Raw genomic sequence first — 57,671 nt, 5'->3', positions numbered from 1 at the left:
CAAGACTCGTGGAGTAATGTAGATTCCTGTTGCCAACCAAGCGGTAGCAATCCAGAAAATAACTAGTTGCAAATGCCAAGTTTTAGCCAAGTTAAATGGCCAAATGTACTGCAATTGCAAGCCAAAGAAACTATCTTCAACATAATAGTGCGACATTAATTCACCCAGTAAAATCTGGACTAAAAACATCAGCATGACAATCAAGAAATACTTAGCGGTCTTTCGTTGAGAAACACTGATTGGTTCGTCAGTCCTAATTTCTGGTATATCAGCATATGATTCATTGAATTGCATGTCAAAATGATATTTCTTATAGATGAAAATAACAATTCCGACACCAGCAACCAAAATTGCGACTGACAAAGCGGTCCAAATCATCGCCTGACTAGTCATAATGTTGCCCGCATCTAAATCATATGGCCAATTGTTAGTATATGAATAAATTTGTCCAGGACGATTAGTTGATGACAACCAAGCCCCCCAGAAGAAAAAGTACGATAATTGATCGATCTTATCACCGTGTGACATGAAATCATCGGTGTTATTGTGAATCATGTTTTCCGGTAGTCCTGCTTCGTGAGGATTGTTAACAAATTGTCGACGATCATAAGCTGTCAGGTGTTTTAATCCAGCCACTTGAGCATCGGTCAAAACTAACTGATCATCGTTTTTGTCATACCGATTAACACGAATCTCCTTTTTAACTAAGCCAGAAATACCAGCCTTTTGTTGCGTATCCAAGGCAGAAAAATTAGTCTTGAATTGTTTCTGAGCATAGTATTCCTTCATCCCTAAAAGATAGATATGGAGTGACTGTGCTGTATAATCTGGACCAAAGTAAGTCCCATTCCCTAAATAAGTTCCGTAATCAGTCAAACCATACTTTTCATAAATTGCTTGACCAGAAAGCAGTTGCTTTTTGGTGACGATTGTCTGCCCCGATTCATTGACAATCTTTGAAGGTCTGGGAGCTTCATTCTTAAAAATCAAAAGTCCCCCGGCAATCAAAATTGAAAAGGCAATCACCAATATCCATAGCAACGTCCGGTTCAGGCGTTTGTATGTTTGCATGTTCAAACCTCCCCTTTATAACATCTAAATACAACCTCATACTAATACGCTTTCATAAAATAGTAAATACCATTTTTATATATTCACAATATACTTTCTTACTTAACAAAAATGAAATATAATAATTTCAAATTGTGAGCAGAATGGTTGCAGATGTTCTCTAAAGGGTATAAATTAAATAATGTAATAAAGGTTTTGTGCAAGAGGATTTTGCACAAAACACTTTAAAATATTGTATTGGAAAGGACCTCTAACTATGAAAATCGATATTAAACCAGAAGCACAAACATATTTAGCAAACAAAAATGTTCCAACAGATGCAATTATGATCTTAACAACTGACGATGGCTCTAATAAGTACTCTTCCCTTGGTGGTAGCTGTGCTATTGGCGACAAGTTCCAATTAGTTATTCTAAAAGATGAAGATCCTAATTACACAATTGACCTAGAAAACAATGCCGGTTTAGATTTACACACATCTGAAAACGATGCTGATTTGATGACTAATGGCTTGAACATCTCTGTATGGCACAATGCCCTAGCTCTAAAGGACAATTCAGGTATTCTTGACGGTGGCTTATCTGTTGTTGACTGGCGTAACGTTGAACCAGAAACAGCTGCACAACGTCGTGAAAAGATGCTCAGCCTTGGCGACAAGATCTGCTAAGAAGATAAATTTAAGAGTTAAAAAAGTTTCAAGTAAATTATTATTGAATCTCCACACAAGCAAAAATCCCAGTGAAGTTAACCATCAATGTAACGTGTTTTATCAATGATGGTTGACCCACTGGGATTTTTTTATGAAAATTTTTTTAAGTCGGCTTCTTATTTTCGATATAAAAGCACATATGATTCGTCAGGACTATTTTGAGCAACGGCTTTAATTCGATAATTTTTCATTAAAGTCCGATACAAATGTGGCTCGACAAAAGTAGCAATCTGTTGCTTTAGTGCTTCAGCCCCAGAAGCAGGCATAGTTTTTAATTTAACAATGACAAAATCGGTCTTCTTATCTCGCATCGAATTTTTAAACGATTGATACATTTCCGGCAACTGCAAATATGACATATTGAGCTGTTGCCAATATTTAGTAGTTGGAACGATCCCCGCTGCTAAGAAAAAGCCTTCATCTAAATCATTTATCATCAATAAAGTTGGATGTGCTTGCGTTTTTTTCATCACTTCAGCAAACCTTGGTTGAGCTTTCCATTGTTCTAAAGAATTAAACGAAACACGATTGTCTAGGACGATCAATTTTCCTAAATCTTCATTATTTATTAATGGTAGAAAAATGACGGCGCTGACTAATAACAATTCAATTGTTTTTACAAATCCTTGATTGAGTTTTCTTGGAATCAACCTTGTGAATCTAAGTAAGGCCGGAATCAAAAAAACGATCCAAACCAAATTGTAATAAGTATTGACCCAATGTTGCACGGCAATGAATAGTATTGATCCCAGAAACATTGCCACTTCTATTGTAATTGACTTCTTGTCCGCAATACTTTTAGCCCAACCAAGCATGATAATCGTCGCAACAATCAGATGATCCTTAATTGCTTGAGCCATCAGTAATAACAACGACCACAGTTTCATTAACAATGTTTGATTTGTAGAGCCGTACCGCGTCATATTTTGGATAAAGTAGATATTGAAGGCATCTGCTAAGGCATGGTGAATTACAAAATATAACAAAATCAAGCCAGTAACTAAGAGAAATCCCGCTAATGACCACTCAGTAACTATCAACAATTTTTTGAACGCTTTTTTTCTTAAGAAAGAGATTAGTACAATTACGAAAAAAACGACATAGGCACCAATCATTGAATACTTGTTCCAAAAAATAATCCCTAGATTGAGTCCCAGCCAGAAAAAAGTCTTGTCAGGAATCACGTTTAGACGTTTAAATTTAATCGCAACCAGAAGTAAATACAGAATTGAAGTAAACGCAAATTCTTCCGGCGAGCCACCAAAACTGTAAGCACTGGTAGATAGAAGTACCATTGGACCTATTAAAGCTAACCAAGGCCTTGGCAATACTCTAATTTTCATCACTTGAACTATTCTCCAAGTCAGTGCATAAACGATCAAAATATTAACCACTTGAATCAAAAAAATACCCAAAAAATTATCACTCTTGATCAATGATCCTAAGGCAAAAAGTAAATAGAGCAGTGGCCCTCTTTGATCAATGATATCTCGATAAGGAACGAGGCCATGTGTCATCGCCCGTCCCATCGTGAACATCGCATTCGTATCACACCACGGATTAGTTTTAAATAGTGGCGATGATCCAATGGCGATAGTACAGATAAATAGCAAAATGATAATGGGCAAGAGAAATTTTTTAAACTGTTTGACATGAATCGGCATTGAAATCCTCCGTAGCACAAAATAATTCTATTTGTTCGATAAGCTTTTTTATTATAGCACTAGGGCTTGAATTAAGGATTTTTCCAGTCGAAAAAAGACAATACGGCATAATTATTTTTATATTATGAACAAAAGTACAACTTTTTCCTGACGACAAATAAAGCGGCAACTCGATTTTGAGTTACCGCTCTATTTACATTAATGCTCGGAAGCTAGACGTGTTATCCAGCTTGCTTGAATAATTTCATGTATATTTTATTTGACGACATAACTTGCAGCTACCCATTCATTCGTAGCAACACGATAATAGGTTACGCCATTGACTACTTTAGTTTGGTCAGTTGCCCAGGAACTATTATTAGCTAAAGCTCGGTTAGAAATGGTTGTCATACTGCCATCAGCTTGCAAAGCGACTAATTGAACAAAACTGGAACTACTGTTATTGACTTTGATCACGTCCATATTGCTGGAACTATCAGTTGCCGATCCTGAATTGATCAAATATTGAGCGGCGACCCACTCATTCGTAGCGACACGGTAATAGGTTACGCCATTAACTGTCTTAGTTTGGTCAGTTTGCCAAGAGGAGTTATTAGCCAAAGCTCGATTGCTTAAAGTTTCAACTGAACCATCGCTGCCAATCGCTACTAGTGGTACAAAACTGCCTGAAGTATTCTTCACGTTGATCACTGAAGTAGTTGAACCAGTTGTTGAACTGGAGTTGTTAGTCGTAGCTGAGTCAGTGTTGGTACCTGTGGAACTGCCCGTTGGTGATTGGTAACTAGTAAAGAACGTATCATAAAGCTGAGAAACGTCAAAGTTACCGTAACTGCCGCTAAATTGATACGAACTCGACCATTGCCAACCATGGTTAGTCGTGTACCAGTTTTGATTAGTTGCATCATAAGGATATGAAGCAATCCAACCTTGACTGACCGTCATAACGTTGCCGACCCATGAACCCATTGTGTAGATAGTTGAACGATAACCGTATTTAGCGACCTCATTCATAAAGGCTGCATTATCAGCATCATTTTGTGAAGTAGAACTGACACTTTGTTCAGAACTCTCTACATCAGCCACCAAGACTGAACCTTGAGGCAGACCATCTGCTTGCGCTGTTTTAGCTGCATAATCAGCTTCGGCAATCGCACTAGCAACTGAACTGTAATGAGCATAGTGGTAACCATTGATATAAAGCCCAGCTTTTTGGGCTGTAGCAATGTTATTTGCGGCGGTACTATCCTTAAAGAAAGTACCTTCACTAATCTTAGTAACGACGGCTTTTACCCCATAGTTATTAGCCATATCTTGAAAATTAGCCACCGTCATATCACCGTTATAGTTAGAAACATCCACCATATCGGTTCTGGCAGCCTCTACGGTCGTAACCCCGCAGAACAAGAAGACTAATGCCATCATAGCGGTCAAAGCCGCAATAAACCTTCTTTTTAAAACCATAAATCTCTTCTCCCTTTTGTTGCCCACGCAACAGAGAAAAGTATATGGCAATTTTTTTTATTTGGTTTAAAAGTCACACATCTGTGTATTAAAAGTAATATTAGAAACAAAAATGTAACAAAATAGTAAAAATATGAACTAGATAATAATAATTTAATTAAGGAATCATTTTTAAATTATTTAATTATTCCCCCAAAAAGTCACTTTTTTAAAGCTCATCAACTCCATTTTTTTCCTAATAAAGCTTGTTATCGAACTGGTTCGATAATTTATAATAATTATTGTTTAAGTCTGGTCGGTGAAATTTTTACAATTTTTTTCATTTAATTATATTTAAGAAATGATTTCTTTTACTCACCTTGACCTATACTTAAATTGTGAAGTTTATTGAGGGGGATGTTTTACATGTTACATTATTTTGATTTAAAACGACCTGCTAAATTAGGACTTTCAATCGATGAACAAAAAAGTCGTTGGTTGAAAGAATTTCTAAAATCATTTTCAGTCGTTTTCTTTGTTTACTTCTGTATGTACTTGATCAGAAATAACTTATCAGCCGCCCAACCTTTGCTAGTCAAACAAGGTATCTCAACCACTGCCCTAGGTTGGATCGGTTATGGTTTCTCATTAGCATATGGTATTGGTAAAACCGTCTTAGGTTACATCGTTGACGGTAAGAATACAAAGCGCTTTATGTCATTTTTGTTGATTTTAGCTGCAATCATGACTTTAATCATCGGGGTAGCCTTATTGATGAATCAAGCTCCAGTTGGTTTGATTCTGGTACTTTGGTCACTGAATGGTATCTTCCAATCACCAGGTGGTTCAGCTTCGTTGTCAACTATCTCACGTTGGACTACTACCACCACTCGAGGTCGTTATATTGGTATCTGGAATATTTCACACGAATTCGGTGGTGCGGTAGCCGGAGTTATTGCCCTTTGGGGTGCTAATCATCTCTTTAGTGGCAACGTCGGGGGAATGTTCATCTTCCCTGCTATCATTGGCTTGATCATCGGTTTTTGGGGACTATTCTTTGGTGCCGATGATCCGCAGGAACTAGGCTGGGACCCTAGTGAAGTGATTTTTGGCGAAAATATTTCTCAAGCTGACCAAACAGCTTCCCAAATGGGAAAATGGGAAATTTTCAAAAAATTCGTTATGAAAAGTCCTTGGGTTTGGTTGCTCTGTATTGCCAATGTGTTTGTCTACGTTGTTAGAATCGGGATCGTCAACTGGGCTCCATTGTACACCGTTCAACAATTACACTTTACCGTCGCTCAAGGTGCCAACACCCTATTATTGTTCCAACTTGGCGGTATCATCGGCAGTGTTGTCTGGGGTTGGTTCTCTGATCTGTTGAAGGGACGTCGAGCTGTTGTTTCAATTATCTGCCTAGCACTGACCGCTGTTGTCGTTTTAGGTTACCGCTATGGAACGACACCTGTGATGATCAATACTTCGCTCTTCTTCTTAGGTATGTTGATTTACGGCCCACAACTCTTGATTGGTGTATCCGTCATCAGCTTTGTTCCTAAAAATGCCTTGAATGTTTCCGATGGGCTAACAGGTACCTTCGCTTACATCTTTGGTGATTTGATGGCGCAAGTTGGTTTTGCGTCGATTGCTGATCCCAAGGCGAATGGCTTATCGCTTTTTGGTCAAAACTTACACGGCTGGAACGATACCTTTATCGTCTTCTACATGGCAGTCGTCTTAAGTATCATCGTCTTAGCAGTGATTGCTGTCGGTGAAGAAAAGAGAATTCGGCAACAATTAGTCACTAAATAATGCATCAAAAAAAGTGTTCCGTAATATTTAGAATTTTTGAATTCTATTTATTATGAACACTTTTTATTTTGTCTGATTTTTGTAATTCAATATCATAAGTTCGCGTCGTCTTATTGGCTAAGACAAAAATTCCACAGATGATCGTACCAACGCCCGCAATAACAAACAGATTATTGACACCAATTTTATCAGCCAAAGGGCCAGCAAAAATCAAGCCGACTGGTCCGGCTAAACTCATCAAGGAATTCATGATACCTAACACCCGCCCTAAGTGTTCGGGGGGATAGCTCTGTTGAATGATCGCCATCAATAAGGTATTAAAAAATGGTGCCGCAATGCCCGCAAGCGCATTCAGTCCAAAGAACCACAGAAATCCAGTATAATTCTGGGGCAAAAAACCACTGACACCCATCGTTATACCTAAAATTGCCATTGACAATAAGACTGGTTTAATTCGATCTGACCAATTACCAAAAAAGCCGATGATCGTGCCACCAATCAAGGCACCAACAGAGTAAATCATTTCAATCAATCCTGCCTGTGCAACTGTCCCTTTAAAATATGACATCGTCATTAAGGGGTACATACTGACAGCCGGCATAAACAGTAACGTGAAGACTGTCCCCATCAGCGTGATGTACCAAAGTCCCTTTTTTGCCCGCAATTGTTTCAAACCAAACTTTGCATCAGCCAAGACATGAACAGGTTCGTCAATTTGAGGATTCTCAGGGATTTTCACGAAAAGAATTATCTTTACGCCGACAATTGCACCTAAAACGTCGAACAAAATCAATACTGGCATCGAAATGATCGAGAATAGAAAGGCTCCTAAAGCTGGAGCAATAATATAGTTAGCTGATTGAACCATCCCCAATTGTCCATTAACCTTAGTCAACTGCTCTTTGGGTACCATAGTTGGTAAAATTGACTGAATCGTTGGCATCTGAAAAGTTTGAGCGATAGCCCGAATCACCAGCGAAATAAAAACTAACCAAATGGGAAATGCAGCTGTCAAAAATCCCACTAAAGCTAAAATTATTGCGACAATTGCTGCAATAATATCAGGTACGATCAGCAAAGCCTTTTTGTTAGTTCGGTCAACATATGGACCAACTAAAGGACTCAAGAGAATCATTGGCAACATCCCCAAAAGAGTTGACATACTCAAGACAGTTGCCGAGCCAGTCTGCTTAGTTAAATACCAAATGATGGCATACTGGACGACCATACTGGTGATTCCCGACAAGAATTGTCCCGTCAAAAACAAATAAATATTCCCCCGCCAATTAGCGACCAGACTTTTTTCCTTATCCATAAAAGTCCCCCCTCTCCAACTTATAAAAGCTGAAAGAGTTTATCATATTTATTTGTTAATAACAATATCTTTATGTTGGCGTTTTAAAAATAAAAAAACTCAAGACAAAATTTCAAAAAAGTCTTGAGCAAAATCATTTCATTGCTTTAATAATTTCTTAACTCCAGTTAGATCTTGATTAACTCCAAATAAAACTCCACCTGGTTGTAATGCTGTAGTCTCATGTAATGATCCTAATAAATAAGGCACAAAACCAAAGTCAGTGATCAATTCAGCGACTTGTTCTAAGGCCGCTTGATCATCTCCCGCATAGGCGATCACTCTTTTTTGATGAGGCATCGCCGCGAGATCATGATATCCCATGTGATTAAAAGCTTTAATGACGACACTTTTCGAAAAATATTTTTGCACATTCTCAGATGATGTCGTCTGTTCATCATAAAAAGTATTCGTTGAACCATCGACTTCCCACCAATAATTCATCGCATCGATTACAATTTTTCCGTTCAAAAGCGTTGGTGAAAGTGTGCGATATTTACTCAACGGTAACGCTAAGATAACGATATTTGACTTTTAAGATACTTCTGCAACCGTCATAGCAACAGCACCAGGTGCCAAGACACTGATGGCCAATTCGATTTTTTCAGGTTGACCAGAACCAGCAATATTGACCACGTAGCCAGAATCAAGTGCTAATTTAGCCAACGTCAGTCCTAATTTACCCGCACCAATAATTCCAATAACTGGTTTACTCATTTTCCTGCACCAAGATTTCCTTTACTCTCGGAATAACTTTTGTGGCATACAATTCAATCGTTTTGCGACGTACACTTTCCAATTGACCGCCGGTACCATAAACTAGGTCAAAACGCTGAATTCCTAACTCTGAAATAGTTTTGGCAATTTTTTGCGCCACAGTTTCAACTGAACCCACGTAATACGCACCTTGATTGACTTCAAAGTCGTAACGTTCTTTAGTCATCGCTGGCCAGCCACGATCAAGACCTACTTTGTCCATGCTTTGCTTAATATAGTCCCAGCCGATATCATAAGCTTCTTGATCAGTCTCAGTAATGATTCCATGTGAATGAACGCCAATTGGTTGCGGTTGATTGCCATACTTTTCAACCGCTTTATGATACAAATCAATATAGGGCTTGAACCGACTTGCTTCGCCACCTATGATTGCAATCATCAAAGCATAGTTATATTTGGCGGTTCTCAAAACTGACTCTGGCGTGCCACCAATGCCGATGGCAACTGGTAACTGATGTCCTTCAATTCGCGGATAAACTCTGACATTGTCTAACTTTTGGGTAAATTTGCTTTCGGAAGTGACTGTATCTTGTGTGATCAAGTCATTGAAGAGTGCCAACTTTTCTTCAAACAATTCATCGTAATCTTCTAAGTTGAAACCAAACAGTGGAAATGACTCTGTAAAAGAACCTCTACCTAACATTATCTGGGCCCGACCATTAGACAATCCATCTAGTGTGGCAAACCTTTCGTATATACGAACTGGATCATCAGAACTGAGGACGGTCACACCGGTACTTAATTTTATTCGTTGAGTAGTTGAAGCCAAAGCTGCCAACATAATTTCTGGACTAGAAATGGAATATTCTTCGCGATGATGTTCGCCTAATGCCAGAACATCAATTCCTAATTGGTCTGCCAACTGACCTTCTGACAAAATATTTTGAAGTGATTGCCGTGAAGTCATTCTTGATCCATCAGCGTCATTAAAAGCCACATCACCAAAGGTATCCAATCCAAAGACTAATTTTTTTGTATCAATCGACATGATTGCACCTCTGCTAAAAATTATTTAGTATTTGTCGACAGTATACTTCAGATCATGAGGTAGATTCTATAAACTTGCTTATTTGGAATTAATCAAAAATGACAAAATGGCATAATTTGGGAGTCAAAAAATTCTCATTGCTTGTCAGACCATTTCTTTTATTTGAACAATTATTTATATCATCTTAAACTGATGGCGCAGATATCAAGTGAGTAATTATGGAAGTGATAATATGACAATTTTTCGTGCTTTTTCACATCAGGAAGTTATTGCAGATTTACAAACTAATATTCAAGACGGTCATATTTTGACTGATGAAGCTGATTTAAAAAATATTCCTTTAACAAAAATCTCACCGATGATGATAGCGGTCTGGCTTTAGCCGTCATCGATGCACATTCGGTAAAAGATATTCAAGGTACTTTGAAGACCGCCCGCAAATTTCACATCCCAGTCGTGCCTCAAGACCAAGCCACCAGTACCGTGATTGGCTCTGATGGTATCAAAGACAGCTTTATTCTTTCCGTCGCTAGTATGAATCACATCAAAGAAATCAGTCGTGCTGATTCTCTAGCGGTCGTGGAACCTGGTGTAATCAACGGTGAACTGGATAAAGCTGCTAGAAAACAAGGCATGTTTTACGCCCCCGACCCGGCTTCAAAACCAATTTCCGGAATCGGTGGCAATATTAATACCAATGCTGGCGGGATGAGTACGGTTAAATATGGCGCCACCAAAGACAATGTTTTAGGTATCAAAGTGGTTCTAGCTGATGGCCGTGAAATCAAATTAGGCGGTCGAACATTAAAGCAAGCTTTTGGTTACAATTTAACTCAACTATTCATTGGTTCTGAAGGAACTTTAGGGATCGTCACTGAAATAACTGTTAAGCTGTTACCAATTCCACTAGGTACTTCAGTTATGGGCATCGCCTTTTTCGACAATATGACCTCATTAGCGCAAGCCGTGGCCGACATTAGAATCTCTGGCGTCTACCCAACGATGCTCGAAGCTCTCGATGCCAATACTGTCGTTGCCTTAGACAAGTACGAAGGAACTGACTATGCTAAAGATCACGGTTCAATGTTGATTTTCAAATTGGATAATGGAACTCCAGAAGCGATGGATGTCATACAAAAGCTTTTAAACGACCATCACGCGGGGCACATCACTGTGACAAGCGATGAGCAAAAACAAGCGGCACTGCAAAAATTACGTCAAGATATGCTGCCAGCTATCTTTGAAGGGACGAATCATATCATGGAAGATATGGCCGTTCCCCTATCACAACTTGCACCATTGATGGATTATATCCAAGAATTGAGTCAGGAATATAATCTCAAAATCTACACGGCGGGACACGCTGGCGATGGCAACGTTCATCCTTCGATTGTTTGGTCAACTTCAATTACCGAAGTTCCCGAACCTGTTATCACCGTCCTCAAAAAAATGTTTCAAAAAACGCTGGAATTAGGCGGGACAATTTCTGGAGAACATGCCGTTGGGATGTTAAAGAATCAGTGGAACTATGCCGAATTAGGCGGCGATGTCGATCAGCTGCAACACCAAATCAAGGATTTATTCGACCCGTTGAATCTTTTGAATCCCAAACGCAAGATCGATTAAAAAAAACAGTGGCTAGACAAAAGTCGAATTTTAAACCAATATGCTGTACATTTACTCAAACTGAAACTAAAATACGCTCTAATTACTTTTTAAAAAGGAGGTAATATCATGCCATTTTATAAATATCACATGCAAACCAAATTCAATGATATCTTCAATGATAATAAGACCGACCTGCACAGTCTTGATGATGTAGCAAGATATTTGGGCGAAGATGTTGCCAAAGTTGAAAAAATTGTTTCCGAAAGAGCTTCTTTTACTAAAGAACAGGCGTTGCAATTAGCTGACAAGTTCGGTTATGTGCCAGGCTTTTTCTTGGGAGTCGATATGCCCGGCGACTGGGTCGACGCCCAAGATATGCCCGCTTTTGAGCGGTTTATGGGTAATGAAAAACGACGAGTTCCGATTGAGCGATCCGATTTATCCTTTATTGAACAAGAAAATCTGATCACTCGATCCGCCGAATTGTATTTTAAACAACTAGCTCAGGACAAATATCCAGGCTAAAAAAACTAGGGCTTTCTGAACATTGATATCAGTTCAAAGAGCTCTAGTTTTTTTATTGTGTCGACAAAAGATTCGATGTTTGATACTCAAAAATAACTATTGGTTCAAATACTTTTTTTGAATTATTTTTCGACAGATAAGTTACAATCAAGTTGTTAAATAAGTCATAGTCTTGAAGAAGGCGAAATCAATGCACAGAACACGTCGGAATAAGAATTTAAAAAGCTTATTGATTGCAATCCTGATATTTTTACTATTGGGAATACCTTCATATATTTGGACAAAGAAAAATGTCAGTGCCTTGTCGGGGCGTTATAACGCAGTCATGACGCCAATTATAATGATTCCAGGAAGCGATTCTAATGCTAGCCGTCTCGATGGTTTGATCAAAGCAGTCGATCAAAAGTATGGTGAAAATCACAGTGTTTTAAAAATCACTGTTAAGACCAACAATCAGGTTACGTACAGTGGCAGCATTCGTAGTCACGACCAACATCCCTTCATCGTAGTTGGCTTTCAAAATAGTGGTGATGGCTTCAGCAATATCAAAAAACAAGTCGTCTGGTTCAACATTGCTTTCAACGAATTAAGGAAGAAATATCAATTTCATAGTTTCGACGCTTTCGGCCATTCAAATGGTGCTTTGATCTGGACTTATTTTCTCGAAGATTACTTTGATGAGACAGGCCTGCAAATCAACCATTTGATGACTATTGGTGCTCCGTTCAATTTTGAGGAAACTAACCCTGATAATCATACTGAAATGCTCAATCAACTGATCAAGGGACGCCAAAACCTGCCAAGCAATATGAGTTACTACTCCGTTGCCGGTACAAAGCAATACTTCGACGATGGAATCGTTCCTTTGAGCAGCGTTGATTCTGGTAAATATATCTACCAAAATCAAGTCAAACTGTACACACTGATCACTTTGACTGGCTCTAACGCTGAACATTCAGACATGTTGACCAACCCCCAATTTATTACCTTGTTTCATCAGTTTATCGTCCAAGAAAATTCCAATCGAAAAATAATTGACTCACAAAACAATCGACCTTAAAAAAAATACGCCGATTCTGCGATTAGAATTCGAGCGTATCTTCAGTCATAAAAAATTGGTTATTTACAATTCTTCTTTAAAAAAATTCTCTAAAAATTTGGCTAAACCATCATTAATATTTGTATCAGTTCCAAAATTGGCAATTTCTTTAACCTCTGGTAACGCATTTCCCATTGCCACCGAATACTTGGCTTGCTTCATCATTCCAACATCATTCAAGCCGTCACCGAAAACAAAAGTATGGTCAGAATCAATTCCATTTTCTAGTTGAATTCGTTTCACAGCCGAACCTTTATCGGTTCTCAAAGGGATCATTTCAAGATTATCCACACTCGAGGAGGAAACACGTAAGAGTTTACTTGCTAGCAGTTTTTCCTTGACATCAGCTAGTTCTGTTAAATCACCACGTGACAAGACGACCCCATTCGTTATTTGGTCTTCAACTTCTTGTAATTCTACCAAACTATACAACTCTCGATAACCGAAAGCTTCATCAAAGTTACCGGCATTTTGTGCAATGAAGCGAGGAATTTTCTCCGTGAAATAAGCTTTACTGGGTGTAAATAACATCATTGGTAATTGATACAGCTGCGTGGTCTCAAAAGCTTTCTCCACAGCGGCTTTACCCATTTTAACCACTTCACGTCCATTAGGGCCATCAAATACCGCCCCATTTGAAGTGATCATTTTAACATTAGAATTCAAAAGCTGTTGCGTAATCTTGGCTAATTCATACATCCGACCGGTCGAAATATAAAATGTTACCTCGTGCTGCTGTAAGCTCTCAATCGTATGTTTGGTTCGAACAGAAATATTTTTGTGATCAGCTAGCAGTGTTCCATCTAAATCCATAAACACTAAATATTTTGGCATTACTTTATTCCTCGATTTATTTTAAATAATTATCCTCTATATTGTAACAAAGTATTTGTAATCGTTTACTATTTTTGTGTTTTTTTCTTAAAATTAGGATTGGAAAAAGTTAGAAAAAAACTTATAATTTAAAAGGCAATATCCAAAGGGAGTACCTCGATGAAAATACACGATTTTAATAAAATTGCTCTGCTGTCGCAAATGAACGCTTTGGCTGGCTTAGAACACATTGGCAATGGTGAAAATAAAGCGATTGACAATTACTTTCAGATTTTTAAAGCTTGGCTTCAAAATAATCAAATATTGACCAAACTCAATCAGTATTCAAAAAAGGATATCACACTAGAACACGTTTCAACTAATGACTTCTTAGTTTGGCTCCTGCATTACGGTGATGTTTATGACAATTTGTTACGACAATGCTTGAAAAATGATCCTTTGCTAGACTATCACGCCGCCGCAAGGACTTTTTATCATCTGCGCCAATTTCATCCTAAGTTTTCATTCACCGTCGCTTTGACCTCACAATTGCCTAGAAATCAATTTCTTTCCGATAACGATTTAAATAAATTATTTTTTAACGAATCAACCCCTCAAATTTATCAGGCAATGATCGATTCATTAGAAAAGCTTGAAGATTTTGCAACTGAAAAAGATGCATAAAATTGCCTTATCGAATTTATAAATGTTTTGAAGTACCCCATAAATGTTAGATAATAATCTGACTTTTACGGGGTACTTTTTTATTAAGTTACAATTCTTAGAAAAAGTCTTACCAGAAAATTTGACCGAGACTAAAAAAATCCTTTCATGGTATCAGCTGAAATTATCTTATTTCAGTTGACGACCACAAAAGGATTATCGCAGTTAAAGTATCATAGATGTCTGCAAATTTTTTTAAACCGTTAATTCAATTTGATTGCCCTCGGGATCACAGACGACGCTTTCGTAATAGCCATCACCAGTCACCCTAGGACCACTAAGATGCTTGTAACCAGCTTTTTCAATCTTTTCAGTTAAGCTATCAACTTTTTCTTTTGAACCTAGTGAAAAGGCAATGTGCATATAACCTAACGGATAACCTTTCTCATGATGGCGGTTCAAGTCGTCACGAGTACCGACCTCCAACCTTGCTCCATCAGGAAAAGTTAAAAATCGTGATGAAAAAGTCGTCACTGGATTGTGATATTCATCGGAAGCTTGAGCTTGAAAAAACTCTTGATAAAATTCAACTGTTTTTTCCAAGTCTCTAACAAAAAGCCCAACATGTTCAATTCGCATCAAATCCCTCTAATCTAATCTTCGATATTTGAATTTATTTGTGTAACTCACCTTTTGACCTGCTAAAAGAATCGTGTTCCCGAAGTCGTCGTGATTGATTGCATCTGGCAACGTCATCAACTCCATGGCGATCGAACTAAAATCATGTCCACTATCATTTTGCGCAGTCGGACTGGCAGTGAAGATGACCAAACCGTTACGATCAGTATAAAAGTCGATTGCCCGCTGATCATCTTTCAAAGTAGCGGCCTTATCATGAACTAGATAAACATTATCAAATTCATCTTTATCCAGCGGCTTGAGCTGCTTTAGACCCTGACCGATTTTTTTGAAGTGCTTAAAGTCATAAGCATTCGTGGCTGACAAGATTTTTCCGGTTGGCAATTTATGCTCATCCATATCCAAAAAGCGTTTGGAATTGATTTGCAATTGCTGTTGCTTAATACTTTCTGCCCCGAGGTTGAAGTAAACGTGACAGCTAGGATTAAACAAAGTGTCATGATCTGTTTGACCACGATAAGTGATAGTGACTTCATCGTCATCGTTCAGGCTATATTGGACTTCAACTTTCAAAGTTCCAGGAAAGTCATCTTCATCTTTGACAGTGTGCGAAAAAGTCACCGAATTATCGGAATTTACTTTTGCATCAAACAGCTGCATTTGTAATCCTTGATCACCACTGTGGATAATATTGGCTCCGTCATTAGGCGTTAACTGATAATCAGTTCCATTGATATTAAACTGTGCTTGACCGATTCGACCAGCTACTCGACCGATCGTTTTACCGACCTCGTAGGGTGTTTGAATATAATCATTTAAATCTGTGAACTTTTCGATCAAAGAACGTTTTTGACCAGCTTCAGTCACTTCAAAGTCTTGCCAAGTAGCAGCAAAATTTAAGAGACTGATGCTCGTCTGGTTTTTATTTGTTAGCTTGTAGAGATAAACAGGTTGTCCTGCAATTTCCCCAAAAATTGTTTTTGCGACTACTATTTTGACTCTACCCCAGCTTTCTCAAGCAGATCCATATCCATAGCCCGCTTGATATTAGTTAATGTAACTTCAGAAGTATCTTTGAAATTCAAATCAGCTTCGTTCAAAATTCTTGGATCACCGATCCCCAAAGAGATAGCGCCAGAACCATTGATAGATTTGACACCAGCTGAAGCGTCTTCCACTCCGATACACTCTTCTGGCTTCAAGTTCAAAACTTCTGCAGCCCGAGTGTAGATCTCTGGATCTGGTTTACCATGTTTCAAAGTAGCTGGATCGACTTTTGCATCAAAGTACTTGGCTAAATCTAGTTTCTCCAAGACCATTGGTGAATTCTTTGAAGATGATGCTAAAGAGATCAAGTAGTGATGATCCGATAAATCCTTAATGAAATCTTCCATACCAGGTAGAATCTCTGATTTATCTAAGTGGTCCAGTAATTTCAAATAGTTATCGTTCTTCTCTTTGGCAAAAGCTTCTTTCTGTTCCTCAGTATATTCATTTTCTTTATTGCCATACTTTAAAATTAAGTTAAGAGAATCCATCCGGCCAACACCCTTTAAGTTGTTAGCCAATTCATCGCTCCAAGTGACTCCGAGCTTATCAGCCAATTGATGCCAAGCAATCGAATGATAAGCAGAAGTATTCGCGATGACACCATCAAGGTCAAACAAGAATCCCTTAATTTGTTCAAATTTAGTCATGTTTAGTAAGCTCCCTTTGATAAAAAAGTGTCTGAATCCAATCTTCAGACACTTCGAATTTTTACAATTATTTTAACAGTTGCGATTCATCAAAAACTTTAATTTCTAGTGGTTCTCCAGAAATAAGTTTGAAATGTGGTCCAGCATTATCGACTTCGATCTCAATTACACGACCTCTAAAGACTTGTCTAAATGAGTAACTGTTCCATTTCTTTGGCAAGAATGGTTTATAGCTTAAGGAGCCATCGTCATGCACTCTCATGCCGGCGAAACCTTGAACCATTGCTAGCCAACCACCAGTCATCGAAGTGATATGCAAACCGTCAGCAGTGTCATTATTATAATTGTCTAAGTCTAGTCTAGCGGTTCTCTCATATAAAGCAACCGCTTTCTCTTCATAATGTAAATCAGCTGCCAAAACGGAGTGAATTGCAGGTGAAAGACTTGACTCATGAACTGTTAATGGTTCGTAGAAATCAAAATTACGTTTCTTTTCACGCTCTGAGAAATCATCGATGAAGTCCCAAATTCCTTGAAGAACATCACCTTGCTTGATGTATGGAGAACGCAAGATTTTATCCCATGACCAATGCTGGTTGATTGGCAATTGATCCTTTGGAATAGCACTAACTGGTTGAATATCCTTGTCCAAGAAACCATCATGTTGAACAAAGATTCCCAAGTCTTCATCGTATGGTAAGTACATTTTGTCGACAATATCTTGCCAGTGTTTCTTTTCAGTATCAGAAACAGCCAATTTCTTTGATTGATCAGCTGAAACTTCATCCAAAGTCTGCAAGGTATATTTCAAAGTCCATTTGGCTAAGAAATTAGTGTACCAATTATTATCAACGTTATTTTCATACTCATCTGGACCCGTAACGCCATGAATCATGTATTGACCGTTACGTTGACTGAAGTGAACTCGATCTGCCCAGAAACGAGAGATTTCCGTTAAGATCTTGCTACCTTCATTCAAGACAAAGGACTTGTCGCCTGTATAACGGGTGTAATTATAAATTGCGAACGCTATATCGCCATTACGGTGGATCTCTTCAAAAGTGATTTCCCATTCGTTATGGCACTCGATACCATTAAACGTTACCATTGGGAATAATGCCCCTTTAAGACCTTGTTGTTGAGCATTGACGTAGGCACCATCAAGTTGATTGTAACGATACATCAATAAGTTTCTTGCAACTTCTGGCTTAGAAACTCCTAAGTATACTGGTATACAAAATGCCTCAGTATCCCAATATGTTGCCCCACCATATTTTTCACCGGTAAAGCCTTTAGGTCCGATATTTAATCGTGAATCATCACCAGAATAAGTTGTAAAGAGACCAAAGAGATTGAAACGCATACCTTGTTGGGCATCAACATCACCGTCGATCTTAATATCAGACTGATTCCAACGCTCTGCCCATACATTTTCGTGGGCTGCATAGAGATCTTCATAAGAAGTTCGACTGATTTTAGCTGATGTACCTTCTAAAGCATCAAGCATATCATCGACAACTTTGTAATCACGAGAAGTTAAGACAACTACCCGCTTCTCAATCGTGCCTATTTCTGCAGGTTTCAACACTTTCTCAAAAGTCTTACTTGTTTCAAAATCAGCTACATTATAGTCACTTTCGGATAAATTGGTTACATATCCGACTTGCATTCCTGAAGTAAATCTTGGTGTACCAAAATTATTTTCCTTGGTTTCTGCCACCAAGGTGTTTTCATTGATATTTAAAACATTCCAGAAATGTTCATCATAATTAGCATCTTCATTCTTAACATTGGCATCAAGAGATGAAGTAACTTTAACATCAATATTAGAATCGGATAAGTTTTCAAAGGTTACCTTTTGAACTGATAATTCTTTTTGGGCACCACTGAGAAATCTTACGAAAGTGAATTTTACCTTCTTGCCGTTCTTTTCAACAATGAATGAACGATTCAAGGTGGCATCCTTCATATTCAAATCAAGGGTAAAATCGGTAATCTCGTCGGTATAAAGATCAAGCTTTGATCCATCGATCAAGAAATTCATTTTAATGAAGTTAACTGCGTTAATAACCTTTCCGAAGTACTTTGGATAGCCATTTTTCCACCAACCGACACGAGTCTTGTCAGGGTACCAAATTCCGGCTAAATAAATTCCAGGTAAACTGTCACCCGAATAATCTTCTTCAAAATTACCACGCATCCCCATGTAACCATTTCCTAAGCTGGTCAAACTCTCTTGAAGACGTTTGTTCTCTTTGTCTAGCTTGTGAGTTACAACGTTCCAAGGATCTACTTCAAAAATCCTTTGCATTAAGTACACCTCCTATAAAAAAAGGTAACTAGGTAAAAATACCTAATTACCCTTCAAAATCTTTAAAGAATCGTTTCTTCAGTATCTTTGTCAAAATAGTGAGCTTTTGTCATTTCAAAAGCCATTTGAACTTCGTCACCAGGTTTATGATGATCACGTGAATCGACTTTGGCAATAAAGTCGGTTCCGCCTAGGTTAGAATAAAGAATCGATTCCGCACCTAACAATTCAGAAACTTGGATTTTAGCATTAATTAAAGCATCAGGGAAAGTTTGAATAGCAACTTCTTCGGCATGGACGTCTTCAGGACGAATACCAAAGGTAAGTTCCTTGCCAACATAGCCTTTCTTTTCAAGAACCTTATATTGGCCTTCAGGTACTGCAATATTTAGACCTTGATCATTAACAATCTTGCCGTCTTCAAGTTTAACGTCAAAGAAGTTAGTAGCAGGTGAACCAATGAATCCAGCTACGAATTTGTTAGCGGGTTTACTATATAGTTCAGATGGAGTACCTACTTGTTGAATCTTACCATCACTCATGATAACGATTCGGTCGGCCATTGTCATAGCTTCGACTTGATCGTGAGTAACATAGATGAAGTTACGTCCCAAGCGTTGGTGCAATTGAGCAATTTCTGTACGCATTTGTACTCTCAACTTAGCATCCAAGTTTGACAATGGTTCATCAAGCAAGAACAAGTTTGCATCACGAACGATGGCACGTCCTAAAGCAACACGCTGTCTTTGACCACCTGATAGAGCAGCTGGCTTACGTTGAAGATAAGGTGTTAGACCCAAGATCTCGGCTGCATTTTCAACACGTTTCTTAGTATCTTCCTTATCATTCTTACGAATATTCAATCCGAAAGCCATGTTATCGAATACGCTCATATGTGGATACAAAGCATAGTTTTGGAAAACCATCGCAATATCACGATCTTTAGGAGAAACATCGTTCATGACTTTGTCATCCATCTTAAAGTCACCTTTTGTGATGTCTTCCAAACCAGCTATCATACGCAATGTGGTGGATTTACCACATCCGGAAGGTCCAACAAAGACAATAAATTCACCATCTTTAATGTCCAGGTTAAAGTCACTAACCGAATAGTCAGTATTACCTTGATAGCGTTTGTAAATGTGTTCCAAATTAATTTTTACCATTTTTAACGCTCCTTAAAAATTTTCGACTTTCAGCTAACAAATAAGTTTAATCTTACTAATCTAGATGTGTCCACCACACCCATAGTCAATCCTTTTTGGCTACTTGACCACCAAGCAATCTATAAGAGACGTACGTTGGAAGCGATACGCTACAGATAACGCTTAGAAAAGCCAATTGCAAAACGAAATTCATTAAGATCAAGATTAAAAATACTATTACTGAGATAATTATTGGTAAAGGTTTTTCGACGAATAGAGTCAAGATGTTGGAAAATTTATTAGTTGCTAATTGAAATCCCGTCGCTACTAACAGCATGAAAAATACGAATGTAAAGATCAAAACTGCCATATGCCACTGTGGATTACCAATCGTCAACTTATTCAACACGATGAACAAGACTGCGCCTAAACCTAATCCAAAATTTATTAGATAGTTTTTTTGTAAAGCAAACCATTTTATAAAAAAGTATTTGAAAAAGCTAACACTTCCATTAGTTTGCCAATCTTGGACGGCCGCATAACTAGCAACCAATCCGGGAATTGTGAAAACTGAGATCATCAACCACAGAATCACTAACAAAATACTGTACGTAATCGAGAAATTTAGATTCGACATCACGATTGCGGTCAAAATAACCGAAAAGTTTAATAGGAAGAAAGAGAAATTAATGCTAATGAGTGACATTAACCAATTCCCACTGGCAATCAGTTTCTGTCCATTTTTTGATTTTAAATTGATCACAACGGTTCGTCCTTTCTATTTTTCTACTTAACAGCACCATCAGTAACACCTTTGATAATCCATTTTTGAGCAAATAGATAAAAGATGATTACAGGGATGATGGAAAGTGTGATACCAGCCAAAGCTAGATGCCATTGCTTAGTATATTCACCGAAGAAATTGAACATTTGAAGAGGAATTGTGTATTGCGCCTGTGGTAAAACAAGTGATGGCAATAAGTAGTCATTCCAGATCGCAATGATGTTCAAAATAGCAACTGTAACTGTAATTGGTGAAAGCATTGGGAAGATAACTTTTGAGAAAATCTGCCAACGACTTGCTCCTTCAATTTCAGCTGATTCATCCATCGCAATAGGAATACTTGATAAAGTACCTTGGTATAAGAAGACCGACAAACTGGCATCAAAGCCCAGATACATGATTACCAAGCCCCACATGTTCAAGAAGTGTACAGCACCAAAGTTAGCAGTCAAAGGAATCATAACTGATTGGAATGGAATCAACATAGCTGAGATAAAGAGCATTAGGATTCCGCCACTCAACTTGCTGTGATTTCTTTGTAATGCATATGCAGCCATTGATGAACAAAGAATGATCAACAATACACTGCAGACAGTGATAATGAATGAATTCGTTAATGAACCAATAAAGTTCAAGGCTTTAAACGAGTTCACGTAGTTATCGCCTGTACTTGGGTGTGGGAACGAAAGAACAGATGCGAAGATCCCTTTTGGTGTTTTGAATGAATTAGTAACGATCAAGTAAAATGGGAACAACCAGAGAATTCCTAGTAAAGCTCCGAGAATACCTAATCCAACTCTACCTTTTTTATTCATTAGAGATCCTCCTCTCTCTTACGGTTGTAGGCTACTTGCAATAGTGAAATAGCAGCAACAATGATGAAGAAGATAATAGCTTTAGCTTCTGATAAAGCAAAGTTACCAGAGTTATAAGCGGTATTAACAATATCCATAGCTAACATTTGTGTTGAATTGTATGGACCACCATTTGTCAATGACAAGTTTTGATCGTAAATCTTGAACCCATTTGATAGAGTCAAGAACATGCAAACTGTGAATGCTGGAGCAATCATTGGGAACGTGATCTTTGTGAAACGTTGCCAAGCTGAAGCTCCGTCAATCTTTGCGGCTTCAATGATTTCATTAGGAATATTTTGTAGATAGGCGATATAAATGATCATGATGTAACCACTCATTTGCCATACCGTAACAATAACTAATCCCCAAAAACCAGTTGTTTCATTGGTCAACCAGTTTTGAAGCCAATTCATATGCAAGGCATCACCTAATGCTTGGAAGCCTTGTGTGAAGATAAATTGCCAAATGAAACCTAAGATCAAACCACCGATCATATTTGGCATGAAGAAAATGGTACGTAAGAAATTATTTCCCTTAAACTTTTGTGTAACTAATAATGCTAGTCCCAAGCCTATTACGTTAAGCATGATAACAGTGACAATAACAAACCCCACTGTAAACCAAAAGGCGTTAATAAACGCCTTATCTTGGAATAATGTTATGTAATTTTGAAATCCTACTACTTTGGTGAATCTCAAACCGTCCCAATCAGTAAATGAATAGAATAAACCTTCAAGAACGGGAATAAATACAACCAAAGCTAACGCAACGAGGGTTGGTGTTAAAAATAACCAGAATGAAAGACTTTTGTTTTTCATATTCATTGCCCTCTTTTGTTAAATCTAATTACTTGATGATTTTTGTTGCTTTGCCCAACCATCTTTCATATTTTGAACTGTCTTATCCCAGCTTTGTTTGCCTGATAAGTACTTTTGTAGATTTGGTTGTGCAACGTCTGGATCCCATGAAGTACCAGTGTATCCTGGGAATGCCCAGCCAGTTGTCTTGTGTTCTTGTGAGTACTTGAATACTACTGATGTCAATGGATCTTTCATCTTGTAGTTGTCGTAACCCTTGTATGCAGGAACAAAGTGCAATGTATTAACAACATCTTTCTTACCAGCTTTAGATGTGTATAGCCAATCTAGGAAGTTCTTAGCAGCTTTTTGTTCTGCTTCTGACTTTTGACTATTAACAGCCCAATATAGTGATGTACCAACTGGTAATTTGCCTTCTTCACCAGGTACAGGAATTGGAATCATACCAATATCGTTCTTAGCAAAGTTCTTATCAATACCTTCAACTGTTGGGTAAATCCAGTCACCTTGTTGAATCATAGCTGTCTTACCTTGTGAGAAGTATTGGTTAACTTGTGCTGAGTAATCCATTTGCATAACTGGCTTGATTGAGTAATCTTTTTGAAGATCAAGCATTGTCTTCATATCAGCATTCTTTGAAAATGCCATTGTCTTTGACTTGTAAAGCTTTTGAGCATTACCGTTGTAGTCTTGAGCTACATAAAGGTTTAGCAAGTGGTCAGACATAATCCAAGCTTCCTTACCAGGAAGTGCAAATACACCTTTAATACCTAATTGATCCTTTTGAGCATCCAATTGTTTAACAGCTGCTTCCAACTTGTCAACTGTTGTCAAACTTTCTGGATCGATTCCAGCCTTTTCAAAGACTTTCTTGTTGTAAACAAATCCATAACCCTCAACGTTGAATGGTAGTCCAACGGTCTTACCTTGGTCGTTCTTAACAGCATCCAATGTTCCTGGTTGTGCTGCCTTTGCGGCTTTCGTGTCTGATAAATCAGCTTCGTGAGCCTTAAATTGCTTTACATCAGCTGGACCAGCCAAACTGAAGATTGTTGGTGCGTTACCAGATGAAATTCTGGTCTTCAAAACTGGATCGTATTGAGTACCACCACCGATTGATGTAACTTCAATCTTTACATTTGGATGGCTCTTTTCGTACTCTTTAGCAATTTGTTTAAATTGCTTATTATTTTCAACCTTTCCTTGAAGAATTGTAATCTTGACATCCTTACCTGAGGATGAGCTGTTACTGCAGGCTGCCAACATAAATGCTGCACCGGCTGCCAAAGCAATAACTCCCACGCGTTTTCCAAAACGCTTCCAGAAGTTCTTCTTCATTACCAAAGCCCCCTAATAAAAATAATATTTCTTTATTACGATTTCCATTATGTTTCTAAAACCGACTGTTTGCAACCGCTTTCTTGATGTTACCGATAACAGCTTTGCTTTTGATCAAAAAATGGACAAAAAAATTGGTCAATTCTAAATTGAATCGACCAATTTTTATTATTTTATTCAATTGCCCCTTGTATCACGATTGGATCGTAGTCCAAATGAACTATACCATTTGTGACGTCAATCAAGGAACTGTTCAACATATTTGTATAACTGCCACTTGGCAACTCGACTGATATATCATTTGACATGCCCTTCAAGGTAAACAAACCGATTCGATAAATGTTGCCTAATCGATAAGTTACTTTGACAGTGTCATTTTCTAGAGCTTCGACTTGATATTTACCACTGACTTCAATGTCGCTTTGGCTCAATTGATGCATCCGTAAGATCAGGGAGCTTAGATTCATCTTGGCACTATCCCAATCCAACTTATCAGAATCAAATAAGCTTGGTGTATGTTTAAAGCCATATTCTTGTCCAGCATAAACTAGAGTTGAACCTTGTTGGAATTCGGAAAAAGCAGTCCAATTGTACATGTCATTTTCATTAATAAACATGCTGTGGGCCCGTGGTTGATCATGATTCTCCAAATTACGCATCTTAATATAGTTGCTTGGATAAATCTTAACTTGATTATTCAAGGCATCAACATATTGTTGCAAAGGTATATCGCCTTTGACGTATGAACGCCAAATTTGGTCAATATCATAGTCATAGGTCATATCAAAGGCACTGTATAGTTCTTCATCGGAAGAAACGTGGAAACCTTTCTCACCTAAGGCCTTGATATAGTCTTTACTTGTAGATTCAGCTAACCAGACTGTCTTAGGGTTCACCTTGCAGACTTCTTTTCTAGCTTCTTTCCAAAATTCAATTGGAACTTGTGGCGCAACATCGCATCTAAAACCATCGACGATTTTAGCATAACGCTTCAACGTCTCGATTTGATAATTCCACAAAGCCCGGTGTGAATAGTCTAATTCGGCAACGTCGGTCCAGTCTTCATTCTTGTTATAAAGATTGCCATCTTTGTCATGTAAGAACCATTCTGGATGAACTTGTAAAAGAACTGAATCACGAGAAGTATGATTATAAACGATATCTAGCATCACTTTCATCCCATGGTCATGGATCGATTTAACGATTTTTTGGAAGTCTTGCCAAGTACCAAGTTGAGGATCGATGGCCCGATAATCTTTAATGGAATAAGGTGAGCCTAACTTACCTTTTCGATCTTTTTTACCGATTGGGAAAATTGGCATGAGCCAAATATAGTCGGTTCCCAATTGCTTGATCCTATCCAAATCTGGCTCAAGTGCCATCAAAGTTCCTTTTTTGGTATGATTTCTTACGAAAATACAGTATATTTGCGTTTTTCTGAGTTTTATATCCGTCTGACTAGCCATTGTAACACCCCACTATTTTTTTGATTCTAAAACACAACAACCCCAAGGTTCTAATTCAAGCGTTTCATTGACATGTTTAACCGCAGAATTAGTTAATACTTTTTTCCAAACTGCTTTAGGCAGTTTGAATTGCTTCTTTTGATCAGAAAAGTTGGCTACTACGATACCTTTTGTATTTGTTGTCTCCATTAGGTAGGCATATACTTGCGGATCGGTGAGCAACAATTCATATTGACCATTAGTAAAGCAACGATGTTTTTTCAACTTCAAAACTTGCTGATAGTAATTCAAAATGCTATCGGGCTGATTTTTTTCTTGATGAACGTTATTTTCATCAGTTAGTGCCCAATTCCATGGCTGTACATTGGAGAAACCATGATATTTGGTAGCATTCCATTGCATTGGTCCACGGGCAGTCATTTCATCCTGTCCATTCAAATAGTGCAATATTTCTTCATCTTTATATGACTTTTGGCGGAGACTCTTGATCAAATCTTCTGCTCTTTGATCTTGAAAATCGTCAACTTTAGCAAATTTCAGCCCGTGCATGCCAATTTCTTCCCCGTAGTAAATAACTGGTATACCCCGTTGTAAGAACAATAATGTCGCTAACATTTTAGTGACTCGTTCATTTTCAATCGGCAGGTTCAAACGATCTAGCACTCGACTGATATCATGATTTCCCCAAGTCAAAGTTGGTAAACTGACATCGTTCAAGATACTTTCCCATTCAACATAGGTTTGCTTCAACGAATCTAACGACAACTTCCGATCTTGGAAGAATCTAGGAATGTCAGGATTACTATCATCAAAGACTTCCCCATAATTATCGGAGTTGACCACTACATCGCAAACATTGCCATCTTTTCGAGTATACTCTGCCGCATCTCTAGCCTTGGCAGAAGAAGCTTCCCCGAACAAAAAGACATCAGATTTGTATTGTTTCAATTCTTTCACAAAACCGCTCATATAATCCTTAACGGCTGGCAACTTGGCATAAAAAGTATCATCAATTGGAAACTTTTCGTTAGCGATCAAAGAATTTTGTGCAAAATTGGCTTTGGCGATATGGATGAAAGCATCGAGTCTGAATCCATCTACACCTTTGTCGATCCAAAATTTAGCAATATCGGCAATCGACTTTTGAACTTCGGGATTTTTCCAGTTCAAGTCAGGCATCTTTTTGTCAAACAAGTGAAAAAAATACTCATGAGAATTGTTAGGATTTTGTTCCCAAACACTGCCTCCAAAAAATGAACCCCAATTATTAGGCTCATGACCAGCGACTGCATCATGCCAAATGTAATAATCCTTAAAGATACTATGAGCGTCATTGATAGCATCTTTAAACCAAGGATGTTGATCAGATGTATGATTGATCGGTAAGTCCAAAATGATATGCAGACCTAATTTATGAGCTTTTGACACCAGCTCTGAAAAATCGGTCGTATCCCCTAATATAGGATCAATCGCAAAATAGTTAGAAACGTCATAACCATTATCTATCTGTGGAGATACGAAGATTGGATTAAGCCAAATTGCATTGAATCCCATATCTTTGATGTACTTTAAATGTTTTGTAACCCCAGGCAAGTCCCCGATACCATCATCATTGGTATCTTGAAAACTTTTGGGGTAAATTTGGTAAATAATTGCTTGATCATACCAATTCACAACAAGTTGCCCCCTTTGTGTAAACCCTTACAGTCCAGTATAAAAAAGTAAGCCTCACCTAAGCAAGGCTATATTGTATGTTATCGGTAACAGTTTATTTTCGTAAAGTACCGCCCAAACTGATTTTAGGTTCAAAGACGAGCGAACCTTGACTGGCGTTGGAGTTGATCTTATCCAGCAGATTTTCACCACAAGCACTGCCCATTTCGATAATCGACTGTTTGATTGTCGTAATTTTAGGCGAGGCGACTTGATTTAGAAAAACTCCGTCAAATCCAGTCACTCCGAATTCTTCAGGAATTTTCCCGCCGCAACGGACGACACCACGTTCAATTCCGATTGCTAACCGATCAGAGGCGCAGATAAAAGCTGTGTTCTCGGTAATATTGTCCCAATTCTGTTCGACAAATTCCTCTGCCAAATGACTGTGATTACCAAAACGATGCAATTCAGGCATCATTCGCTTTTCTTGAACTTGCTGCAAATAACCGGCTTCACGAGAATATTCAAAGGATTCCTTCGAATCGATTCCGATATAGATCAGACGATCATAACCTTTTTCCAAGGCGAGTTGGGCCAACTTGTAAGCACCTGCTTTATTGTTGGTATCAACATAATCAAAACCATAACGATTTTCGCCAAACATAATCACTGGCTTCTGCAACTTCTTGATCCAATCAACATCCTTTTCACGCATACCGGTGATAATATAACCATCGCAATTACCAATATCAAAGTTACGTCTTGTGACTAGCTGCAACGAGTACTGGTGTAGATCTAAAGTTTTGGCTATACCAATCATCAAGTTCATATAGTACGGCTCGGTTGTATCGATATCTTCCAAAATGCAAAGCTTGATAATCCGAGTACTTTTATTTACCAAAGCCTTTGCTATCATGTTGGGGTGATAGTCTAACTCGCGCATTGCTTGATAGACCATCTGCTTCAATTCATCAGTGACTTTTTCCGGATGATTAATTACCCGTGAAACAGTCATTTTTGAAACATTCGCCCTTTTTGCCACATCAACTAAAGTCGTCATGTTTTTCCCCCTCCATAAGTCACAATATAATTATACCAATATTAACCGATTTCAAAACATATAAATTACTTCATATTCTCAAGACGAAATGCCTACATAAATTATTTGATTATTCCCTAGAAATATAACAGTATTGGATAAAATTTCTAGGAGGTGTCAGATATGTTTTTTTATTTGCTAGCAACAGCGGTTTTTATGATTCAATGTTTCCTAATGTTACTCATCTATTTTAACGAACAAAAACCTTCAAAAAATAAACTAAAGAACTCCAACTCGCAGAATATTCCAACTGATGAATTCTTTTATTTCATCCTTGTCCCCTGCTTGAATGAAGGAAAAGTTATTCAGAATACCCTTAAAAATTTAAGCAATCTACCTGGCAGAAAACAAATTATTGCCATCGATGACGATTCTGATGACGATACTTTGGAACAGATTCAAGCTTTGGGTAATTCAATAGCTATTATTCAGCGTCAGAAACCAAACGCCAGAACCGGCAAAGGGGATGTTTTAAACGCAGCCATGCCTTTTGTCACCAATTATATTCAAGAACAGCAACTTGATCCCAACAAATGTATCGTTGGTGTAATTGATGCAGATGGTGTTTTAAGCCCTAATAGTTTCGACAAATTAAATGAAGCTTTTTTGGATAATACCACCGATGCTGTTCAATTGAGAGTCAAAATGAAGTCGCCACGAAGAGTCTTGCAAACGTTCCAAGATATCGAATTTTTTATTATCAATCATCTAACCCAGATCCTCAGATCAAACATTGGTGCGGTTGCTCTATGTGGCAATGCTCAATTTTTCCGCTACTCCACCGTCACTGCCAAACTAGGTTACATCCCTTGGGGCAACGCTTTACTCGAAGACTATGAATTAACTTTGCAGTTAGAATTAAAAGGTCTAAAAATTCGTTATATCGGTGAGGCATACGTCTCCCAAGAAGCCTTACTAAGCGTTAAGAAGTTGATTGTTCAAAGATCTCGTTGGGCACAAGGGGGCTTGAATTGTTGGAAATACCTCAAGCGAATCGTTACTTCTAAGGAAATGTCTACACCGCAAAAACTGGATACTTACTTCTTCTTTTTCAATCCAGTTTTAAATTTCCTCGCTGATTTCAGTATTATTTATCTCACCATTACTTCGATTTTAAGCCATGACAAAAACCCTGAATTTATTGTCGTAGCGTTAATTGCTTCAGCCATCATCGGTCTATTCTTTGGAACGATTTTCTCACTGATTTACCTAAGAGAATTACGATTAACTCACAAAAATCATCTGACTATTAACAAGGCAGATGTATCATACTTAAGATTACATGCTGGCCACCTATTTTTAGCCATCGCTTTAGTATCATACGTTTACGTTATTCTCTTCTTTAGCCTGTTGATGTCGCTTTACCATCAAGTGATTGGACAAAATACTTGGGTCAAAACTAAACGAGTTTAAAAAAGCCATTCAGCTTCTGATTAAGCTGAATGGTTTTTGAGTTGTTCATAGAGTTTAATTGTTACGAACAGGACCAGGCTGACTACTAAGGATACTAATAAGGCACTTTCCAAAAAATTAGGGAAATAAATATCTTTGGGAATTTGTTGTAAAATCTTCATAAATATTGTCATATTTCATCACCTCGAAAGGATTATCTCAAGGTTGTTCTCAGAAATCAAAAAAACCGTCCAGACGTTCCGGACGGTCATTCTAGTTACGGAGTTCTGAACGGATTACTGAATCGTAGTTGTATCAGTGATTTAAGAGATATTAGTTCTTCGTGACAACACCAGTAACAACATAAGCATAAATCTGTTCTGTTTCTTCCTATTCTTAGTTGAAATATTGTTCATAAAAAATTTAACTGCAGTTATTTACAGCACTTGTCCTTCTTATCTTGTTCTCTTTGATGTATTTCATAAAATATATCAGATCTTTTTTTCATTTCCACATATACAGATATTCCCACTAATAACAATAGCCCCACTGCAAATATAACAAACAAAAGTAATACGTTACTTATCACGTCACTTGATTTTGAAACATCAATTGGTTTAATCGTAGAGTATTTTTGATACTTTATTATTTTGTATGCAGTTGGTTTGGAGGGAATATAATTAAGAAAACCTATAATTCCCAACACCAGTGCCAATCCAAGGGTTGCTAACGAAAAATAATACGAAGATATAGGACTCACAGTTAGCTTCAATTTTAATTCTTCATCAGAATAATCAATATACTTTCTTTCTTTTTGTTTGCATTTACAATGACATTCGGACATTATTGTTTCTCCCAACAAAAGATAATACGTAGCCTATACAATTAGCATATTCCTTATAAGATTCATTACAACCCCTAATAATTTATACTTAAATCAGCCTTTATATCCTGATTCATGTTGATATTTAATTGGAATGTATTGATATATTCCATTTGAAGTTAAAAGGTGTGAAGAGTTGTAAAAAAAACGTACAAATATCTAGAACACTGGGTAATTGGTTTTGAGACAGAAAAAAACTCTAACCGATGATATAACAACGATTAGGACTAACTGATTTTTGATTTTACAAAGGCTTGAAAAATCAATTAATACCAGTGATAGGGGGAGTTCCTTCCTACTATGTAGGGTTTAATACGTCAAAGGTGACCAAAGGTGTTCGATTTCAAAATCAGTTGGTTATGAGTTGAACAAATTAGATATTGCTAGTTAGCAGTTTTTTGCTAACTATTTTTTTGTCATTTTTCATAATTAATTCACTATGAGATTCAATCAAATATCTTTTGTGTAATTCCTTTCTTATAACGTCATGCTTCTTCTTGTCATCTTCTTGGATCGCAATAATAATTCCAGTAACAATTGCCAATAGTACAAGGGCAACAAAAGATGCACCCAGCAGTTGACTAATATAAAATGATGTCTCATTATTAAAAGCATGTGACCATTCCGCAGTTCTATTACCTGTACTTTTTTGAAAATAACCTGAAGTGACCGAATACATTACACCAATAGATGTTCCAAAAAATGTCATAATAGTTATAATCCCCATTGCAAAAAATTTACAAACCATTATTGAATCATTCGGTTTAAAATTGTCGTCCATGTGTTGGAGTTCTTCTTTTGCACATATTGTACAATAATATTCGAAACTATTTTTTTCATTACGTCCCCCCAATTATTGATTTCATGATTAATTATACACAAATAAAAAGATTATAATTTTCTCCGATTATTCAAACATAGATCCTGAAGTATATTCTAAAGGTAAATACTCTTCTATAGCTATCTTTGCCATTGTAATTCCATTAATAATTTTAATACCATCATTTAAAAATAAGTTTCCGATTGTCACATTATCTATTTTAGAAGAATGGAAAAAACAGCAAAAAAAGGATAATCCAAACGATGATCTAAGCAATCAATTAATCTTTATGAATCCTAAAACTAAATCCCATTTTTCTCTCGAAGTTCGGAGAAGGTGGCAACAGAAAATAAACGTGGCCATTGATTTAGATCATAACGTTACACTACATGTATTCCGTCACACACACGGTACACTTCTCCTGGACAATAATTATGATTTAACTTTCAAAGACCTTCAAAAACGTCTCGGACACAAAAACTTGCAAACAACTATCAATACCTATCTTCACTCAACAAATAAATCAGATAGTAAAATGGTAAAAGCATTGCAAAAGGTGGATAACATTTCTAATGATTTAGAGAATAATAAAAATGAATAACCGTGACAACATTGTGACAACATAGAGTTACATATCGGTACATTTTTTACACGGCATTACATACTTGAATCAAAATATTACGACAAAAAGGCCCCTATATCGTCTGATATAGAGGCTTTTTTACATACCATTACATTCTCTTACATAATGGTACATATTTAGTTACGGAGTCAACATAACTATTGCATGTACTTTTTTTATTTGATAAATATCTCTGACATCTATCGGTTACTATTATCTAGGGAAAGTGCCCGGCTGTAAATAAGAAAATCAAACTATAACTAAACCGTTAGTTTCATGTGACGGAATTGTAAGATTGACTGAAATGTGAAATACTGAAATTAATAAAAATTTTGGAAGTGATCAAGATGCAATCTGCCACTCAAATAATCTTTATAATCAATAGTTGTGTAATCGCCGTCAGTCTAATTGTTGGTGTAATCTTAGGCTCCATTGCCCTATTCAAAATTGCTAATGCTCTAAAACGTCGCAATAAGATTTTGTACCAAAACACCCGTCCTTACTTGATTTGTCAACGAAGTAACCAGCAACTGGCAATTAAAAATGTCGGTCAGGCAGCTGTAATTATCGATGAGATCTTGCCAGCTGACTTAATTTCACCTTGGAAACCTCAAAGAATTCTAGCTGAACAAGTACTTTATTTCAACTTATCAAAGGCACAACAGTTGAATTTGACCATCAAATATCATGATACGATCGACAATTATCAGGAAAATTTCTTCCTATAATAGGTTAAACACCTTACAAAAGCGTTAGCACTCCTCCCTAATTAGTTGTGATATTATTCCAATTAAGCTAGGAGGAATGGTCATGACAAAGAAAATCTGGATTGTTTTCATAACCATAATTATTTTATTAATACCCGCAGCCCTTTATGAATTATGGTATTTACCTAATTATAGTGGTGATGCATATTACACTTATATTGGAAAATCATATAAAGAAATAATTGAAAAAGATAGTTCAGGTAATGATTATCATGAATTTGATTATAAGCAAGCCGGCTATGATAAAAATGGCAATGAAAAACTATTAAAATTTGACAGCGCCTTAGGCCGCCCCATCAAGAATGATAATTTTCTAGAAGTGACTTTTAATCAAAAGCATCAACAAGTGATCTCTTGGAAGAAAGTACCTAAAGAATCGATTCCTCGCAGTCCCTTGGAAAAAATCCTCAAACAAAAATAAGTTTCATAAGGTTTTACCTTATGCATTCCTAACCAAACTACGTAAAAATACCCCTCGATTCAATTTTCTGAATCAAGGGGTATTTGAATTATTCGGTTTTATTTTTGAAAATATTCCTTCGCGTAATTGGTCACATTGGTAATATACTCTTGTCCAGCAACGTTCAATGACTCTGCATGACCTGCACCTTTTACGATCCAAAGTTTCTTAGGACCTTTAGCATAATCATAGTTTTGATAAGCATTCTTGGTTGGAACAAAAGTATCTTTTGACCCGTGGATAACGAATAATGGAACTTTACTCTTCTTCAGAGTCTCCCTGGTACTAGCTTGATAAAAGTTATAGCCGGCCAATGCATCTCCATACAAACTTGCCGTCGGTACGATTGGAAAACTTGGTAAATTAAACATTTCTTTTAGTTGGTAATCTAATTCACCGGAAATAGTTGAATAACCACAGTCTTCAATCGCAAACTTAACGTTCTTAGGCTTCTCACCTAAGGTATACATAACGGTGGCAGCACCCATACTGACACCAAATAAACCAACTTCAGACTTGGAACCAAACTTCTGATTGATCATATTGATCCATTCAGCCATATCGGTTCGATCTTTCCAGCCGTATCCGGCATATTTACCGCCACTCATCCCAAACGAACGAGTATCCGGTGCCAGTACGTTATAGCCAGCATCGTGAAACATTTTGACATACGTTCCCATATACTTACTAGCACTACCAAAACCATGAATTACAACGACGGTCTTAGCAGTTTGATGATTGGCCGGCAAATAACGTGCCTTCAATTTGACTTTATCTTTAGTCGTCTGCTCCCATATCTCTTGCTTTTGGTCAGCGAACCACAGACTATTTTTGCTCATTTTACTTTTAACTTCGCTGCTATAGCCATTCTTGCTAAAAGCATAATTAAACATATAGCCACTAGCGCCCAAATCAGCGACTAATAAGACTCCGATCGTAACGCCCAGAGCTACTTTTACAAATTTTTTCACATGCATAATAAACTACCCTATTCTTATTGATCAATGCTAAATCATCATAAGCTAAAAGGTAATTTAATTGCAACTAAAAGACTTATTGAACTTGTTCTTGAGAAAGTTTTTCATCACGTAAACGATTCTCTGTCGCATCTTTGTGGAACCAGTGGATGTGTGAATCAAAGAAAGCAATTATATCGTTCATAAAGTACATGATATAAGTTAGGAACATAACTGGACTGGCATCGCCTTGAGTAGCAGTAATTCCCCAAAGAACGATTGACATAATACCTTGAGCTGTCCAGAAATAATATTGTTCACGGAAACGTAAGGTACATAGAAGAGCACCTGTAAAGCCAATTGCTGCTGCAACAGAGTCAGTAACAGGTCTAGGACTGATAAACAAATGTGTATCCATCAAATATAGCAAGCCCCAAGCAACGAAAAAGAACACCGCTGTATTGAACCACTTTTTCGCCGTTAGACCATGAATATGTTTCTCGGCGTCTTTAGCCCATTGTGGACTGATTAAAACAGGAATATCTAATAAGATAATATAACTAAGTTGCAAAACAACATCTGAGAAGTTTTTAGCACTGATAGCAACGTAGATATAAATTAAGGCTGAAACTAAACCTAAAACACCGTTCAATGGTTTAGCATTAGTAATGGCAATCGTACAAGTAAAACCTAAACAGGCAGCTAACCAAGTCCAAATTGCGATACCAGTAATAGAATGTGCTAGTGTTGAAGCAGTAATGGCCCCCAAGCCAAACATAAGTAGCATGTAACTTCTGAAACTCCAGTGTTTCATCTGCTCTACATACCATCTTGGATCGAAAATACTCATTTGTTTCTTCTCCTCTTAAATTGAAATTGGAACATTTTCTTGTGGTATTCATATCCCAAAACAATTAATTTTATTTATCCCTCAAATTGATTTATTTCGAAATATCAATTTAATCGACATTTAAAATCATACCACCAATTTCCTCCAATTTGGTCGTGACAGATTTGAATGTAATGGTGCCATATCGAACGAAAGCGATTACTTGCCCTAGTAAACAGGAATTTATCATTCGATACAAGATATTGATTTTTTTTAAATTCCTACACAACATATTGTTATAACGAACAAAAATTGGTCCAACCGTATCGCTATAACACCAAAAGAACCCTTTCGATTCCGGAATGAAATCAAAAGAGTTCTTTTTAAAAATTATGGAAATATTTGAAGGTTCAAGAAATTGTTAAATTAAATCTTACCAACTAAATCTGCTCCAGGTTTCAAAGTGTCTTCCCCTGGATGCCAGTTAGCTGGACATACTTTATCACCATGTTTTTCAACGAATTGGGCTGCTTGCAAAGTCCGTAAAATTTCTTGAGCATTGCGTCCAATTCCCATTGCATTAACGGTGTATGACTTGATAATACCTTTAGGATCGACGATAAAGACCCCACGATAAGCTTGACCACTATCCTCATCAAGCACATTGAAGAAATCTGCTAATTGGTGTTTTTGGTCAGATAACATTGGGTATTGGATCTTACCAATCGTATCGGTCGTCTCTGCCCATGACATGTGTGCAAATTGACTGTCGACTGATACCGAATAGATCTCAGCACCGGCAGCTTGAAAATCTTGATATGAATCTTGCAGATCACTTAATTCTGTTGGACAAACGAATGAAAAATCGGCCGGATAGAAGAAAATAATCGACCACTTACCGAGCAAATCTGACTTCTTGAATTGCTTCAATTCGCCTTGTTGATATGCATCAACATTGAAATCTGGTATTTCTTTATTAATATAATTCATTTGTTAGGCCTCCCTAAGTTCTGTTTTAATTATAAATCAAACCGTCAATAATTGCCAACAGCAACAGTCTGTTTATACAGTTCCATTCTAACAAATATTTACTATTATTTTTAAAATAATACAATTTGTGCCACAATATAATTATTAACTAAAAGAGGGATTAAGAAATGACTCCAACCGAACAAATTGAGGCAATCAAGACTTTTTCTTATCAGAAAATGCACACGGACAAAACCGGACACAACTTTGACCATATTCAAAGAGTAATCAAGACAGCCAAGAAAATCTTGAAAACAGAACCTGCTGATCATTTAATAACCTTGGGAGCCGCCTACTTGCATGATGTAGCTGACGATAAATTAGTAGCTGACCCAGCGGCTTTAGAGAAAGAAATCAAACAATTTCTCCAATCAATCGGACTTTCAGAAGCACAGATCCAGGAAATAATGTATATCTCCCACAACTTATCCTTTAGCAAGTCGCTGTCTGATAATCCACCCAAGCTCTCCTTAGCTGGCCAAATCGTCCAAGATGCCGACCGTTTAGATGCCATTGGTGCAATCGGTATTATTAGAGCTATTTATTACGGTGGAGCCAATTCCGAAGTCATCTACGACCCAAAAATTTCTCCAAGAGAATCTTTTACCAAGGCCGAGTACCGTAATTTAAATAACGAGACTATTATTAATCATTTTTACGAGAAATTATTGAAATTAACTGCTATGATGAATACCCCAACAGCTAAAAGTATTGCCGAACAAAGACATCAATATATGGTCGATTTTCTTGATGAATTCAAGGCTGAATGGGACTCCGAAAAATAAATACGAAGGAAGTAATTCAATTGGTATCATTTGCAGAACAAGATAGACAATATTATGAACACATCATCAGAAACTTAAAAGAACGTGGCGTTGAGTTAAAAGATATCGCCGAGATCGTTATCTTTTTAGAAAAAGACTACATTGATGGATTAGATGAAGAAATTTCGATTCACGCTATTAACAAAGTGCTCCACAAACGTGAAGCTCAAAATGCAATCATGACGGGAATTGAATTGGATATCCTAGCCGAAAAAGGTTTACTATCAGCACCAATGCAACGTATCATGCAAACTGACGAGTCAACCTATGGAATCGACGAGAACTTGGCCATCACCTTAGCCAGTCTTTACGGTTCGGTTTCGGTCACTAATTATGGTTATGTCGATAAGTTAAAACATGGTATCTTAGGTCATTTGAATGACAAATCAACTGGTCAGATCAATGTTTTCTTGGACGACCTCGTTGGCGCCATTGCAGCTGCTGCTTGTGGCTGGCTAGCTCATAACGAACATGCCGTTGATGAGATGTTGAAAAAAGAACACCAAGAATCATCTTAAGAAGATTATAAAAGCCGTCTGATTCCAAACTGAATCAAGCGGCTTTTGAACTTTAATGATAATATTTCATAGCAAACTCTTGGCCGGCCGTATTGAGCATTTCCTGCCAAGAATCAAAAACAGTGGTCTTTTGTACGTGCCGTTCCCAGACTTCCATTGGCAATCTTTCCAATGCAGCCTGACTTGTAATGCCAAGTGCTTCGAAGAATTCTTCAATACAGAAATATTGCGTATTTTTTTCCATAAAATTATTGGAAAAGTAATGAGCAAACTGTATCTTCTGTAATTCAGAGCGAATTTGGCATTCTTGCTTGATGAATTCCAATCTGTCCCTAGTTTGCATAACAATAATCCCCTAAAAAATTGTCCTTGTTTAAGAAATAGTATAACAAATATTATTAATTTATTTGGATATTTATTAACAAATCAGCCAGAAAATTGGTAAAATTTGGTTAATTAGTAGATTAGGAGGGTTCATGATATGTATAAGAAGATTTTAGTCGCCATTGACGGAAGTCAAAGTGCTTATAATGCTTTAAATGCCGCAATCGATTTGGCAAAACATTTCGACGCTGAACTTTACTTGGTTTCAGTAGTTAACACTGCCAACTTGCCAATTAATGTCGGTGTTTCATATGCTCCAGGTCTAACAAAAGATTTACAAGCCGCTGCCCAACGTGACTTGAAAAAAGCCGCTGACTTGGTCTCTGCTACTAATTTAGAGGCCAAAGTACAACTACTAGAGGGTGAACCTAGGGAGCGTTTGGTAGATTTTCCTAAGGAGAACGGTATTGATCTAATCGTTATGGGTAAAACGGGTACTAGTCCTTTTACCCGAGTATTCGTTGGTTCAGTTACCCGCTACGTCTCCGAACACACTGATATCAATCTTTTAATCGTCGCCTAGAATAATGAAAATCCCAGTGGATCACCAAAAATTGGTGAAACTCACTGGGATTATTTTTTACATCGAAACCAGGCAAAATTTTTGTTCAGAATCACTTTTGAGCATATGAATAACCAACATGTGCCATTTGTGGGACGTCATTCCAGGCAACTGGGTATCCTGCTCCATGGGCACAAAAGACAGAATCTGGCGTATTTTCCAAATCAGCGACGGGATGATAGTCAGTTCGATCGATAATTTCTTGGGCATTGTGGCAAGGACGATAACCATCTACAATACATTCCAATTGGCCCATTCCGTGAGTAAAGGCATTAACTTTTTGACTATACCCTTGCATTTCGGAAACGGGCGCAAAACCAGTTATTTCAACTAATTGATCAGCTGTGGCAGAATCTGGTGGATTGAAAGTCCCACTCATTTGTTGAATATCATTCATTACTCGACCAACTTGTGCTTGATCAACCAATAGTCGGAACCGATACCAAGGCTCTAATAATTGACACTGATTACGTTGTTTCAACATCATCAACCCCTGACGAACTGCCCGCCAAGTTGCTTCTCGAAAATCTCCACCTACCGAATGAACGTTACTGGCTCGGCCATTGATCAAAGTTATTTTCATATCGGTAATTGGAGCCCCAATCAAAACTCCTAGATGCTCTTTAGTGGCTAAATTAGTCAACACTTGATGTTGCCAATTACTAGCTAAAGTATCCAAACTACAATCGGAATCAAAGACTAAGCCACTGCCCGCAGCTAGTGGTTCCATCAACAAGTGAACTTCTGAATAGTGACGCAAAGGTTCAAAATGACCTACGCCTTCTATTGAATCGGTAATTGTTTCTTGATAAAGAATACTGCCCTGATCAAAGTCGACCGCTAGTTGGAAACGGTCCAACAAAATTTGTTGCAAAACTTCTAGTTGCACCGTACCCATTATTTGAACTCTTATTTCTTGCAATTGATTGGACCAGACAACGTGTAACAACGGATCTTCATCTTCTAACTCTCTTAAGGCCTTTAAACATACTTGGATATCATTTCCTTGAGGATCAACGGTAAAAGTCAAGACTGGCTGGAGCACTGGTTTATTACTATCTTTGGCTTTTCCCAAACCTTGTCCAGGATAAGTATCGTTCAACCCAGTAATTGCACAGACCATCCCAGTTGTCGCCTCAGGGGTAGTGGCATACTTAGCACCATCATAAACTCGCAATTGATTGGCTTTTTGATCTTTTACCAGCACCGTTTTATTCGGCAATACTCCACCAGTCACCCGAACCCAAGTTAAACGTTCATTCTTTTCATCATGAGAGATCTTAAATACCTTAGCCGAAAAATCAGTCGCAAACGTGGACTCAACTGTCCATTGTTCTAATCCGTTCAGAAAATCATTGACACCCATCAGCTTTAAGGCCGACCCAAAGTAGACCGGATAAACTTTTCGTTCCTGAATCAATTTTTGAATAGTCGTTTCAGTAAGAGTCCCTTGGTTCAAAAATGACTCTAAAACATCATCGTCTTGAATTGCCATTTCTTCTAAAGAATCAGTGGGCATTGCCGAAGATTCTAAACTGTTGAAAGCGATACAGCCCGGAGAAAGTTGACTTTGAATATCGTCCAAAACATGGACTGCATCGACTGAATCAATATCGACTTTGTTTACAAAAATAAAGGTGGGAATTTGATACCGTTGTAATAGATTCCAGAGCGTTCTCGTATATCCTTGAACCCCATCAGTCGCCGAAATAACTAGTATTGCATAATCAAGTACCGATAAAACTTGTTCCGTCTGGGCAGAAAAGTCAACGTGACCTGGGGTATCCAATAAAGTCAATTGCAATTGCTGATAAGTTAAATTGGCCTGATGAGAAAAAATAGTAATACCACGTTTTTTCTCCAACTTATCTGGGTCCAAGAAGGCCTCACCTTTATCGACTCGTCCCACCTTGCGAATGGCACCAGATTGATAAAGCATGGCTTCTGATAATGTAGTTTTGCCAGCATCAACATGGGCAACAATACCTGTAACGATTTTTTTCATGCTTGACTCCTCCCCCAAAACATTCATGATTGTAATTTTAGCACATCAGCCAGATTCTAGACTAACAGCGACGGTTTGAAACATTGGTTTGGGTAGTTTTGTTGTTTATGTTTTCGTAAAACAAATATGTTAATTTGCTTCCTGATTTGATAATTTTTAACAAAAAACGGTTGAAATTTATTAGTTCGTGCTATATTACAAATTAGAAAGTAACTCGATAGGAATGGTAAAAATGCAAAAATTCCATAAATTTATACACTCAGATGGTTATTACGTAGTAATTGTCTTAGCTGGACTGGCGTCATTGACGATTCTGATCTTAAATTACTTACCAGGTTTTGATATTTCCCGCTCGCCCTACATTGAAATCGACATTGTCACCTTATTGATCTTCGCATTTGATTATTTTGGACGATTGTATTTGGCCAAGAATAAAATCGAATTTTTTAAGCATAATATTGTTGATTTGTTAGCTATTTTACCTTTCAATACCATTTTTAACGGTTTTAGGATCTTTCGTGTCGTCAACGTTTTAAGATTTGCCAAGTTTTTCACACTAGTACGTTTCATTGGCACAGCTGGAAAACTTCAAAAGAACGCTAAAAAGTTTTTGAAAATCAATGGATTCATTTATTTAGTTATCATCTGTGGAATTGTTCTGATCACAGCAGCCTTGACCTATTCCCTGGCAGAAGGTGTATCGCTGAGTAATTCGTTTTGGTGGGCAATCGTGACGGCCTCAACCGTTGGATATGGAGACGTGGCTCCACGCACCTTAATTGGACGTATCGCTGCTGTGACCTTGATGCTAGTCGGAATTGGATTTATCGGAACATTGACCAGTACGATCACGAATTACGTCACAACTGAAAAAGATAAAAAAAATGAAGACAAGTTAGATAAGATTCTTTTGAAATTGGATAAAATCGAAAAGGAAAATCGAAAATTAAGAAAGGATCTGATTGACTTAAAAGCTCAAGATACATTAAAAAAACAAACCAAAAAGTAAATAAAACATCATTGGAAATCTTTTCTCGATTTCTTTTAAATTGTTAAAACACTTTCATTGATATTTTTTATAATTTATACTACTAATTTTGTATAGGTTGTAATATAATAAGTTTTGTTAGAAGAAACCCAAAATATGCAATAATACAACCAAAATTCTCATTAGTACTATTCTTCTATAGATAACCCTTCTAACAATTCCACTACTTACCCGGTAGTGGTTTTTTTATTCTGACAGGCTTTTCGGAATATTTATTGTGTGATATATTTGTCTTAGGGATATTTATATATAAAAACTAGAAAAATCTATTCAATCGCATTATCCCTTTTCTGATAAAAAGACCATCTTAATGAATGGTCTTTTTATATTATCTTTTTACTTAATAAATATTTGTGCATACTAAATTCGGATGGCATCAACTACTCTGATTAGCTATACTGAACTCAAATATTTAGGAGAGTATTAATGAAAAAGAAATTTACAGGGATTGCAGTATGCTTTTGTTTAATCATGATGTTCTGCAGCTCATACCCTTGGCAAACAGTTACGGTTCAAGCTGCAACTACCAATGAAAAATTTGATCCAGTCTACGCTAAACTTAAAAAGATTAATCAGAGTCTTAGTCAACAACTTTACGATTTAAAACTTCAACAAAAAAAAGACCACGAAAAATGGTCTCAATTTATTAAAAGTATTCACTATTTACAGAACAAACAAGTTGAAATATACGTAACGGAAAGTTTCAATAATTTGTCAGCCAAGAAAAAACATACCGTTGTTTCCGAAGCTCAACTTTTTACCATTAGAATTGCGGATAAGATCAAAAATTTCGATCAGAGTACTTATATGGACGGCCTGGCAGTCGTAGTTTTCTGTAATGGTAACTATATTGGCAGATCAAAATATTTGGAAAATAAAGATTTCACTTGGAAGCAAAACAATTAGACCTTGTCTTGATATATTTTACTCAGTGATTGAATTATTATCTTTGTTGAATTTGTTAAAAAAAACAATTTTGCGATAATCCTTTTTTGGTTGTCAGATGAAATAATACATTTTTATCTGACAACCAAAAAGGATTTTTTTATGCTGTTTTAAAAAAGCTTTTATAGTTTTGCAAAAACCAATTATACAATGCACTATCATTAATAAGTTCTTTTAAAAGACTGATCATTGTACAATTGAAGCTACTCTAAACTAGGCCTAAAAGAATTACATTCGTAAAATTTTCAAATAGTAAAGAATTTTTTTAAGGGGAGAATAAAAAGGAAAGAATTACTATTTAACCAACTGAAAAAACCTCATTAGTTTTGGCCTATGTCTAAACTAATGAGGGATATTCAGATTAAAAATACGATTTTAACTTCATATTATATATTTTTATTCCAAAGATTGTTCAGCTTGTTTTGCTTGAACACGTTCACTGATCTTCATAAATGGTAAATAGAAGAAAACACCAATAATAATTGTAATTATTTGAACAATAACCGCTCTCCAATCACCAGCTGTGGCTAAATATGCTGACAACAATGGTGGTGTAGTCCAAGGTACCATAACCACCACTCGATTCATCAATCCAACAGCAGTTGCAAAGTAAGCAATCAAAATTCCAATAACTGGTGTCAAAACAAATGGAATCATCATTGGAATATTGAAGACAATTGGATAACCAAATATCACGGGTTCATTAATATTAAATAATCCTGGTGCAACAGCTAATTTTCCAAGTTCACGACCCGATTTCTGCTTTGAAAAGAGGAAGATAGCGATTAACAAACAAATGGTTGAACCGGTTCCACCCATCATTCCAAAGGTATCACGGAAAGTATTAGTTAAAATATATGGAGCTTGATGTCCCGCAGCAAAGGCTGCTGTGTTTTTATTCATGTTAATCAAAAGTACTGGATCGAGCAAGGTTCCATTAATAACTGTTTGGTGAATACCTAAAGTAAAGAGAAAATTACCAATTGAATAGATAAACAACATTCCAAATAAACTAGTATTAACTTTACGTAATGGTTCTTGAATCACATTTGTAATCAGAGTAACCAAATCAGTATTCCCAAAAACTGCTAATAAAGTTGCAATCAAAGCAAAGATGCTGGCCGTTAAAATAGCTGGAATCAATGAATTAAATGAGGATGACACTGCAGGTGGGATGTTATCACCCAAATTGATTTGAAGACGTTTAACAGTTGATAGTTTGATAAATAGTTCGGTAGCTAAAAGTCCAACAATAATTCCACTGAACATCCCTGTTGTCCCAAGGTTGGCAAATGACAATGCACCAGTGATATCAACGGCTTTTTTAGCGCCTGTAGGAATAACATTCAAAGTTATTGGCATTGTCATGATTAAACTAGCTAATGAAATGATTGCCGCTGCAATTGGATTACTGTAACTCTTATTTCGTGCTAAACAATATCCGATGGCTGGGGCTAACATTAACCCCGCAATATTCAAAGTACCGTTAGAAATTAAAGTACCCCATATTTGTAAATTAGCTAAGGTTGTTCCACTTGCTACTTTTGGAAATACAACATTGTTAATTAAAACACCTACACCCGCCAAAATGAACAATGGCATAATAACTGCAAAAGCATCTCTTAATGATCTTAGATGAACTTCTGAACCAATCCGAGCGGACACGGCAGCAAATTTATCTAAAAACTTTTGTCCTTTATTCCGTGTATCTTCCATTCTTATTTCCCCCTATCTTCTGAAACAAGTTACGCAAGTACAATTATTTGCTCCATTTTATAATTTTAGAGGACATTTCCATTGGATTTAATAACTTCTTTAAACCAATTGAAACTCTCCTTTGGGACACGTTTCATATCGCGCAAATCATGATTACCACGATTTACATAAACCATCCCATAACGCTTTTCCATATTACCTTGAGAACTAGGAATATCGATCAATCCCCAACCGAGATAACCTAAAACATCAATTCCATCAATCCTAACAGCATCCTTCATCGCCTGAATATGATCACGATGATACTTAATTCTATAATCATCCTGGATAGGATTCTTTCCATCCCAATTTTCACTAACACCAATACCATTTTCAATTGGGAAGACTGGTAAGTGTGTCTCATTATAAATCGTAGTCAAAACAGTTCTGAATCCTTCGGGATCAATTTGCCAATCCCACTCGTTAGTTAAAAGATATGGATTTGGTTTATGCCCTTCTATGGCAAAAAAATTTGGACATGTATTAATAGGTATCAAAGTACTGTCAATCGTTGAAGTTGAATAATAGCTGAAACTAATAAAATCACTTGTAGTCTTTGAGATGATCTCCATTTCCTCAGGATCTAAAATATCCTCAAGATGATGCATTTTCATATAATGTACTACTTCAGTGGAATACTTTCCCTCAGTAAATAGACGTATCAAGTTATTATCAGCAAACTCTAGGAATTTTCGTGTTGCTGAAACATCAGTAGGTAAAGCTGTAGCTGGGTAAACCTCTTGATAAGCCAACATACCGCCAATTTGAAGATTTGGATAATTTTCATGTATTTCATTAGCAATAGCAGCGTGACAAAGGAAAACGTGTTGTTGAATTTGATAAAGGTCACGAATTGAATTATCTCCCTTGTACCCACTGATTTTAAACGCTTCAGGAACACTATAAAGATTTTGCTCATTAAATGTGATCCAATACTTAACTCGATTACCAAAACGTTTAAGCATTTCTTTTCCGAAACGAATGAATGAGTCGACTACATGCTGACTAACAAATCCGTTATACTTTTGTGCTAGATGTAAAGGCATATCAAAGTGGTATAAGCAAATCATGGGTTCAATATCATTGGCCAATAGTTCATTGATTAAATCATCATAGAATTTGATACCTTTTTCATTAAATTCACCATCGCCTTCAGGATTAACACGACTCCATGAAATTTGGAATCTATAGCAGTTCATTCCCATATCTTTCATTAATTTGATATCTTCTGGATAACGATGGTATTCATCAATGGCAACCTTCCAATCAGAAGCATCGGGTGATGCTCCACGAATATCATAAACAGATTTCCCTTTACCACCCTCGTTATAAGCACCTTCAGTTTGCATACTGGATGTTGAGTTACCCCATAAAAAGTCTTTTCTCAATTCATTCATTTTAATATCTCCTCCTTTTACAAGACACAGTGTACACGCTTTCATTTGACTTATAAACCCACATTCTTGATTTGAATTATCAAGTTTTCAAACTTGCCTAAGTTGTGTATTATAGAAGTATTAATAAAGCTGAGGTTGAATGAACCATGTCCAAATATCAAGACATTGCTAACGATATTATAAAGAAAATAAAATCCGGATATTATCCGTCCGGAGAACCACTGCCAGACCAAAAAAAAATGGCCAAAGAATATTCTACAAGTCGGATGACTTTGCAGAAATCTTTAGCAATTCTTAAGTCACGTGGATTTGTTTACAGTCAACAGGGGTCTGCAACTTTTGTTAAAGGAAATGCAGATAGTCTTGCCAATATGAATATCGGAATGGATCAATATGTTGGTACAACACGTCTTTTTGGAGACAAACACAAAGTTAAAAGCAAAATAATACAATTTAACTTACGATATCCAGACGAAAATGAACAAGCCAAATTAAAAATCAAGGCAACAGATGCAATTTATGATTTAAAAAGATTGAGAATTGTTGATGATAAACCACTGGGATTAGAATATACAAAAATGCCCGTTAATATTATTCCAGGTATTACCGAAGATGTTCTACACTCCTCAATCTATGAATATATCCAAAAAAATCTAAATTTAACTATCGGTGCAGCCTATCGAAATTTTTCAGCTGCAAAACCTACTGAAGAAGACATGAAATACCTAAATTGTGCTGAAGATGATCCCATTTTTAAAGTCACTCAAACTGTATACTTAAATGACGGAACCCCCTTTGAATATTCAACAACTGACAAATCTTACGATACTGGTGGTTACACCGTCTACTTACAGCACAACCGAGACTGATAATGAATTTCACTAAAATTTTTAAGACTAATACACAATGTAAACCCCCAATTGTAAAATACATTGATATTTTTACAATTAGAAAAATAACAGAATACATTGACTTTATTACAAAAGATAATATAAAAATTGATGATCATATATAAATAGACTTGACAGAACGATTACAAAATACGAATCTAAAACTAATTTCATATACACCAACACAATACCAAGGAGGTAGATGTCCTCACAGTTGTCAATATAGGATTATTAACCAATCGTCGTAACTTTAACCATACCCTCTTCATAACGTTGCTGAAAAAATCGGACATGTTACTACTACCGCCGGAAATATCAGTAAATATAAACCCCCGATGATTTAATTCAGTAACGTAATTACCATGATTATGGATATCGCTTGATTGTCAATTTAGATGGTATCATTGCTTACTACAAGACTGGTATTACTATATCTTGAGATATTACTGATTTTTTGAAGTGTCTGAAATATATATGTGGAAAGCTACAGTCTCGTATCGTATTAAACTTGGAATTAGTGTTACCTACTAAGGTTATCGATTCAATCTCAACAATGGTTTAACCACGAATAAGTTATAGTGAAAATGTCCAAACACTGATGACAAAAAAAGCTGAAATATATTCTTTGGGGGAAACTATGAAAACCAAAAGTTTAGCATTAACGGGATTAACTATACTTTTAGCTTCAACATTAGTTGGTTGTTCTAGTGGCAACAGTACTTCATCTAAATCGTCTGATGATACAAAAACCGTCGCTGTTAAAAAGAAAGCAACTACATATTTCAAGAACAACAAGTTAGTTACAAAGGATTACAACATTACAATCACGCAAACAAAAGTGATTCAACCAGGCGAAACTGGTAATGAGTATGGCGAAAAACCAGTTTTGGCTTTTTGGTTCAAGGTTCATAATAAGAAGGCCAAAGACTTGGATCCAAATACCTCTTGGATTTCAATCTTTAAAGCTGTTCAGGATAACAATAAGGATTCTGTCAATGAATTAAACGTTGGTAGTCTGCCAGATGAAAAGTTTATTGACAGCCAATCTGAAAAAATCAAAGTTGGTGGAACAGTTGAAATGGCTGTATCTTATGAGCTTGATGACACTACAACTCCAGTTAAACTAACGGCTGAAAATATGGTTACAGGTAAAAAACTTGGATCAATGACTTTTAAACTAAATTAAAAAGACAAAATGAAAAAGCCATACCCCCCAACCGACTAAAGTAAACGGGATATAGCTTAAACGAAATCTATACTAGATTGGACTTTTACGCTTTTTTAGCCCCTTTAGTATAGCATACTGGAAAAATTTACAATGGCATCTATTACTAAGCGTGGTAAAACATGGCAAATTAGAACCAGCTATTTTGATATTCATAATAACCGTCGCTTTAAATAAAAAGCAGGATTCAAAATAAAAAAAGAAGCTGAACTTTAATGAATTGAATAAAACTGCTAATCAATCTACTGATTTTGGTAGTACTGTTTTCAAAGGATATTTTGACGATTGGACCAAAATATATAGACTACCTAATGTCACCAATTTAACCGCTCAATGGTAAACACAGACCAGTAAACAAATCGACAAATTTTTTGGCAATAAAGAAATTAAAGAATGATGATAACCTTAATACCCAAGCCCGAAAAAAATACTTATATTGGTAAAGCAAAAATAGAGTGCACAATATGTGCACTCTATTTTCATAGCCATTGATATATCAAGGTTTATCGTAAATACTTAAGGAGAGTACAGGATTTGAACCTGCGCGCCTGCTATAAAACAGGTTCGTCGGATTTCGAGTCCGATGCATTACCACTCTGCCAACTCTCCATAATAAAGATTTGTATTGCTACAAATCTATTTTAAATTAATATTGCATCAGAGTAAACATGTCATACCCTTTTATTTTGTCACGACCATGTAAATCAGTCAATTCGATCAAAAAGGCTGTTCCAACTACGATTCCACCTAATTTTTCGATCAACTTGATTGTGGCAGCTAATGTACCACCTGTGGCCATTAAATCATCGACAACTAAAACTTTTTGTCCTGGTTTGATGGCATCTTTTTGCATGTAAAGTGAAGCCTGACCATATTCCAAGTCATATGAAACAGAAACTGTTTCACGAGGCAGCTTACCTTTTTTACGAGCTGGTGCAAAACCAATTCCCATCTTATAAGCAACGGGACAACCAACTATGAAGCCACGTGCTTCTGGTCCTGCAATCATTTCTGCACCACGACTCTTGGCATATTCAACAATCTTATCGGTTGCTGCAGCGTAAGCTTTACCATCAGCCATCAATGGTGAAATATCTCGAAATAGTACACCAGGTTCTGGAAAATCTTGAACATTAGCAACATATTTCTTAAAATCAATATCCATTTTTATAAATTCCCCATTCAACCTAACCATGGCAATCGTAATCACTCATCCAAGATAGGAGATCGTCAAAGTTGGATTCAATTAATATTTTTTCCACATCATTGCGTTGTAATCTCTTCAAGTAAGTCGGAGATTCAATCAATTCGCGTTGTTGTGAAGCATTTGCCTTTTCAACAAAGCCATTTACCATTTTAACAAAATTTAACTCAAAAAACACTTTTAAATAGAAATCTACGTCGACTTTTTCTAAATTTAAGAAATTTGCGACTAAATCCATCCCTTCCATCGTAATATTCTGATGGCTATATAGGTATTTCAAAAGTTTCTTCATCTTTAACATATCAGGTTTTAGATACCGTTGTGTCAAATCAGTATGGAAAAATAAAGCCGTGTGTTCTGTTTTATTTTGTTTAATAAAGTTTTGGAACAAATCCAGACTATGAGGTCGGTCATAGATCAAAATATTTTTTCCAGTACACTCTTCATCGGCTTTGATCAACTGGGCTGTTACCTTCGAGCGTTTGGCAGCCTCATAGTAAACATCATTAAAAAAGACAATACAGTCAAATCGATTCAAAATAGCCGTCGAAAGGCGCTTATTACGATAATCTAGATAAACTTCTTTCAAATCGGTAATTACTTGTGCTTGTGGTGAAACTTGGAAGTCATCAAGCATCAATTGTAAATTTTTGCGACCAGCCCATTCGTTGATTCCTAGTTCTCCATAGACATCACATAAGGGACTGCTCATTTCGGCCCGCTTTTGAAACATTCCAAAGCCAATGGCGTTGACTTGGTTATGATTGTCAGACACATTAACCTTCAAATGAGTTCCATCTTTACCAATTGCTTGAGGCTGTTCCAGTTCTACATTTTGTAACTTAATAACTGGCTTAGGATTACCCATACCAAAGGGAGCCAATTGGCGAATTTTTTTAATCAAATCAAAATTTAAGTCGGCAATCTTTAAGTCCAAATCGTAATTTTTAATAACTGGAGCTTGGGGATCAAAACCTTGATTCTTCGGTTCAGCTTGCAAGGCTTCGGTTAACTTATCCAGTTGGCTTTCTTCAATCGAAAAACCACACGCTTGAGCATGTCCTCCAAACGCTGTGAATAAATCATGATACTTATTCAGCGCTGTAAATAAATTGAATCCTTCCGGACTGCGGCCAGAACCTTTCATAACTCCGCTATTATCATCAAACTGTGTGGCTAAAACCGGCTTATTCTCTTGGTCCATCGTCTTACTTGCTACGATTCCTAGGACACCTTGATGCCAGCCATTTCCTTTTAAAACGATGATATCATGCTCTTTTTGAGCAGCAATTTGCGCTTGAGCGTCATTAAAGGCACTCTGAACCAATTGTTGACGTCGCAGGTTGATCTCTTCAGTTTCATCAACGATCTCTTTAGCAAACGATTCATCCCCAGTGGTCAGCAGTTCAACTCCGGACGAAGCATTCTCTAATCGGCCTAAAGCATTGATTCGAGGGGCAATTTTAAAGCCAATATCTTCCTCATTGACATCACTGAGCTTAACTTTGCATTTTTTCAACAGTGCCGTTAAACCAACGTGATGGTTCTTTTGCATCTGTTTCAACCCTTCAGTCACAATCACACGGTTTTCACCTTTTAAGGCCACTGCGTCAGCGACAGTCCCAATTGCGGCTAAATCAATCAATTCTAAGGCTTCATCACCCAACAAAGCGTCAGCAATCTTAAAAGCTACTCCGGCACCTGATAGATAAGGACAAATATATTCTGAACCTGGTATCGATGGATGAACAATCGCGTCAGCTTCTGGTAATTCTGCTGGTAAATCATGATGGTCAGTCACAATCACTTTGATACCTTGATCTTTTAAATACTTGATTTCATCTTTGCCACCAACACCATTATCGACTGTGATCAGTAAATCGATGCCTTGATCAGCCAAGAACTGGTAACGGGCCATATTAGGACCATATCCATCTTTGAAACGATCTGGAATGTAAAATATTGGCTTCGCACCAAGCTTTTGCAAGGTCAATTTCATAATTGAAGTACTAGTTACACTATCAGCGTCATAATCGCCGTAAATAGCAATTTTGGCCTCTGACTCAACTGCTTCATCGATCAGCTCTAAGGCCTTATCCATATCGTGCAATAAAAAAGGATCTTGCAGTTCGGTCGCATCACTATGTAAAAAGGTTGCAATCGCCGTTGGATCAGTTATTTCACGTTCCAACAGTAATTCCCCTACTATTGGATCAACGTGATTCTCAGTTGAAAATTTCTTTATTTCTTCTTCTGTGGGATTCTTTCGCTTTTCCCAATTTATTAAAGTCAATCCATCACCTACTAACAATTAGTTAATTATAGCAATTTTTGAGCCGAAAAAAAAAGCCTTGCTCATCATTTAAAAAGAAATTACAAATGATCAGAAGCAAGGTTTCTTTTAAGCAATTATTAAGAAAAGACTGCTAAAGTCTTTTTATTGGCTGGCTGGGTTGAAACAAGCGTACCTTGCAGAGCCCAGCGGTTCGTCCCACCATCAGCACAAGTAATCAAGGTCAACAGTGGCGTACCTTTTACGTCATCAAGTAAATAAACGGCGGTTGGCGGTACGATTTGTTTATAGAATATCTTATAGACATAAACACGTTTCATATCGGTGATGTATGCTAAGTCATCGATTTTAGCGTTTTCCAGTGGAGAAAATAAAGCGCCTTTACTAGTCATATAATGCCCTGCTAAAGCATAATTTGACTTCCCCATCTTCTCATTTTCCTTCATCGTGCCACCACCAGTTGAGAGTGCATCGTCACTTAACCCAACGACAATTGGTAACTTCAAACCAACTGATGGGACAGCCATTTTGCCAATTACAGCGGCGTCATTGTTGACGGAAGCTTTTGCTACTTGGGTAGCCGAGATCGGTTTAACTTTTTTAAAGTCGAACTCCCCACTCTTTTTAGCATTCTCAGCGGCCTTTTTGGCGGTCAGTGAGTTTAGGTTCTGGTTGGCAATCCTCTGAACTGCAAATTCTTTGATTGGCTGATTAAAAATCAAAGCCAATGCTACTAGAATTAAGAGAACTGTGCCAAAAATTGAAAAGAATTTCTTCATGTTTTTCATTCCGTTTCAATGTATTTATATATAATTTTAATTTTAAAACTTTTTGTTATAAAAGTTAAATCAATATTTAAATCAATATTTACTAACTTTACTAAATTGGAACACCCTAACATACGCTATAATAGAATCATAGATATAGAAGTATAAACGAATCTGGAGGTATTTTTATGAGTATTCTTGTTTTAGGTGGTGCCGGCTACATCGGTTCACATACAGTCGACCATCTATGTGAACTAGGCTACGACGTCATTGTAGCAGATAATCTGTCAACAGGTCATGTTCAAGCCATCAACAGTAAGGCCAAGTTCTATGAAGGAGACGTTCGTGATAAAGAGTTTTTGATCAAGCTTTTCCAAAACGAATCCATCACTGATGTAATTCATTTTGCTGCTTTCTCAATTGTTCCTGAATCAATGAAAGATCCTTTAAAGTACTTCGATAATAACACTTATGGCATGATAACTTTGTTACAAGTTATGCATAATTTCGGTGTTAAACACATCGTCTTCTCTTCAACGGCGGCTACTTATGGTGAGCCTAAACAAATCCCTATCAAAGAAACTGATCCAACTGTCCCAACTAATCCTTACGGTGAAAGTAAATTGGCTATGGAAAAGATCATGCACTGGTGCGATGTCGCCTATGGTATCAAATTCGTAGCTTTACGTTACTTCAATGTTGGTGGAGCTAAACCTGATGGCTCAATCGGTGAAGACCACAACCCTGAAACTCACTTGATTCCAGTTGTTTTACAAGTAGCTGCTGGTCAAAGAGATGAGTTGACGATTTTTGGCGATGACTATGACACTAAAGATGGTACCAATGTCCGTGATTACGTTCACGTAGAAGACTTAGCTGAAGCACACCGCTTGGCTATGGAATACTTACGTTCAGGTAATGACAGCAATGTCTTCAATCTCGGTTCTTCAAATGGATTCTCCAACAAGGAAATCCTTGAGGCTGCTCGCAAAGCTACTGGAAAAGAGATTCCCGCCAAAATTGGTCCAAGACGTCCTGGTGATCCAAGTACTTTAATTGCCGACTCGACAAAGGCCAGAACCATTTTGAAATGGCAACCAAAATATGATGATGTTGAAAAAGTGATCAGCGATGCCTGGAACTTCAAATCAAAACATTTGAACGGTTACCAAGAAGATTAATTAACTTTAAGTTGCAAAAAAAGCGATGACCAAAAGTGGCCATCGTTTTTTTCGTTCATCATAATAACATAAACATCAATTCAAAATAAACTTTAATGCTTCCATCAAAGCATCGTCGGCTTGAATGAAATCACCCACTTTGTCCATAAAGGCATGCGTCATACCGTTATAACGAATATAAGTGATATCGCCACCAGCTAATTTCATCTTATTATAAAAGGCCTCGCCTTGAAGTCTTAAAGGATCAAACTCTCCGACCATAAAGAGCGTTTTTGGCATCTTTTTCAATAGGTCTTCCGGTGCATTCAAAGGCGAGATGTAGATGCTTTCTTTATCGCTATCCCTTAAATACCATTGGTTAATCAAATTGTTGCTGCTATTAAAATTATTAACAAAAGTTCTAATATCTGCTGGATTCTCTTGACCAATCAGTGGTTCGGGGGAATCGAACTCTTGTCGACGTAGTTTATTATCGCCTTGATACGTTACAGGATAAAGAGCAATTGCTTTATCAAGATAATTACTGCCTAGTCGACGGTCAAGCAACGACAAACCATAAGTTAGATTTCCACCAGCTGAGTCGCCCATAGCGATCAAGTCACTGATTCCCAAATCAGATTTGTGTTGACCTAAATAATTCAAAACTTGATAACAATCTAGCAGATTTTGTGGATATGGATGTTCTGGAGCTAGACTATAATCCACCGAAACGACCCTAACTGCTCCATAATCTGCTAAAGCTTCGCAAGGAAGTTCAACATTATCCAGACTACCGCCAAAGAAACCACCGCCATGCATGAAAACTATTGTTGGTAGAATTTGCTTTACCAATTGAGTTTGGACATAAGTTCTTACCTTGATTTTTTCATATTCGGTATTAACAATCTTTAACTGATTCTGATTAGTGTGCCTTGCCTCTTTGTAGCCCATGGCGGCTCGAATACTTTCGACTGATACCTCACCAGAATCGTTTGATTCAAAGCCGCCGTTACTTGGTTTGATCATAGCTTCCAGTTCCTTTTTAGACTGTGCGGAAAGCTTTCCCTCATCGGTATATCCTGGAACTAGTTTCATTTGATAGTCTGCATTAATAACCTTTTCTTTAGGCATAAGTGTCAATTTTGTATTTAACAATTTATCTTCCTCCATTAAAAGCTCAATAGTTTTGCTTAAGAACAAGTAAATAATACAATTTCAACACTGATTGTAAGCGTTTTATCCAAACCTATTTTAGGTCGTTTTTTGACCTTTGCAAATTTCTACGATACTTACCCGGTGTCGTTTTATAAACTTTCACGAAGATTTTACGAAATGACTTAGGATTAGCAAAACCCGTTAAATCTGAAATAGTCTCAATATCTCTTTTCGAGTTTGTCAGCATTTCAAAAGCATTTTTTAATCGAATCAAGTTAACATACGCCATTACGCTAGTCCCCATCTGTTTATTAAAAGCTCGAGATAAGTATCCTTCACTGAGATTAACCTTTCGAGCAATTTGTTTAAGGGTCAATTTTTCGGCACTATTTTGATCAACAAAAGCAATAACTTGTGACAATTTATGGAGGGTTGGCAAAGTTGGAATATTGAGTACTTGAGACCGATCTGTTGCCAAATAATGTTGTAAATCATAAATGATTCGATAAATATCACTCTTCAATAACAATTCTTGACCTTTTTGAGTAGCTAAGTAGTCTCGATAATAATTGAATAAATCATCTTTCACTATTGCTGATACATTCTGATCGACAGTAAACCACTCATTATCGTAATTTTTTAATTCCGCTTTTAAAAAATCATATGGCAGTAAATAGGTCAAAGCTAGCGTATCTTGCTTGGAATATAATGGCTGCACCGAATGAATTTCGTTGGAATTTATGATCACCAGATCACCTGAATTTGCCACGATTTCTTGTCCACTGACAACAAATTTTGCTCTGCCGCTCACAAGATAGTCAATCTCCAATGCATGGTGCCAGTGGCGCAAAATATTTTGGCTTTTCAAATGCTCAGTATGAATGACAAACTCCATTGGCAAACCTTTGGTGGTAATTTTCTCGTGACGATACATAACCTTGCTCCTAAAAAAATGATCGTGATAATTTATCACGATCATTTTACTATACTTTTTAAATTAAATATTCCAAATCAGAAGCAGCAGTTGGATATGCCATGATTTCTTTTATTACATCTGCATGCGTCATCCGTTGTTTGATGGCCATTGTCAAGAGGTTGATCAAATTGTCAGCCTCATTGCTTAACAAGGTTGCACCGATAATTTGTTTTTGATCATTTAAAACGATTCTGACCTTTGCCTTAGGTTTATTGGTATGACTGTACGTGAACCAACTTGTAACATCTTGATCAATCACATTTTTGCTCTCTTGAACTCCTACTTTTGCTAACTTAGGACTGCCGTAGACAACTGTCGGAATCAGTGGCAACTCCAAGTCCTTATCAGTTTTGTCAGTTAAAATATCACTGACATAATTAGCCTCAAATCCACCAACTGGTGTCAATTTAGGTTGCTTTGTCGCCACGACATCCCCGATTGCATAAATATTTTCATTAGTCGTTTGTAACCGCGCATTCACTTCAATTCCATGACGGGAATACTCGACGCCAGCTTTTTCTAAATCTAAGAAATCGGCGTTGGGAATCCGGCCAGTCGCACCGATTACCAGGTCAGTCACTAATTCAAAGTCATCGGCTTTGATTGCATACTGTCCATCTGCTTGTTGTTCGATAGATTTAGTATCAACATTAAAATTAAAGTCAATCCCTTTATTTTCTAATTGCTTGACTAGTTCCTGGACATAGTCTTGATCAAACTCTTTTAATGGGCGGTTATTGTGATGAATGATATGAACTTTTGCACCAGTAGCATTAGCAATCGTAGCTAATTCAAATGCAATATATCCTGCCCCAATGATGGTAATATCCTCTGGCATTGCCTTGAGTGACAGAAAATCGGTACTCGACAAAAGATGTTCTTTACCAGCAATATTCAAATAACTTGGACGTTGACCAGTCGCAATGATAAATTTATCAGCTTGATAGTCAGCTTGGCCATTGAGCTTGAGAGTATTTTTGGAAGTAAATTTAGGTTGACCATCAAGTGCTGTAATACCCGCTTTGACAATCCCAGCCCGACTTCCAGCTGATACCGGATCGGTAAACGTTTCTTTGAAAGCTTCCAATTTTTTCCAATCGACATATGGAACTTCGGTGAAACCTTTTCCTTGCAACTGAATCATTCGATCTCTTGCTTCAACGCCACTTAGCAAAACTTTCTTAGGATCGCAGCCACGGTTAGGACAAGTTCCACCCCAAAGATTGTTTTCTACGACAGCTACCTTTTGCCCACTAGCCTTCAAATCGTAAGCTGCAGCTAAACCAGCAGGTCCTGCACCGATAATGATCGTATCAAATTTCTCCATTTAAATACCTCCACTCGTCTCTCAAAAGTAGTTAATATCTACATTATAGAGTTCTTTGGTAAAGAATAATGTTTTAATGCTCATCTACCAAGTATCTTTGCTTTGACTAGCAGCTGTTTGATAGAATTAACCAAAACGGCTACATTATCTGGGAGAAAGTTATGAATCAAATCGAAAAATTACCGAGTGAGATAAAATTTATTTGGCGCATTAACGCGTTGATCGACTTTTTCTTTTTATTACTTGTTACTGTGGGGATCTTTATTTGGAAAGTTTTAGCTCCGACAACCATGAAACAGCCACTGACCTGGATTTTTAGTGGCTTATTGATTATTTCTATCATCACATTATTAGTCAAGTTGGCCTTAGTTCATTATCATTGGAATTTCTGGACTTATCTCATTGATGAAACGCGGGTAGAATTACATCACGGGTTCTTTTTCCGCAAACAGACAATCATTCCGATTGCTAGAGTTCAAAACGTTACTTTGAAACAAGGTCCCATTTTACGCCTCAAAGATTTGCAAAAAATCGAGATCGTAACTGCAGCTGGCTCCAGTAACATCGACGGTCTAGCGACATCACAAGCTGATAACCTCAAAGAATTGAAATGAAACTAGCACAGGAGGCACAAAATGACCTCTAAAGCTGTGCACCTGCATCCTATCGCCTTAATTTTCTTTTTCTACAATGCCTTTAAAGACGCTATTTTTCCTATCGCCTTATCCATTTTAGGAATCATCAATACTAAAGCCAAGAATTGGATAATGCTGATTATTATTGCAATTGCTCTAATTATTTTATTAATAACTTTTTTGAGATACCTGATGTTCACTTATCAGATCACGACTAACGAGATTATCGTCATATCTGGTATCTTCGAAAAAAAAGTCAATCATGTGCCTTATGATCGAATTCAAAATATCACTACTAATCAGTGGTTCTTCCTCAAACCATTCAATCTGACTGAACTAGAAATTGAAACAGCTGGGCATTCGGATAAAGCTGAAGTTCAGTTGCAAGCCGTCCCCACGACACTTAAAGAGGAACTAGACCGACTTCGTAAGCCCACCAAACTGGTCGATCCTGAGGAAATCCACAATGATTCGGCCAATACTTATGCCATTAGCTGGGGAGAATTATTA

At 37.1% G+C, this 57,671-nt stretch carries 55 protein-coding genes, 1 tRNA gene and 1 pseudogene (2 of these 57 running past the window's edge); 20 read left to right on the top strand and 37 right to left on the bottom strand.

The features are described from left to right. On the bottom strand, positions 1-1,071 hold the start of the coding sequence (locus ACYT32_RS03140; RefSeq protein ID WP_395264432.1) for a nitric-oxide reductase large subunit. The gene continues 1,227 nt to the left of window position 1, outside the view; only the first 1,071 of its 2,298 coding nucleotides appear in the window; the start codon lies at positions 1,069-1,071; the stop codon falls past the left edge of the window. A gap of 256 nt (positions 1,072-1,327) precedes the next feature. Here ACYT32_RS03140 and ACYT32_RS03135 point away from each other — a divergent pair, with 256 nt between their 5' ends. Further along, positions 1,328-1,738 carry an iron-sulfur cluster biosynthesis family protein gene (locus ACYT32_RS03135; RefSeq protein ID WP_395264431.1) on the top strand — a complete coding sequence of 137 codons (411 nt, stop codon included), beginning with the start codon at positions 1,328-1,330 and terminating at the stop codon, positions 1,736-1,738. 158 nt (positions 1,739-1,896) lie between these two features. On the opposite strand, the gene ACYT32_RS03130 is transcribed toward ACYT32_RS03135, so the two are convergent. Both ACYT32_RS03130 and ACYT32_RS03125 read right to left on the bottom strand, forming a co-directional pair. After that, positions 1,897-3,444: a teichoic acid glycosyl transferase gene (locus tag ACYT32_RS03130; protein WP_395264430.1), complete on the bottom strand. Its 1,548-nt coding sequence runs from the start codon at positions 3,442-3,444 to the stop codon at positions 1,897-1,899. A 255-nt stretch (positions 3,445-3,699) separates the two neighbouring features. Next, entirely contained in the window at positions 3,700-4,905 is a 1,206-nt protein-coding gene (locus ACYT32_RS03125; RefSeq protein WP_395264429.1) for a GH25 family lysozyme, read from the bottom strand. A gap of 405 nt (positions 4,906-5,310) precedes the next feature. Between ACYT32_RS03125 and uhpT the strand changes: the two genes are divergently transcribed. Then, positions 5,311-6,696: a hexose-6-phosphate:phosphate antiporter gene (uhpT, locus tag ACYT32_RS03120; protein WP_395264427.1), complete on the top strand. Its 1,386-nt coding sequence runs from the start codon at positions 5,311-5,313 to the stop codon at positions 6,694-6,696. 43 nt (positions 6,697-6,739) lie between these two features. Here uhpT and ACYT32_RS03115 read toward each other — a convergent pair whose 3' ends face one another. The 4 genes from ACYT32_RS03115 to ACYT32_RS03100 form a co-directional block, all read right to left on the bottom strand. Beyond that, entirely contained in the window at positions 6,740-8,011 is a 1,272-nt protein-coding gene (locus ACYT32_RS03115) for an MFS transporter (protein WP_395264425.1), read from the bottom strand. 138 nt (positions 8,012-8,149) lie between these two features. Then, positions 8,150-8,554, bottom strand: coding sequence for an NADPH-dependent F420 reductase (locus tag ACYT32_RS03110; protein WP_395264422.1), 405 nt, complete (start codon positions 8,552-8,554; stop codon positions 8,150-8,152). A 30-nt stretch (positions 8,555-8,584) separates the two neighbouring features. Then, positions 8,585-8,767 (bottom strand): NAD(P)-binding domain-containing protein, encoded by a 183-nt coding sequence (locus ACYT32_RS03105; RefSeq protein WP_395264421.1) that lies wholly within the window; start codon positions 8,765-8,767, stop codon positions 8,585-8,587. Continuing rightward, complete coding sequence (locus ACYT32_RS03100) at positions 8,760-9,815, bottom strand: LLM class flavin-dependent oxidoreductase (RefSeq protein ID WP_395264420.1); 1,056 nt, start codon at positions 9,813-9,815, stop codon at positions 8,760-8,762. Before ACYT32_RS03100 ends, ACYT32_RS03105 begins: the two co-directional genes overlap by 8 nt. A gap of 232 nt (positions 9,816-10,047) precedes the next feature. On the opposite strand from ACYT32_RS03100, the pseudogene ACYT32_RS03095 reads away from it, so the two are divergent. The 3 genes and pseudogenes from ACYT32_RS03095 (at position 10,048) to ACYT32_RS03085 (ending at position 13,008) form a co-directional block, all read left to right on the top strand. Then, positions 10,048-11,441 (top strand): annotated as a pseudogene (locus ACYT32_RS03095) (FAD-binding oxidoreductase). A gap of 108 nt (positions 11,442-11,549) precedes the next feature. Next, positions 11,550-11,948, top strand: coding sequence for a hypothetical protein (locus tag ACYT32_RS03090; protein WP_395264419.1), 399 nt, complete (start codon positions 11,550-11,552; stop codon positions 11,946-11,948). Positions 11,949-12,138: 190 nt separating this feature from the next. Further along, on the top strand, positions 12,139-13,008 hold the full coding sequence (locus ACYT32_RS03085) for an alpha/beta hydrolase (RefSeq protein WP_395264417.1): 870 nt from the start codon (positions 12,139-12,141) through the stop codon (positions 13,006-13,008). Positions 13,009-13,071: 63 nt separating this feature from the next. Here the strand turns inward: ACYT32_RS03085 and ACYT32_RS03080 are convergent, their stop codons facing one another. Beyond that, positions 13,072-13,881 carry an HAD family hydrolase gene (locus ACYT32_RS03080; protein WP_395264416.1) on the bottom strand — a complete coding sequence of 270 codons (810 nt, stop codon included), beginning with the start codon at positions 13,879-13,881 and terminating at the stop codon, positions 13,072-13,074. 159 nt (positions 13,882-14,040) lie between these two features. Here ACYT32_RS03080 and ACYT32_RS03075 point away from each other — a divergent pair, with 159 nt between their 5' ends. Then, positions 14,041-14,544: a hypothetical protein gene (locus ACYT32_RS03075; protein WP_395264415.1), complete on the top strand. Its 504-nt coding sequence runs from the start codon at positions 14,041-14,043 to the stop codon at positions 14,542-14,544. A gap of 234 nt (positions 14,545-14,778) precedes the next feature. Here the strand turns inward: ACYT32_RS03075 and ACYT32_RS03070 are convergent, their stop codons facing one another. The 12 genes from ACYT32_RS03070 to ACYT32_RS03015 form a co-directional block, all read right to left on the bottom strand. Next, positions 14,779-15,162: a VOC family protein gene (locus ACYT32_RS03070; protein WP_395264414.1), complete on the bottom strand. Its 384-nt coding sequence runs from the start codon at positions 15,160-15,162 to the stop codon at positions 14,779-14,781. 9 nt (positions 15,163-15,171) lie between these two features. After that, on the bottom strand, positions 15,172-16,125 hold the full coding sequence (locus ACYT32_RS03065; protein ID WP_395264481.1) for an aldose epimerase family protein: 954 nt from the start codon (positions 16,123-16,125) through the stop codon (positions 15,172-15,174). Positions 16,126-16,151: 26 nt separating this feature from the next. Beyond that, positions 16,152-16,859: a beta-phosphoglucomutase gene (gene pgmB, locus ACYT32_RS03060; RefSeq protein WP_461793357.1), complete on the bottom strand. Its 708-nt coding sequence runs from the start codon at positions 16,857-16,859 to the stop codon at positions 16,152-16,154. A 67-nt stretch (positions 16,860-16,926) separates the two neighbouring features. After that, a complete protein-coding gene (locus tag ACYT32_RS03055) occupies positions 16,927-19,170 on the bottom strand; it encodes a glycoside hydrolase family 65 protein (protein WP_395264412.1) in 2,244 nt (747 codons plus the stop codon). Between the two features lie 62 nt (positions 19,171-19,232). Continuing rightward, positions 19,233-20,336, bottom strand: a complete 1,104-nt coding sequence (locus ACYT32_RS03050; protein WP_395264411.1) for an ABC transporter ATP-binding protein — start codon at positions 20,334-20,336, stop codon at positions 19,233-19,235. Positions 20,337-20,421: 85 nt separating this feature from the next. Beyond that, positions 20,422-21,078: a hypothetical protein gene (locus tag ACYT32_RS03045; RefSeq protein WP_395264410.1), complete on the bottom strand. Its 657-nt coding sequence runs from the start codon at positions 21,076-21,078 to the stop codon at positions 20,422-20,424. Between the two features lie 23 nt (positions 21,079-21,101). Further along, positions 21,102-21,914, bottom strand: a complete 813-nt coding sequence (locus ACYT32_RS03040) for a carbohydrate ABC transporter permease (RefSeq protein ID WP_395264408.1) — start codon at positions 21,912-21,914, stop codon at positions 21,102-21,104. Next, positions 21,914-22,774, bottom strand: coding sequence for a carbohydrate ABC transporter permease (locus ACYT32_RS03035; RefSeq protein ID WP_395264407.1), 861 nt, complete (start codon positions 22,772-22,774; stop codon positions 21,914-21,916). The genes ACYT32_RS03040 and ACYT32_RS03035 overlap by 1 nt, the downstream gene beginning before the upstream one ends. A gap of 24 nt (positions 22,775-22,798) precedes the next feature. Beyond that, positions 22,799-24,112: an ABC transporter substrate-binding protein gene (locus tag ACYT32_RS03030; RefSeq protein ID WP_395264406.1), complete on the bottom strand. Its 1,314-nt coding sequence runs from the start codon at positions 24,110-24,112 to the stop codon at positions 22,799-22,801. A 173-nt stretch (positions 24,113-24,285) separates the two neighbouring features. Then, on the bottom strand, positions 24,286-25,578 hold the full coding sequence (locus ACYT32_RS03025) for an alpha-amylase family glycosyl hydrolase (protein WP_461793356.1): 1,293 nt from the start codon (positions 25,576-25,578) through the stop codon (positions 24,286-24,288). 12 nt (positions 25,579-25,590) lie between these two features. Beyond that, complete coding sequence (locus ACYT32_RS03020) at positions 25,591-27,252, bottom strand: glycoside hydrolase family 13 protein (protein ID WP_395264404.1); 1,662 nt, start codon at positions 27,250-27,252, stop codon at positions 25,591-25,593. A gap of 94 nt (positions 27,253-27,346) precedes the next feature. After that, positions 27,347-28,294, bottom strand: a complete 948-nt coding sequence (locus ACYT32_RS03015) for a LacI family DNA-binding transcriptional regulator (protein WP_395264403.1) — start codon at positions 28,292-28,294, stop codon at positions 27,347-27,349. Between the two features lie 162 nt (positions 28,295-28,456). On the opposite strand from ACYT32_RS03015, the gene ACYT32_RS03010 reads away from it, so the two are divergent. Further along, the gene (locus ACYT32_RS03010) at positions 28,457-29,746 is read left to right on the top strand and encodes a glycosyltransferase family 2 protein (RefSeq protein WP_395264402.1); all 1,290 of its coding nucleotides are present in this window, start codon (positions 28,457-28,459) and stop codon (positions 29,744-29,746) included. Between the two features lie 20 nt (positions 29,747-29,766). Here the strand turns inward: ACYT32_RS03010 and ACYT32_RS03005 are convergent, their stop codons facing one another. The 3 genes from ACYT32_RS03005 to ACYT32_RS02995 all read right to left on the bottom strand — a co-directional run bounded on the left by ACYT32_RS03005 (position 29,767) and on the right by ACYT32_RS02995 (position 31,389). Then, on the bottom strand, positions 29,767-29,919 hold the full coding sequence (locus ACYT32_RS03005; protein WP_395264401.1) for a hypothetical protein: 153 nt from the start codon (positions 29,917-29,919) through the stop codon (positions 29,767-29,769). Between the two features lie 239 nt (positions 29,920-30,158). Beyond that, entirely contained in the window at positions 30,159-30,569 is a 411-nt protein-coding gene (locus ACYT32_RS03000) for a hypothetical protein (protein ID WP_395264400.1), read from the bottom strand. Positions 30,570-30,981: 412 nt separating this feature from the next. Then, positions 30,982-31,389, bottom strand: a complete 408-nt coding sequence (locus ACYT32_RS02995; protein WP_395264399.1) for a hypothetical protein — start codon at positions 31,387-31,389, stop codon at positions 30,982-30,984. Positions 31,390-31,498: 109 nt separating this feature from the next. Between ACYT32_RS02995 and ACYT32_RS02990 the strand changes: the two genes are divergently transcribed. From ACYT32_RS02990 to ACYT32_RS02980, 3 genes are all read left to right on the top strand, one after another. After that, positions 31,499-32,029 carry a tyrosine-type recombinase/integrase gene (locus ACYT32_RS02990; RefSeq protein ID WP_395264479.1) on the top strand — a complete coding sequence of 177 codons (531 nt, stop codon included), beginning with the start codon at positions 31,499-31,501 and terminating at the stop codon, positions 32,027-32,029. Between the two features lie 368 nt (positions 32,030-32,397). Continuing rightward, entirely contained in the window at positions 32,398-32,778 is a 381-nt protein-coding gene (locus ACYT32_RS02985; protein WP_461793355.1) for a hypothetical protein, read from the top strand. An 82-nt stretch (positions 32,779-32,860) separates the two neighbouring features. After that, a complete protein-coding gene (locus ACYT32_RS02980; protein WP_395264396.1) occupies positions 32,861-33,238 on the top strand; it encodes a YxeA family protein in 378 nt (125 codons plus the stop codon). 98 nt (positions 33,239-33,336) lie between these two features. On the opposite strand, the gene ACYT32_RS02975 is transcribed toward ACYT32_RS02980, so the two are convergent. The 3 genes from ACYT32_RS02975 to ACYT32_RS02965 all read right to left on the bottom strand — a co-directional run bounded on the left by ACYT32_RS02975 (position 33,337) and on the right by ACYT32_RS02965 (position 36,052). Then, positions 33,337-34,254: an alpha/beta hydrolase gene (locus ACYT32_RS02975; protein WP_395264395.1), complete on the bottom strand. Its 918-nt coding sequence runs from the start codon at positions 34,252-34,254 to the stop codon at positions 33,337-33,339. A gap of 76 nt (positions 34,255-34,330) precedes the next feature. Then, the gene (pnuC, locus tag ACYT32_RS02970) at positions 34,331-35,083 is read right to left on the bottom strand and encodes a nicotinamide riboside transporter PnuC (protein WP_395264394.1); all 753 of its coding nucleotides are present in this window, start codon (positions 35,081-35,083) and stop codon (positions 34,331-34,333) included. A 405-nt stretch (positions 35,084-35,488) separates the two neighbouring features. After that, a complete protein-coding gene (locus tag ACYT32_RS02965; RefSeq protein ID WP_395264393.1) occupies positions 35,489-36,052 on the bottom strand; it encodes a peroxiredoxin in 564 nt (187 codons plus the stop codon). Positions 36,053-36,219: 167 nt separating this feature from the next. Between ACYT32_RS02965 and ACYT32_RS02960 the strand changes: the two genes are divergently transcribed. Beyond that, positions 36,220-36,876: an HD domain-containing protein gene (locus ACYT32_RS02960; protein ID WP_395264391.1), complete on the top strand. Its 657-nt coding sequence runs from the start codon at positions 36,220-36,222 to the stop codon at positions 36,874-36,876. A 20-nt stretch (positions 36,877-36,896) separates the two neighbouring features. After that, on the top strand, positions 36,897-37,433 hold the full coding sequence (locus tag ACYT32_RS02955) for a phosphatidylglycerophosphatase A family protein (RefSeq protein WP_395264390.1): 537 nt from the start codon (positions 36,897-36,899) through the stop codon (positions 37,431-37,433). A 52-nt stretch (positions 37,434-37,485) separates the two neighbouring features. Here ACYT32_RS02955 and ACYT32_RS02950 read toward each other — a convergent pair whose 3' ends face one another. Continuing rightward, positions 37,486-37,776, bottom strand: coding sequence for a hypothetical protein (locus ACYT32_RS02950; RefSeq protein ID WP_395264389.1), 291 nt, complete (start codon positions 37,774-37,776; stop codon positions 37,486-37,488). A gap of 138 nt (positions 37,777-37,914) precedes the next feature. Here ACYT32_RS02950 and ACYT32_RS02945 point away from each other — a divergent pair, with 138 nt between their 5' ends. Next, positions 37,915-38,340 carry a universal stress protein gene (locus ACYT32_RS02945; RefSeq protein WP_395264387.1) on the top strand — a complete coding sequence of 142 codons (426 nt, stop codon included), beginning with the start codon at positions 37,915-37,917 and terminating at the stop codon, positions 38,338-38,340. 91 nt (positions 38,341-38,431) lie between these two features. Here the strand turns inward: ACYT32_RS02945 and ACYT32_RS02940 are convergent, their stop codons facing one another. Next, positions 38,432-40,384, bottom strand: coding sequence for a GTP-binding protein (locus ACYT32_RS02940; protein WP_395264386.1), 1,953 nt, complete (start codon positions 40,382-40,384; stop codon positions 38,432-38,434). Between the two features lie 232 nt (positions 40,385-40,616). Here ACYT32_RS02940 and ACYT32_RS02935 point away from each other — a divergent pair, with 232 nt between their 5' ends. Both ACYT32_RS02935 and ACYT32_RS02930 read left to right on the top strand, forming a co-directional pair. Next, positions 40,617-41,393: a potassium channel family protein gene (locus ACYT32_RS02935; RefSeq protein WP_395264384.1), complete on the top strand. Its 777-nt coding sequence runs from the start codon at positions 40,617-40,619 to the stop codon at positions 41,391-41,393. Positions 41,394-41,858: 465 nt separating this feature from the next. Then, positions 41,859-42,338 (top strand): hypothetical protein, encoded by a 480-nt coding sequence (locus ACYT32_RS02930; protein WP_395264383.1) that lies wholly within the window; start codon positions 41,859-41,861, stop codon positions 42,336-42,338. 435 nt (positions 42,339-42,773) lie between these two features. Here the strand turns inward: ACYT32_RS02930 and ACYT32_RS02925 are convergent, their stop codons facing one another. Together ACYT32_RS02925 and ACYT32_RS02920 are read right to left on the bottom strand one after the other, a co-directional pair. After that, positions 42,774-44,093, bottom strand: a complete 1,320-nt coding sequence (locus ACYT32_RS02925) for a PTS sugar transporter subunit IIC (RefSeq protein WP_395264382.1) — start codon at positions 44,091-44,093, stop codon at positions 42,774-42,776. 65 nt (positions 44,094-44,158) lie between these two features. Continuing rightward, entirely contained in the window at positions 44,159-45,529 is a 1,371-nt protein-coding gene (locus tag ACYT32_RS02920; protein ID WP_395264381.1) for a glycoside hydrolase family 1 protein, read from the bottom strand. Positions 45,530-45,675: 146 nt separating this feature from the next. Here ACYT32_RS02920 and ACYT32_RS02915 point away from each other — a divergent pair, with 146 nt between their 5' ends. Next, complete coding sequence (locus tag ACYT32_RS02915) at positions 45,676-46,398, top strand: GntR family transcriptional regulator (RefSeq protein ID WP_395264380.1); 723 nt, start codon at positions 45,676-45,678, stop codon at positions 46,396-46,398. Positions 46,399-47,056: 658 nt separating this feature from the next. Continuing rightward, positions 47,057-47,605, top strand: coding sequence for a DUF5067 domain-containing protein (locus ACYT32_RS02910; RefSeq protein ID WP_395264379.1), 549 nt, complete (start codon positions 47,057-47,059; stop codon positions 47,603-47,605). Between the two features lie 558 nt (positions 47,606-48,163). Here the strand turns inward: ACYT32_RS02910 and ACYT32_RS02905 are convergent. The 4 genes from ACYT32_RS02905 to ACYT32_RS02890 form a co-directional block, all read right to left on the bottom strand. Further along, positions 48,164-48,253 (bottom strand) — tRNA-Ser (locus ACYT32_RS02905). Between the two features lie 37 nt (positions 48,254-48,290). Further along, a complete protein-coding gene (locus tag ACYT32_RS02900; RefSeq protein WP_041501792.1) occupies positions 48,291-48,809 on the bottom strand; it encodes an adenine phosphoribosyltransferase in 519 nt (172 codons plus the stop codon). A 22-nt stretch (positions 48,810-48,831) separates the two neighbouring features. Beyond that, positions 48,832-51,141, bottom strand: a complete 2,310-nt coding sequence (recJ, locus tag ACYT32_RS02895; protein ID WP_461793354.1) for a single-stranded-DNA-specific exonuclease RecJ — start codon at positions 51,139-51,141, stop codon at positions 48,832-48,834. Positions 51,142-51,260: 119 nt separating this feature from the next. Next, entirely contained in the window at positions 51,261-51,920 is a 660-nt protein-coding gene (locus ACYT32_RS02890) for a class A sortase (protein WP_395264377.1), read from the bottom strand. A 176-nt stretch (positions 51,921-52,096) separates the two neighbouring features. On the opposite strand from ACYT32_RS02890, the gene galE reads away from it, so the two are divergent. Next, complete coding sequence (gene galE, locus ACYT32_RS02885) at positions 52,097-53,089, top strand: UDP-glucose 4-epimerase GalE (protein ID WP_395264376.1); 993 nt, start codon at positions 52,097-52,099, stop codon at positions 53,087-53,089. 75 nt (positions 53,090-53,164) lie between these two features. Here the strand turns inward: galE and ACYT32_RS02880 are convergent, their stop codons facing one another. From ACYT32_RS02880 to ACYT32_RS02870, 3 genes are all read right to left on the bottom strand, one after another. Further along, positions 53,165-54,223 (bottom strand): alpha/beta hydrolase, encoded by a 1,059-nt coding sequence (locus tag ACYT32_RS02880; RefSeq protein WP_395264375.1) that lies wholly within the window; start codon positions 54,221-54,223, stop codon positions 53,165-53,167. A gap of 91 nt (positions 54,224-54,314) precedes the next feature. Beyond that, positions 54,315-55,157, bottom strand: coding sequence for a helix-turn-helix domain-containing protein (locus ACYT32_RS02875; protein WP_395264374.1), 843 nt, complete (start codon positions 55,155-55,157; stop codon positions 54,315-54,317). A gap of 58 nt (positions 55,158-55,215) precedes the next feature. After that, positions 55,216-56,526, bottom strand: coding sequence for a dihydrolipoyl dehydrogenase family protein (locus ACYT32_RS02870; RefSeq protein WP_395264373.1), 1,311 nt, complete (start codon positions 56,524-56,526; stop codon positions 55,216-55,218). A gap of 161 nt (positions 56,527-56,687) precedes the next feature. On the opposite strand from ACYT32_RS02870, the gene ACYT32_RS02865 reads away from it, so the two are divergent. Both ACYT32_RS02865 and ACYT32_RS02860 read left to right on the top strand, forming a co-directional pair. Beyond that, complete coding sequence (locus ACYT32_RS02865) at positions 56,688-57,140, top strand: PH domain-containing protein (protein ID WP_395264372.1); 453 nt, start codon at positions 56,688-56,690, stop codon at positions 57,138-57,140. A 21-nt stretch (positions 57,141-57,161) separates the two neighbouring features. Continuing rightward, positions 57,162-57,671: the start of a PH domain-containing protein gene (locus tag ACYT32_RS02860; RefSeq protein WP_395264371.1), read on the top strand. It continues 915 nt past the right edge of the window; 510 of the gene's 1,425 nt are visible here — the first part of the coding sequence; its start codon is at positions 57,162-57,164; its stop codon lies beyond the right edge, outside the window.

The organism is Companilactobacillus sp. FL22-3 (genome assembly GCF_054881455.1).
This window is presented reverse-complemented; position numbering and strand designations above follow the sequence as displayed.

Excerpts from the sequence above, each read along its gene's own strand:
- ACYT32_RS03135 (WP_395264431.1), top strand. The coding sequence starts at position 1,328 with ATGAAAATCGATATTAAACCAGAAGCACAAACATATTTAGCAAACAAA.
- ACYT32_RS03130 (WP_395264430.1), bottom strand. The coding sequence starts at position 3,444 with ATGCCGATTCATGTCAAACAGTTTAAAAAATTTCTCTTGCCCATTATC.
- ACYT32_RS03125 (WP_395264429.1), bottom strand. The coding sequence starts at position 4,905 with ATGGTTTTAAAAAGAAGGTTTATTGCGGCTTTGACCGCTATGATGGCA.
- uhpT (WP_395264427.1), top strand. The coding sequence starts at position 5,311 with ATGTTACATTATTTTGATTTAAAACGACCTGCTAAATTAGGACTTTCA.
- ACYT32_RS03115 (WP_395264425.1), bottom strand. The coding sequence starts at position 8,011 with ATGGATAAGGAAAAAAGTCTGGTCGCTAATTGGCGGGGGAATATTTAT.
- ACYT32_RS03105 (WP_395264421.1), bottom strand. The coding sequence starts at position 8,767 with ATGAGTAAACCAGTTATTGGAATTATTGGTGCGGGTAAATTAGGACTG.
- ACYT32_RS03100 (WP_395264420.1), bottom strand. The coding sequence starts at position 9,815 with ATGTCGATTGATACAAAAAAATTAGTCTTTGGATTGGATACCTTTGGT.
- ACYT32_RS03090 (WP_395264419.1), top strand. The coding sequence starts at position 11,550 with ATGCCATTTTATAAATATCACATGCAAACCAAATTCAATGATATCTTC.
- ACYT32_RS03085 (WP_395264417.1), top strand. The coding sequence starts at position 12,139 with ATGCACAGAACACGTCGGAATAAGAATTTAAAAAGCTTATTGATTGCA.
- ACYT32_RS03080 (WP_395264416.1), bottom strand. The coding sequence starts at position 13,881 with ATGCCAAAATATTTAGTGTTTATGGATTTAGATGGAACACTGCTAGCT.
- ACYT32_RS03075 (WP_395264415.1), top strand. The coding sequence starts at position 14,041 with ATGAAAATACACGATTTTAATAAAATTGCTCTGCTGTCGCAAATGAAC.
- ACYT32_RS03070 (WP_395264414.1), bottom strand. The coding sequence starts at position 15,162 with ATGCGAATTGAACATGTTGGGCTTTTTGTTAGAGACTTGGAAAAAACA.
- pgmB (WP_461793357.1), bottom strand. The coding sequence starts at position 16,859 with ATGACTAAATTTGAACAAATTAAGGGATTCTTGTTTGACCTTGATGGT.
- ACYT32_RS03055 (WP_395264412.1), bottom strand. The coding sequence starts at position 19,170 with ATGCAAAGGATTTTTGAAGTAGATCCTTGGAACGTTGTAACTCACAAG.
- ACYT32_RS03050 (WP_395264411.1), bottom strand. The coding sequence starts at position 20,336 with ATGGTAAAAATTAATTTGGAACACATTTACAAACGCTATCAAGGTAAT.
- ACYT32_RS03040 (WP_395264408.1), bottom strand. The coding sequence starts at position 21,914 with ATGAATAAAAAAGGTAGAGTTGGATTAGGTATTCTCGGAGCTTTACTA.
- ACYT32_RS03035 (WP_395264407.1), bottom strand. The coding sequence starts at position 22,774 with ATGAAAAACAAAAGTCTTTCATTCTGGTTATTTTTAACACCAACCCTC.
- ACYT32_RS03030 (WP_395264406.1), bottom strand. The coding sequence starts at position 24,112 with ATGAAGAAGAACTTCTGGAAGCGTTTTGGAAAACGCGTGGGAGTTATT.
- ACYT32_RS03025 (WP_461793356.1), bottom strand. The coding sequence starts at position 25,578 with ATGGCTAGTCAGACGGATATAAAACTCAGAAAAACGCAAATATACTGT.
- ACYT32_RS03015 (WP_395264403.1), bottom strand. The coding sequence starts at position 28,294 with ATGACGACTTTAGTTGATGTGGCAAAAAGGGCGAATGTTTCAAAAATG.
- ACYT32_RS03010 (WP_395264402.1), top strand. The coding sequence starts at position 28,457 with ATGTTTTTTTATTTGCTAGCAACAGCGGTTTTTATGATTCAATGTTTC.
- ACYT32_RS03005 (WP_395264401.1), bottom strand. The coding sequence starts at position 29,919 with ATGACAATATTTATGAAGATTTTACAACAAATTCCCAAAGATATTTAT.
- ACYT32_RS03000 (WP_395264400.1), bottom strand. The coding sequence starts at position 30,569 with ATGTCCGAATGTCATTGTAAATGCAAACAAAAAGAAAGAAAGTATATT.
- ACYT32_RS02995 (WP_395264399.1), bottom strand. The coding sequence starts at position 31,389 with ATGGACGACAATTTTAAACCGAATGATTCAATAATGGTTTGTAAATTT.
- ACYT32_RS02985 (WP_461793355.1), top strand. The coding sequence starts at position 32,398 with ATGCAATCTGCCACTCAAATAATCTTTATAATCAATAGTTGTGTAATC.
- ACYT32_RS02980 (WP_395264396.1), top strand. The coding sequence starts at position 32,861 with ATGACAAAGAAAATCTGGATTGTTTTCATAACCATAATTATTTTATTA.
- ACYT32_RS02975 (WP_395264395.1), bottom strand. The coding sequence starts at position 34,254 with ATGCATGTGAAAAAATTTGTAAAAGTAGCTCTGGGCGTTACGATCGGA.
- pnuC (WP_395264394.1), bottom strand. The coding sequence starts at position 35,083 with ATGAGTATTTTCGATCCAAGATGGTATGTAGAGCAGATGAAACACTGG.
- ACYT32_RS02965 (WP_395264393.1), bottom strand. The coding sequence starts at position 36,052 with ATGAATTATATTAATAAAGAAATACCAGATTTCAATGTTGATGCATAT.
- ACYT32_RS02960 (WP_395264391.1), top strand. The coding sequence starts at position 36,220 with ATGACTCCAACCGAACAAATTGAGGCAATCAAGACTTTTTCTTATCAG.
- ACYT32_RS02950 (WP_395264389.1), bottom strand. The coding sequence starts at position 37,776 with ATGCAAACTAGGGACAGATTGGAATTCATCAAGCAAGAATGCCAAATT.
- ACYT32_RS02945 (WP_395264387.1), top strand. The coding sequence starts at position 37,915 with ATGTATAAGAAGATTTTAGTCGCCATTGACGGAAGTCAAAGTGCTTAT.
- ACYT32_RS02940 (WP_395264386.1), bottom strand. The coding sequence starts at position 40,384 with ATGAAAAAAATCGTTACAGGTATTGTTGCCCATGTTGATGCTGGCAAA.
- ACYT32_RS02935 (WP_395264384.1), top strand. The coding sequence starts at position 40,617 with ATGCAAAAATTCCATAAATTTATACACTCAGATGGTTATTACGTAGTA.
- ACYT32_RS02930 (WP_395264383.1), top strand. The coding sequence starts at position 41,859 with ATGAAAAAGAAATTTACAGGGATTGCAGTATGCTTTTGTTTAATCATG.
- ACYT32_RS02925 (WP_395264382.1), bottom strand. The coding sequence starts at position 44,093 with ATGGAAGATACACGGAATAAAGGACAAAAGTTTTTAGATAAATTTGCT.
- ACYT32_RS02920 (WP_395264381.1), bottom strand. The coding sequence starts at position 45,529 with ATGAATGAATTGAGAAAAGACTTTTTATGGGGTAACTCAACATCCAGT.
- ACYT32_RS02915 (WP_395264380.1), top strand. The coding sequence starts at position 45,676 with ATGTCCAAATATCAAGACATTGCTAACGATATTATAAAGAAAATAAAA.
- ACYT32_RS02910 (WP_395264379.1), top strand. The coding sequence starts at position 47,057 with ATGAAAACCAAAAGTTTAGCATTAACGGGATTAACTATACTTTTAGCT.
- ACYT32_RS02900 (WP_041501792.1), bottom strand. The coding sequence starts at position 48,809 with ATGGATATTGATTTTAAGAAATATGTTGCTAATGTTCAAGATTTTCCA.
- ACYT32_RS02890 (WP_395264377.1), bottom strand. The coding sequence starts at position 51,920 with ATGAAGAAATTCTTTTCAATTTTTGGCACAGTTCTCTTAATTCTAGTA.
- galE (WP_395264376.1), top strand. The coding sequence starts at position 52,097 with ATGAGTATTCTTGTTTTAGGTGGTGCCGGCTACATCGGTTCACATACA.
- ACYT32_RS02875 (WP_395264374.1), bottom strand. The coding sequence starts at position 55,157 with ATGTATCGTCACGAGAAAATTACCACCAAAGGTTTGCCAATGGAGTTT.
- ACYT32_RS02870 (WP_395264373.1), bottom strand. The coding sequence starts at position 56,526 with ATGGAGAAATTTGATACGATCATTATCGGTGCAGGACCTGCTGGTTTA.
- ACYT32_RS02865 (WP_395264372.1), top strand. The coding sequence starts at position 56,688 with ATGAATCAAATCGAAAAATTACCGAGTGAGATAAAATTTATTTGGCGC.